Genomic DNA, 56,608 nt, shown 5'->3' on the forward strand with positions numbered 1-56,608 from the left:
CCCGATCACTGGCCCAGACTACCCAATCCCCCACCGGCCAGCCCCCTCCCCCCGCTTCCTCCGGTGTGCGGCGGGGCGGCTCAGCGGCGCGCGGCGTCTGCCTCCGTGAGCACCTCGAGGTAGCGCTCCACCCCGGCGTTGGTGAACGCCGTGACGTACTGCTCCCAGTGGGAGTCGTCCGTCGGATCCAGGTCGCCCAGCGCCATCTGCGTGGTGAGCTGCGCGTAGGTGGTGTCGAGGTTGGTGCGCAGCTCCCCGATCTCCGCGGACTGCGCGGAGGTGAAGAAGGGGCTTGCGTAGATGCTCTCGATCGGGGAGCGGAACGCCTCGTAGAGCTGTCCGGCGCGGAACAGGGCGGGCTCGATCGACGTGCTCTCGTCGACGGCCTCGCCGTGGCGCACGTCGAGGCTCGAGTTGTGCGGGCTGAACTCGGGCCATGCGGCGTTGTCGGGCTTGTCCTCCTCGGCGGGCATCTTGGCGTACAGCGCCGTCCGACCGTCGATCCCGAGCTGCGTCCCGTCGGCCCAGTCCCAGAACACGCCCTGGGCCCCCATGCTGCGATCCAGGGACGGGAGCAGCCCGAGCTGGGCATCCGCCCAGCGCACGAGAGTCGCGGGATCGTCGCAGGTGCTCGAGATGACGAGGCCGACGGCGTCGCCGTGGGACTCGTTCCACGGCACTATCGGCGCCTTCCCTCCCGGGCCCGTGAAGGGCGTCAGCGGCACGAACTCCTTCCAGCGGTCGTTGCCGTCGCCGAAGTCGATGTTGGCGATGGCCCAGTGGTGGGGTGCCTGGACTACGCCCACCAGAGACTTCTCCTCGTTCATCGTGAGGCGCTTGAGCTGGTCGTTGTTCTGCGAGAAGGTGTTGCGGTCGATGAGGCCGTCGGCGGTGAGGCGCGCGACCACCTCCATCACCTGGCGGAAGGGCTCGTCCAGCGGGGTGTAGACGATCGTCTCGCCATCGCGGCGGATGCGCTGGATGCCGAAGTCCATGAAGGCCGCGGCGATCAGTCCGAAGGGCAGCATCCCCGAGTCGCCGCTGAAGGGGCGGAGCTCTGGATCCTTCGCCTTCATGTCGCGGAGCATCTGCTCGAACTCCTCGAGGGTCTTGGGGTGCTCGGACCAGCCGGCCGCCTCCATCGACGGGGTGTGGACCCAGGTGCGGGTGTCCGAGGAGGCGCAGTGGTAGCACTGGTTGACCGCCGGGATCGCATACATCGCCCCGTTCGGGGCGGTCCACGCGGCGCGCAGGTCCGGGTTCTGCTCGAACAGCTGCTGCAGCTCGAGCGCGTACTCGTCGATGAGCTGATCCAGAGGCTGGAAGAGGCCCTGCTCGCCGTAGGCGTAGAGCTGGGCCTTGGTGAACCCGCCCATCCACTCCGGTCCCAGCATGAACGCGTCGGGGAGGTCGCCGCTGGAGATGATGGCGTTGACCTTCGGGGAGCCCTCCTCGCCCTGGGGGACGGTGGAGTACTCGATGCGCACCCCCGTCTTCTCCTCGAGGTATTCGGAGTGGCCGTTGGTGGCGAGGTCGAGACCGTTCTCGCTGCGCGTGAGCACGGTGAAGGTGGTGGAGCCGTCTCCGAAGGGCTCGAGCTCCCGGGCGCGAGGGCCGACGTACCCCTCCGGGTACGGCACCCCGTCGATCTCCGGGCCCAGCTCGGCCTTCAGCGCTGAGGACCCCTGCTCGTACTCGACCATGGCCACGTCGGAGTCGGTCCCGCCCGCACCGCCGGAGCAGCCAGCCAGCGAGATCGTCGCGGGCAGGGCGCCGAGTCCCAGCAGCAGACTCCGTCGCCCGAACCCGCGAGGGCTGGTGGTGTGTGGGGGTGACGCCTCGGACGGCATCGTCGGACGTGCTGCGGACTCGTGAGAGGACATGGGATCTCCTGACCGGTGGCGGACTTGTCCACGACAGGCCTCCGCGGCCGGACCGTTCACTGTTCGTCGTCGGCAGCGTCGGCAGATGGCGAACCCCTCGGACGGGGCGAGAACCCCGTCCGAGCACCTCTTCTCTGACGTGTGCCGCGAGCGTGACCTAGGTCCGATGTATGGGTCAACGGTTTTCGCGAATCGTTACGTTTTCTATGGATCGGGCGGCTGCGGCGAGAACTGCGGAGGAGAGTGATGCTCGGGCGGACGCGGGCTCCATCGGGGACGCCGCGATGCAGGGCATCCGCTGCATTCGCCTGGGTGCCGCCCGGCGTCGCCGCGGTCAACGCCGCGCCAGTGCGCGCATCGTCGCACCGGACACCTCGGCCAGCTCGCGCCAGAGCCGGTACGCCTCGTCGTACCGGGTGACCTGATCCGGCACGGGCTCGACGATGTCGCCCCGCCGCACCAGGGAGAGCGGCTCCGTCCAGTCGGTGAAAGCTCCAGTGCCGATGCCCGCGCTGAAGGCCGCTCCGAGGGAGGCCCCGGGGTGGTCGCGGACCGTCGCCAGGGGAGCATCGAGCACGGAGGCATGGATCTGCTTCCAGAGTAGCGAGGTCGCGCCACCGTTGGTGATCGTGGCGTTCTCGAGCCGTATGCCCTGCTCACGCATCACCTCGGCGACGTGCCGGAACCCGAAGGCGATGCCCTCGAGGGCGCTGCGGTAGAGGTCCGCGGCGCCATGGCCCAGATGCATCCCGGCGAACACGCCCCGCAGATCCGGGTCGTTGACCGGGCTCTTCTCGCCGAGGAAGTACGGCAGGCACAGCATCTCGGCCGGGGCGCGACCCGCGGCCTGCACGTCCATCGCCGCGAGATCGTCGATCTGCAGCAGGGCCTGGACCCACCGGACCAGGCTGCCGCTCGTGGCCATGCAGCCGTTGGGGAGCCAGAGGCCGTCGAGCGGATGCTCGTCGAGGAACAGACGGGCATCGACGACGGGCTCCTCGGCGACGGCGAGGATGTCTCCTGCACCGCCGAGCTTCACCAGCCAGTCGCCGAGCTCTCCGAGTCCTGCGCTGTAGGCGGAGAGGACGTGGTCGGCCCCGCCCACGATCAGCGGTGTCCCCGCGGCGATCCCGGTGCGCTCCGACGCCGCGGCGTCCAGCGCGCCCGCGACCTCGCCCGGCCGTCGGACCGGCATGAGCCGCTCCCGCATGCCCGGCACGGTGTCGACGACCGGCGTGAACACCTCCCCATCGAGGGAGAAGAGCCCCGACTCCAGCGCCCAGTTCGCTTCGACGTGCAACGGGGCGCCGAGCGCCGCCAGCACCCAGTCGTAGGAGCCGACGATCGCGTGCGTGCGCTCCCAGATCTCCGGTTCCTGCCGTGCGATCCAGAGCGCCTTCGGCGCGACGGACTGCTGGCTCAGCACCGATCCGGTCACCGCGAGCAGGGCATCCGTGTCGATCCGTGCGCCGAGCTCGCCGACCTCCTGGCTCGCCCGGGCGTCGTTCTGCAGGATCGCGGCCCGCAGGGGTCGCCCCTGGGCGTCGACGGCGAGGACCGCGGGCACCATGCCCGTCGTCGCGATGCCCGCGATCGCCCGCGGTCCTGCCGCGTCCGCGAGCTCCGCCAGCGCGGAGTCGACGTTCCGGCTCCACTGCGCAGGATCCGCCTCCGCCAGCCCCGCGTCGGGGGAGCGCAGTTGGTTGGTGCGGGAGGCCTGTGCCACCAGGCCGAGCTCGCGATCGACGAGGACCGCCTTCACCCCGGTCGTGCCGATGTCGATCCCGACCAGCAGACCGGGATCCTCCGTCCGCATCACTCAGCCCTTGGCGGCATCGACGAAGCGGCGAGCACGGTCGGCGTCGACGGGGTTCCAGGTGTGGCCGTCGACCTTCAGCGAGGAGCCGACGATGCAGCCGTCGGCGATCGTGAGCATCTCGGAGATCGTCTCGGCCCGAGCGCCCGTGTTCAGCAGCACCGGGACCTCGTCGGGCACGGCCTCGCGGACCTCCCGGAGCGTCTCGGGATCGGGGCTTGCACCGGCCATCGGCCCGGACACGAGGATCCCGTCGGGCAGGGAGGAGGTGACGGTCGAGCGGGCGATCTGCGCCGGTGGCGATGTGGGCCCGCGAGACCTCTGGCTCACTCGCCGGGGCGCTTCTCGTCCACGCCCTCTGGACGCTCACCATGGTGGGACTGTTCCCCGCCGTCGTCGTCCGTGTCGGCGTCGTGGGCTGAGGCGTCCAGCTGCTCGAGCCGAGCGAGTCGATCCGCGGCCTGTCGGCGGCGCTCGTCCTCGGGGCGCTCCCACCATGCGGGGCCCCGCTCTCCGAGGCCTTCCTTCGCGAGCTGGACGCGGTCTCGAGCTGAGCGGACGCTCGCCGGGTCGTCGTCGCGGCCGGCGCGCCCGACCTGGGAGCGGGCTCTGCCCAGATGGCTCTTCAGCGCCCGGACCACGTCGGCCTCCAGCGCCGGGTCCGTGCGTCGCCATCTCCGTCCCCGGATGACCAGAAAACGGTCGTCGCCGTCCGTATCGTCCACGCCAGGCCTCGCCTCGTCGCTGCGGTTCATCCCACCCACTCCAGGAACTCCTCCGCCGTCAGCACGGGCTTCTCCCACTTCGCGGCGTTCTTCGCCTTGGTCGACTGAGAGCCGGCCTCGGCGACGACGAGCACGTCGGTCCGGGTCTTGGTGAGGGTCGGGACGGGGACGAGGCCGCGCGCCTCGGCCATGTCGTGCAGCTCCGCCTTCTCGAGGAATCCGTGCCGGGGTGAGTGGACGGTGCCGGAGAAGCAGACCTTCGCGCCCGGCACGAGGACGTCGGCCGCGCTCGGGGCCGCCTCGAGCGTGAAGTCGTCGGGCAGGACCCGCACCCCGAAGTGCTCCTCCACGGCGTGCAGCCGCCCGATCACCTCCGCGTCCGGCGCGGGCACGCGCGCGAAGGTGCGTTCGAGCAGGCGTGCGAGAACGGCGGCGGAGTCGTCCTCGGCGCCGAGGTTCCCGCCGACGAGGAAGCCCGTCGGCGCGCTCGTCCCCTCCGCGCCCGTGGTGCGAGCGAGCAGATAGCCGTGCCCGGTGACGGCCTGGCGGAACGTGTCCCCGGTCCCGACCAGCTCTTCCCCGGCAGACCGCAGCCGCGTGACCGCATCGCGCACGGCCCGGGCGCGCTCGAGCGCCGTCGGCGCCGATGCGCGGCGGCGCTCGTCGGCCGTGAGCAGCTGGGACGGAACGTTCAGACCGAGCGGCATCGGCTCCACGATCCCGTTGCGCTTGAGCTCGAAGTCGACCTGCGCGAGCTGGGTGTCCACGCCGACGCCGACGGGCACCCGCCCCGCGAGCAGCGCCCCGAGCGCCGGCCACGCCTCGGCGAGCAGCGGCGCGAGCTGCACGTCGCGCGTGGTCAGGCCGAACTCGTCCCGCGCGGAGAACAGGTCGCTGGTGGGGTTGATGACCGTTGAGACCTCGTCCCCGTCGTCGGTGACCACCGCGATCTCGACAGGACGCGGCCGCCATCGGTCCCCGGTCGTGCCCACCGTGAGAACCGACAGGTACGCCTCGTCGAGCGACGACGCGCTCCCCGCCCCGCTGGACAGATACCGCCGCACCCGCTGATCGGTCTTCAGGTCCCGCGGCAGCACCTCACGCTTCAGCACCAGGCCCTCGAGGCTCGTGCACCGCGACAGCGCGACGTACAGCTGCCCGTTCGCGAAGGTTCCGCCGGTGAGGTCCACGACCACCCGGTCCAGGGTCTGGCCCTGCGACTTGTGGATCGTGATCGCCCAGGCCAGCTTCATCGGCAGCTGCGTGAACGTGCCGACCACCCGATGCACGAGCGACCCGTCCTCGACGCCCGGACGCGTGATCTCCCAGGTGTGCTCGCGCACCTGCTCGATGCGTCCGTCGCGCAGCAGCACGGTGACGACGGGCCCGTCGGCATCTGCGGCGATCTCCGTGATGCGCCCCAGCGTGCCGTTCACCCAGCGATCCAGAGGATCGTTCGTCAGCAGCATGATCTGCGCGCCGACGGCGATCCGCAGCGCCTCGTCGGTCGGCTTCTCGAAGCCGTCGGTGTCCCCGGTGACGTGCGCTCGGAAGGTGCGGTCCGGGTCGGGGAGCCGTTCGAGCATCTGCCGGTTCCGGGCGCCGACGATCCGGTTGGTCGTGGCGAGGGTCAGCCAGAACTCGTCGAGGTCCGGCTCGAAGTCCGGGTCCGTCCGACGGTTCAGCTCGGCCCGGGCCTCCTCGAGGAGGTTGCCCTCCCGCACCGCGTTCAGCAGGTCCACGAGATGGTCATCGCCCTGCTGGCGGAAGACGGTCGACAGCTCGACGACCGGGAACGTCTCCTCGTCGAAGGAGCGGGCGGAGAAGGAGAACGGCGTGCCGTAGCGCTCCTCGATCCAGGCCGCCTCGTGATCGGTCACCACCGGCGGCAGCTGGTACAGGTCGCCGACGAGCACCAGCTGCACCCCGCCGAAGGGCGTGCCGGGCCGCGGCCCGAACCGCTCGAGCGCGGCGGCGAGCGCATCGAAGAGGTCCGCCCGCACCATCGACGCCTCGTCGATGATCAGCCTGTCCAGCTCCTTCAGCGCGCTCGCGAACCGCGCCGGGTAGTAGGAGCCGCCGCGCACCAGTTCCTCGCTCACGCCGAGCGGGAAGGAGAACAGGCGGTGGATCGTGTACCCGTCCACGTTCAGCGCCGCGATGCCGGTGGGAGCGACCGTGATCGTAGAGCGGTCGGTCTGCTCGAGATAGTGCCTGATCAGCGTCGACTTGCCGGTGCCGGCCTTGCCCGTGAGGAACAGGTGATCACCGGCGCGGAGGTGGTCCAGCGCCGCCTGGAACTCGGGGGTGACGGTGAGCGGGGCGGTCGCGGGTTCTTCGTCGATCACCGCGAGGCGCGGGTCGCCGGGGGAGGAGGATGGCTGTGCGGCGCGGCTGGCGAGGTGATCGAGCAGTCCCACGAGAGTCCTCTCCGGGCGGGGATGATGCTCCGATCATCCCAGGAGCCGGTGGCAGGGGAGGCGCGGTCCACCGTCCGCGGGCGCCCCGCGGCGCGCCCGTCGAGGGGCGCGCCGACGGCGGGGGTGAGAATGGGCCGATGCGCACCGATCCCCACCCCGAACGCCGCCCCCGACGCCGGATGCCCGCCGCGGACCGCATGGCGCAGATCGTCGACACCGCGACCGTGCTGATCTCGCAGCGGGGCTACTGGGGCACCGCGGTGCAGGATGTGGCGGAGGCGTGCGAGCTCACGGTGCCGGGGCTGCTTCACCACGTGGGGTCCAAGGGAGGGCTGCTGATCCAGGTGCTCAGCCACCGCGATGAGGCGGATGCGCGAGCGCTGGCCGAGTTGCTCGGCCTCGAGGTCTCTCCGGGGGAGTGGGATCCCGCGCAGCTCGGCGTGGCGATGCGAGAGGCGGGCATCCCGCTCGCGACGGTCTGCGACGCGGTGGTGGAGCGCAACGCCTCCCAACCGGAGATCGTGCGGCTGTACAGCGTGCTGGAGTCGGAATCGCTCAACACCGAGCACCCCGGGCATGACTACTTCCGACAGCGGCAGCGGCTCGCCCTGGCGGGGTTCGCGGATCAGGCACCGCCGGGCGTGGATGCGATCGCCCTCGCGCATCATGTGCTGGCGGTGATGGATGGGCTCCAGGTGCAGTGGCTGCGCGACCCGTCCATGGATCTCGTCGCCACCTGGCGGCAGGTGGCGCGCGACATCGCGGGACTCGGAGCCTGAGCCGATCGACCTCTTGTCCGATGGGTCACCCGGTGCTACGTTACCGACAGCCTACTAGGTTGTAGGTAAGCATTCGAGCAAGGAGTCGACACCGATGTCACCCACCCCCTTCGCACAGGCCGTGCACGCGGTCCGGTCCGGAACCCCCGCCACGGACGCCGCCCGCGTCCTGTACGCGCAGCTCACCGAGGACGAGAAGCTCTGGCTCCTCGACGGCGACGACCCCTTCTGGGAGGGGCAGGCCGTCATGATGACCGAGGGCTACAACGTCCGCCCGATCGTGCACGGAGCCCTCGAGCGCCTCGGGATCCCCGGGCTCCGCTTCAGCGACGGCCCCCGCGGCGTCGTCATGGGCCATTCCACCGCCTTCCCCGTCTCCATGGCTCGCGGAGCGAGCTGGGACATCGAGCTCGAGGAGCGGATCGGCGAGGCGATCGGCGCCGAGGTCGCCGCCCAGGGCGGGAACTTCTTCGCCGGCGTCTGCATCAATGCGCTGCGCCACCCCGCGTGGGGACGCGCCCAGGAGACCTACGGGGAGGACCCGGTGCTGCTCGGCGAGCTCGGCGCGGCGCTGACCCGCGGCGTCCGCCAGCACGTGCTGGCCTGCGCCAAGCACTTCGCCCTGAACTCGATGGAGAACGCCCGCCTCACCGTCGATGTGACCGTGGACGACGCCGCGCTGCACGAGGTGTACCTCCCGCACTTCCGCCGAGTGGTGGAAGAGGGCGTCGACGGGATCATGGCCTCCTACAACTCCGTCAACGGAGAGTGGGCCGGGCAGAACGCGGCGCTGCTGACCGACGTCCTCCGGGACCGCTGGGGCTTCGAGGGCGTGACCGTCTCCGACTTCGTCTTCGGCATCCGGGACGCCGCCACCAGCATCGAGGCGGGCCTCGACGTCGAGGAGCCCTTCCGCCAGATCCGCGCCGAGCGCCTCCCCGCCGCCCTCGCGGAGGGCACCGCCACCTGGTCCGCCGTGGAGCGCTCCGGACTGCGCATCCTCGCCACCCAGATCCGCTTCGCCGCCACCCACGACGCCGAGGTCCCCTCCGTCGACGTGGTCGCCGGACCGGAGCACCGCGCTCTCGCCCGGGAGGCGGCATCGCGCGGCGCCGTGCTCCTGCGCAACGAGCCGGTCGCCGGCGGTGAGCCCGTCCTGCCCCTGGACGGTCCCGCCCTGAGCACGCTCGCCGTCATCGGGCGCCTCGCCGACCTTCCCAACACCGGCGACCACGGCTCCTCCGATGTGCGCGCCCCGCAGGTCGTCACCGTGCTCGCCGGACTGCGCACCGCCCTGCCCCACGTGGAGATCATCCACGTGCCCGAGGACGATCCGGTCGCGGCCGCCCGCGCCGCCGCCGCCTGCGACGCCGCGATCATCGTCGCCGGATACACCGCCGCCGACGAGGGCGAGTTCGCCGATCCCAACGCCTTCACCGAGGACCTCGTCGGCCTGTTCCCCCCGCACCCGGGCGGAGCGACCCAGCAGCAGGCCTCGATGGCCGGGATCGAGGCGATCGACGCCGGCGGCGATCGTGAGCAGCTCACGCTGCGCGAGATCGACGAGGAGATCATCCGCACCGTCGGCGCCGCCAACCCCCGCACCGTGGTCGTGATGATCGCCGCCGGGGCAGTGCTCACCGAGACCTGGCGCGATCAGGTCCCGGGCATCGTGATGGGCTGGTACGCCGGCGTGGAGGGCGGCCACGGGATCGCCGACGTCCTGCTTGGTCAGGCGGACCCGTCGGGCCGCCTGCCCTTCGCCATCCCCACCAGCGAGGATCATCTTCCGTACTTCGACCGGAACGCCACCGAGATCACCTACGACCGATGGCACGGCCAGCGGCTGCTGGACCGGCTCGGCGTCGACGCGGCCTTCCCGCTCGGCTTCGGTCTGTCCTACACCACCTTCGAGCTGGGCGAGGTCACCGTGCGCCCCGAAGGGGACGAGGCCGCCCGGGCCACCGTGCTGGTCACCAACACCGGCACCCGCGAGGGGCGCCACGTGGTCCAGGTCTACGGCGAACGACCGGTCATCCAGGACCGGGTCCTGCTCGGATTCGCCCCGGTCCTGCTCGCCGCCGGCGAGAGCCGGCAGGTCGAGGTCCCGCTCACCCTGCGACCCCTCGCCGTCTGGGATGAGCAGGCTGACGACCTCGTGCTGCCCGTCGGCGAGGTCGACGTCCGCGCCGCCGCCCACGCCGCTGATCCCCACGCCGTCACCACCACCCTCCCGCTCGCCTGACCCACCCCCGCCCCTGAAAGGGACAATGATGTCCGCTGCCCTGTCGTCGTCCTCCCCGGACGCCGTTCCGACCCCCACCCCGCCCGTGACCCCCGCCCGCTCCCGATTCGACGTGCGCCTCGCCATCGCGATCGTGATCGGGAACCTGCTGTGGATCGCTCCGTTCATCGCCGGGATCAGTGTTCTGGTCCCTGCTCGTCTCGAGGTGATCGCCCCCGACCAGAAGGTCGCCGTCATCGCCACCCTGGCCACCACCGGATCCGTCGTCGCGCTGGTGGCGAACATCGTCTTCGGCGCGCTCTCGGACCGGACCCGGTCGCGTCTCGGTCGGCGAGCGCCCTGGATGATCCTCGGCTCCCTGGCCTGTGCGGTGTGCTTCTGGGCGATCTCCGCCGTCGGCTCCGTCGTGGCACTGGTCCTCCTGTGGTGCACCTTCCAGTTCTTCCTCAACGCCATCGTCGCCCCGCTCATCGCGATCATCCCCGATCGGGTCCCGGAAGCGCGGCGCGGAACCTTCTCCGCGATCTACGGCGTCGGCAGCACGCTCGGCGGCGGGCTCGCCGGGATCGTCGCCTCCCGGTTCGTCAGCGATCCCCGAGCCGGCCTGGTCGTCTTCGGCATCGCGATCGCGCTGGCCGGGCCGCTGGTCGCCCTCATCGCCCCAGATCGCTCCAACCGGGACGACCCGAGATCACCGTTCACCAGGGCCACGATCCTGCATCAGTTCTCCTTCCCCCGGCACGGGGCCCGCGACTTCTACCTCGCGCTGACCGGCAAGCTGTTCTTCGTCCTGGCGCTGTACACCGTCACCGGATATCAGCTGTACATCCTCACCGACCACTACGGCCTCGGCATGGCGGCCGCCGGCGGCATTATCGCCACCGTCGCGGCGATCCAGACGATCGGCTCCCTGGTCTCGGGCTCGCTCGCCGGCCCGCTCTCGGACCGCCTCGGCCGACGCAAGGCGCCGGTGGTGGGCGCAGCTCTCTTGCTCGCCCTCGCGCTCGCCGTGCTGTTCCTATGGCACGACAGCAACGCCATGATCGTCTTCGCGGTCCTCGGACTCGGGTTGGCCTTCGGAGTCTTCAACTCCGTCGACCAGGCCCTGAACTACTCGGTGCTGCCGGACCCCGATGTCGCCGCGAAGGACCTCGGAATCCTCAACATGGCCAACACCGGCGGCCAGATCCTCGGCCCGCTGGTCATGGCGCTGGCGATCTCCTCCCTGGGCGGATACGGAGCCGGCTTCGCGATCTCTGCGGTGATCGCCCTGCTCTCCGCGGGGACGATCGCGATGATCCGCGGGGCCCGCTGAGCCCAACGCGCCGCGGTGTGCCGGCGGGCTCGCCGGCACACAGCACGTCGGGGGGCGTCCGTGCCCGTCCGCGTCGGCCCGTCGGCTCGTCTGTCGTTGCCCCTGCCGATGCTGTCCCTGACGACCTGCTGAACGGTGCGGGTCCCCAGAGGAAAGGACGTGCCGCCGGCCAGCGGCACGGGTGATCATGTGTGGCAGTCTCTGAAGGGCGCCGGGACAGACCCGGCGAACGGGCAGTCCCCGCAGGCGCCGAGCAGCCCCTCCCGCGTGACGCCGCTCGCGCTCGGCGCGCTCATCGTGTGCGTCGGGGCGTTCGTCCTCGGCCTCGTGCCGCTGGCCGGTGCGGTTCTCGGCATCGCCGGCATCGTGCTGGCCGTCCTCGCCGCTCGCCGGGGGCAGGCCACGAGGCGCACCTACGCCGCCGCCGTCGCCGCGGCGGTCGCGACTCTCGCATCGGTCGCGACCACGATCGCGCTCATCGGCCTCGTGGCGTTCTCCGGCGGCGAGGGAGACCCGGCGCCGGTGGCGGCCTCCGAGCGGTCGAGCACGTCGGCCGAACAGGACGAGGCGCCGACGTCGGAAGCACCGACCTCGGAGGCGCCGCCGCCCGTCCCCACCGCGTCGGCCCGCCCGCCTGTCACGGCGGAGCCCACCCCGGAGCCCACCCCGGAGCAGGACGCCGCCCCGGACCTCAGCGCCTACGAGGAGCTGGACAAGCGGACCCTCGCCCAGATCGTCAAGGCCCCTGACGACCACCTCGGTCGCCAGGTGATCCTCTACGGCGCCATCACCCAGCTGGACTCCGCGACCGGGAAGTGCACCGTGCGGATCTCCGTCTCGAACGAGCCCGAGGGAGACTGGTACGAGTACGAGCACAACACGGTCGGCTTCGCCGGCGACGGCGAGTCCGACTGCCCGGTCCTCGACCCGTTCGTCGCGGAGGACGAGGTGAAGCTGTGGGTCACGATCGGCGGCAGCCTCAGCTACGACACCCAGATCGGCGGCAGCACGACGGTCCCCGCGTACCTGATCGACGCCGCGGAGCTGCAGTGAAACCGTCTTGACAGGCGAATGCCCGTCACAGCAGGTTGGAGGCGGTGCGGAGTCATCCGCATCGCCGCCCCACCCCGAGATCACCGCGAGGTCGAAGATGTCCATGCAGCACCGCACCCCTGCCCGTCTGGGCCGTGCGCTCTCCGTGATCGGCCAGGGCTGCTGGCAGATCGGTGCCGACTGGGGGACGGTGAGCGACGAGTCCGCGAACGCGGTGCTCGACACCGCCGTGGAGGCCGGGGTCACCTTCTTCGACACGGCCGACGTCTACGGCGACGGCCGCAGCGAGCGGCTCGTCGGCGCCCTCCGGGAGCGTCTCGGATCCGACGAGGACCCGTCCCGCCCCCTGTTCGCCGCCACCAAGGCCTCGCGCCGCGCGGACCCCTTCGCTGCGGAGAGCATGACCGAGGAGAACCTCCGCGCCTGGGTGGAGCGCTCCCGGCAGAACCTCGCCATGGACACCCTGGACCTGCTCCAGCTGCACTGCCCGCCGCCGGCCGTGTACCGCGACGACCGGGTGTTCGACGTGCTCGACACCCTCGCGCAAGAGGGCAGGATCGCCGCGTGGGGCGTCAGCGTGGAGACCTGCGAGGAGGCTCTGCTCAGCCTCGAGCGGGAGCACCTCGCCTCGATCCAGATCATCGTGAACCCCTTCCGGCTCAAGCCGCTCGAGCAGGTGCTGCCCCTCGCCGACGAGCGGGGCGTCGCGATCATCGCCCGGGTGCCGCTCGCCTCCGGCCTGCTGACCGGCAAGTTCTCGCCCGACAGCCGATTCGCGGCCGACGACCACCGCAGCTACAACCGCCACGGCGAGGCCTTCGACCAGGGCGAGACCTTCTCCGGCGTGGCCTACGGGACGGGGCTGGAGGCCGTGGCCCGGCTCGAGGCGGCGCTCGCCGGTCAGATGCCGCTCGCCGAGGCCAGCCTCCGCTGGATCGTCGACCAGCGGGGCATCACCGCCGTGATCCCCGGCGCCAGCAGCAGCGACCAGGCCCGCGCGAACGCCGCCGCCGGCAGCGCGGCCACCCCCGAGCAGCAGGAGATCCTCGACCGCTTCGACGCCGCCGTGCACGCCACCTACGACGAGCTGCTGCGGGACTCCATCCACCCCCGCTGGTGAGAGCTCGGGCGCGCCCCGCTGGCCCGGTGCCCTCCCGCCGAGCCCGCCCCCGCGACCTGCTTTCCCCGCCCCTCGCGCCCTCCGTCTGCCCCCTCGTCCCGCCCCGCCCTCGTGAGGTCCACAGAAGTGGGGTTATTCGGCGCGGATTCCCCCATTTCTGTAGAAGTTCTGCGGGCAGGTGGGTGGAGGTGCGCGCCGTGGCCAGGTGGGTGGGGGTGCGCGCTGCGGCCAGGTGAGCGAGGGGTGCGTGCCGCGGCCAGGTGGGTGGGGGGTGCGCGCCGAGGCCAGGGGAGTGAGCTTGCGCGCTGCGGGCAGGGGGGTGCGAGCCGCGGCCAGGGGGGCGGTGCGCCGGGGTGTCCAGGGCGCGACTCCGATGGGCGGCACCCGCCCGCGCCCGGTACGGTGGGCGCACTCCTGATCCCCCTGGCACCGTCGTCCCCCGGAGGAGCTCCATGACCACGCCTGTCGAGCGGGCGCTCGCCGGCGTGCTCGCCGCGCGCCCCGTCGACCTCCTCGCGATCGGCGAGACCATGGCGCTCGTGGTCCCCACCCACCCGGAGCCGCTGCGCACCGCGAGTGAGTTCCGGCTGTCGATGGGCGGCGCCGAGTCGAACGTGGCCTGCCATCTCGCGGCTGCCGGGCACCGCGCCGCCTGGTTCAGCGCGCTCGGGGCCGACGCGCTCGGCGACCGGGTGCGGGACGAGATCGCCGCGCACGGCGTCGACGTCTCGCGCGTGCGCCGGGACCCGTCGGCGCCGACGGGCCTGTATCTCAAGGACCCCGGCCAGGGCGTCCTCTACTACCGGGCGGGATCCGCCGCCTCGCGCCTCGGCCCCGCGGACCTCACCGCCCTCGACCTCGAGGACGTGCGCATCGTGCACCTGACCGGCATCACCCCGGCGCTCTCGGCGAGCTGCCGCGCCCTGGTGCCCGCCGCGACCGCCGCCGCCCGCGCCGCCGGCGCCCTGGTCAGCCTCGACGTCAACCACCGCCCCGCCCTCTGGGCGAGCGTGGACGAGGCCGCGGCGACGATCCGCGAGGTCGCGCTCGAGGTCGACGTGGTGCTCGTGGGCCGGGACGAGGCGGAGACCCTGTGGGGCACCGCGACGCCCGACGAGATCCGTGCGCTGTTCCCCGACGTCCCGCACCTCGTCGTGAAGGACGCGGACGTCGAGGCGGTCGAGTTCACCGCCGACGGCCGCACCGCCGTGCCCACCCCGCGCGTCGAGGTGGTCGAGGCCGTCGGCGCCGGCGACGCCTTCGCCGCCGGCTGGTTCGACGGCCTGCTCCGCGGCGAGGACGCGACCTCCCGTCTCACCCGCGGCCACGCCCGCGCTGCCCGCGCCCTCTCCAGCACCCACGACATCCCCACCCCCGACGAAGGAGCCCCCGCATGACCGACATGACCGACCCCGACCTCCAGCCCGACCTCGTCGACTCCACCGAGTACTTCGACCAGGCGTTCGACGGCGCCCCGCTCATGGCGATCCTGCGCGGCATGGGCACGGAACGCAGCCTCGCGCTCGCCACCACCGCCTGGGACCTCGGCATCGACCTCGTCGAGGTGCCGCTGCAGACCCCCACCGACCGCGAGGCGCTCGCCGCCGTCGTCGCCGCGGGCCGCGAGCGCGGCAAGGACGTCGGCGCCGGGACCGTGCTCGACATGGCGACCGTCGAGGCGGCCGCCGAGTCCGGCGCGCGCTTCACCGTCAGCCCCGGCCTCGACCTCGAGGTGGTCCGGGCGAGCGAGGAGGCCGGCCTCGCGTCCCTCCCCGGCGTCGCGACTGCGACCGAGGTGCAGCGCGCCCACACTGCGGGCCTGCGCTGGCTGAAGGCCTTCCCCGCCTCGCTGCTCGGCACCGGCTGGTTCCCGGCGATGCGCGGCCCGTTCCCCGAGGTCCGCTTCGTCGCGACCGGCGGGATGAACGCGCGCAACGCCGCCGACTTCCTCGACGCCGGGGTGCGGGTGGTCGCCGTCGGCAGCGCCCTCGAGAGCGACGCGGAGCTCGCCCGGCTCGCGGAAGTCATCGCCCGATGAACACGGCGGGCGGCCGCCGGGTCACGGCGCAGGACAAGTCCTTCCCCGCCGATCTGATCGGTCGCCCGGTGCGCGACCTCGACGCGCCGCTCGCCGCCTTCTCGACCCCGCTGCTGGTCCTCGACGACGTGGCGATCGAGCACAACCTGCAGGTCATGGCCGAGTGGTGTGCGGCGCGCGGACTCGAGCTGCAGCCCCACGGCAAGACCACCATGGCGCCCGCGCTGTGGGCTCGGCAGCTCGCCGTGGGCGCCACCGGCATCACCGTCGCGACCGGCTGGCAGGCCGACGTGGCGCTCCGCGCCGGGGTGGGCACGGTGCAGATCGCGAACCACTGCCTCGACCCGGCGCTGCTGCGCCGCCTCGCCGCGCACCTCGCCGAGCATCCGGAGCAGGAGGTCGTGTGCTGGGCCGACTCGCCGGCCGCGGTCGAGCTCATGGAGGCGGCGCTGCCCGCGGGCTCGCGGCTCGGGGTGCTCATGGAGCTCGGGGCCGACGGGGGCCGCACCGGCGCCCGCGACGAGGACCTCGCCGTGTCGATCGCCGAGCGGATCGCCGCCTCCGACCGCCTGGTGCTGCGCGGCGTCGCCGGCTACGAGGGGGCGCTCGGCCACGATCGCGGTGAGGCAGCGCTGCGGGCCGTGAGCATCTGGTGCGAGCACCTCGCCGCCCTGGTGGGGAGGGTGGCGCCGCTCGTCGACGGGCCCGCCTGGATCACCGCGGGCGGCAGCGCCTACCCGGACCTGGTGGCCGACGCGATCGCCGGCATCCCCGGCACCCGGCCGATCCTCCGCTCCGGCGCGTACATCGTCCACGACAGCGGCTTCTACCGCGGCATCTCCCCGCTGGACCGCGACCGGGGCCTCGGCGAGGGGGAGGCGCTACGACCCGCGATGTGGGCCCACGCCCGGGTGATCTCTCAGCCCGAGCCCGGCCTCGCCCTGCTCGACGCCGGCCGCCGCGACGTGCCCTTCGACGAGGGGCTGCCGGTGCCCGTCGGCGTCGCCGCCGAGCTGGGCGGCGAGGAGCGGCCCCTGCCCGCGGAGGCGCGCGCCGAGATCACCGCCCTCAACGATCAGCACGCTTTCCTGCGCTGGCAGGGCGAGGCACCGGTCGCCGTGGGCGAGGTGGTGCGGCTCGGCCTCTCCCACCCCTGCACGGCCTTCGACAAGTGGCGCCTGATCCCCGTGGTGGGCGCCGACGGTCGCGTGCGCGAAGCCGTCGAGACGCTGTTCTGAGCGGTGGGGCGGCCCCGCTCAGCCCGCCGCGACCACCTCGAGCGTAAGCCGCACGTCCTCGAGCCCCGGCGCGCTCACCGTCACGGTCACGCTCCCCGGCTCGACCGGCCGCAGCACCGCGAGCGCGCGTCCGTCGAAGGTGCGCCAGGTGGCGTCTGAGAAGCGCTCCTCGGTGGAGGGGCGGGCGCTGGCCATCCCGGCGAGCACCGCCGCGGACCCGTCGACGCTCACGGTCACGGCCCGCTCGGCGTCCGCCGAGGTCACGAGGGTCCCGTCAGTGTCGCGCAGCTCGATCGCCACGTACGCCAGATCGTCGTCGTCGGCCCACAGCACCGTGCGATCCGCTTCTGCGTCCAGGCGCGGCTCTCCGGCGGTGCGCAGCACCGTGCGCCCCACCTCGGCGCCGTCCCGCCAGGCGATCGCGACGAGCTCGCCCGGCTGGTACACGGTCTCGAGCTCGGCGAGCATCGGCAGGCGCGCGCCGACCTCGGCCCGCGCGACCTCGGCGCCATCGAGCTCGAGCGTGACGACGTCGGCGTCGGCGTACACCTCGACCTGCACCCAGTCGCCCTCGAATCCGGGCCAGGTCCAGGAGGAGATGGAGTCGGACCACGCCCACGGCGACTGCATCGTGATCGTGTGCCGACGATGCTCGGGGCGGAGCACGGCGAGGTAGGGCTCCTGCCGCAGCCCGAACACGATCTCGCGGTAGTAGGAGACGGGCCGGCGGTGCCCGGTGAGGTCGAGGTCCCCGGTCCACGCGGTGAGATACGGGTACTCGCGCTCGAGGGCGGCCACGGCGCGGGGGTCCTCCGCGTACGCGGTCGCGCCGATCCCGACCTCGCCGAGGTAGTCCCAGCCGGTCCACGTGAAGTCGCCGATCACGTGCGGGTGCTCGAGCACGAGCGGCCACAGCTCGCCGATCTTCGGCGCGAACGTCTCCGAGCCCACGATCACGCGGGACGGGAACCGCTCCGCGTCCAGCGCGTACCGGGTCTCGGCGTAGTTGAAGCCCACCACGTCCAGCACGGCGCTGGACTCCTCGGTGCGCACGGTCGCGGCCTCGCTCGACCCGACCAGGTTGAACACGTCGCCCGCCTCGTTCAGCGGCACCGACGGATCTATCACCTCGCCGGCCTGGTCGATCACGGAGAGCATGGCGTTGACGCCGTTGGTGACCGGCCGGGTGGGATCCAGCTCCCGCACCTGCTCGGCGAGCTGCCGGGCGAGCCGGGAGCCGTGCGGGGTGCCGGTCTCGATGATCTCGTTGCCGATGGAGTACAGGATGACGCTCGGGTGGTTGCGGTCCTTCGCGATCATCGCCGCGAGGTCCTGCCGCCACCACTGCGGGAAGTCCAGCGCGTAGTCCCGCACGGACTTGAAGCGGGTCCACATGTCGAAGGCCTCGTCCATGACCAGCATGCCGAGGCGGTCGCAGGCCTCGAGCATCGCGGTGGAGAACGGGTTGTGGGAGGCGCGCAGGGCGTTGAACCCGGCCTCCTTGAGCAGCTCGATGCGGCGCTCCTCGGCGCGGCCGATCGCCGCCGCGCCGAGCGGCCCGTTGTCGTGATGCACGCAGGCGCCGCGCAGCAGCACCTGGTCCCCGTTGATTCGCAGCCCGCGCACGGGGTCGACGCTGATCGTCCGCACCCCGAAGGTCTCGGTCACGGGATCCTCCCCGTCGAGCGTCACCTCGGCGGTGTGCAGCAGCGGGGACTCGGGCGACCACAGGTCGGGATCCGTGAGCCAGAAGCGCTGGCGCACGAGCGCCTGCTCCCCGGGGATCAGGGTGACCGGCGAGTCCTCGACGCCCACCTGCTCCCCGTCGGGCCCGCGCAGCACGGTCCGCACGCGGCGGGTGGCGGTGAGCGGGGAGGCGTTCCGCACCGTGGCCTGGACCTCCACCGTCGCCACGTCCTCGTCGAGCTCGAGCGTGCGCACGGTGACCCCGTCGGGCACCACGTGCACCGGCGGCAGCACGTGCAGCCGCACCGGCCGGTGCAGGCCCGCCCCCGAGTACCAGCGGGAGTCCTCGCCGGTGCGCACCTCGATGCGCAGCTCGTTCGTCGCGCCGTAGCGCAGGTACGGGCCGAGCTCGACGAGATAGCGGGCATAGCCGTTCTGCCGGTTGCCCACGAGCTCGTCGTTCACGAACACCTGCGAGCGGCGCTGTGCCCCCTCGATCTCGAGGTGGATGATGCGGCCGGCCCAGTCGCCGGGCACATCGAGCCGGCGCAGGTAGGCGACGGCGGCGTCGGGGTAGTAGGCCATGGCGCCGGCCGACGTCGCCTGCGGCGAGCGGGGCAGGTCGCGCATCGCGTCGTGCGGCAGGTGCGCGGGGGTCTCGGCGGCGGTCGCGGCGTCGGCCGCGGCGAAGGGGCCGAGCGGCCGACGGTGGCTCCAGCCGCGGTTCAGCGGGATGACGGTCATGTCGTAGCTCCTCGGAGGTCAGCGGACGGACTTGATGCCGACGATGCTCAGGGCGCCGATGATCGCCATGGCGATCGAGATCGGGAAGATCAGCTGGTAGGTGCCGGTGGCGACCACGACGCTCGAGGTGATGATCGGGCCGAGGGTCTGCCCGAGGGTGGTGGCGAGGTTCAGGATGCCCAGATCCTTCCCGGCCTCCTCCTGGTTCGGCAGCACGTCCACGTTCAGCGCCTGGTCGACGGAGCTGTAGACGCCGTAGCCGAGGCCGGCGATGCCCGCGTACAGCAGCATGCCCGTGGTGGAGGGGAAGATCCACGGCATGGCGACGCCGACGGCGAAGAGCAGGCTCGCGACGATGACCGGCGCCTTGCGTCGGCCGATCCGGTCGGAGATCGGACCGGCGCCGAGCGAGGCGACGAGCCCGACCACCAGGGTGATCACGGACATGGTGGAGATCGTCGCGGCGGACTCGACCACGGACTGGCCCACGTAGTTCTGCACGATGTACAGCTGGTAGGCGGCGATCATCTGGTAGCTGACCAGCATGAACAGGCGACCGGCGAAGGCGCGGTAGAAGTCGGGCGCGTTCCGCGGCGGGCGGAAGGAGAGCAGCAGGTCCTTGAAGGTGCCGGCGTCGCGCGGGGCGACGTCCGCGGCGGAGCGCTCGCGCGGCCAGATGATCAGGGTGATCACGCCGGCGGCGCCGAGGAGGATCGCGGCGAGGGTGTAGCCGGACAGCGAGGCGGTGATGAACGCGGCGCCGACCAGCGCGCCGAGCGGGTAGCCGACGGTCGCGCCCGCGCCGAAGAACGCGGACATCGTGCCGCGCACGGACAGCGGCACGCGGTCGGAGATCACCGCGACCGCGGGGGCGAGCATCATGTTCAGGCCCACCATGGTCACGCAGTACATGACCAGGATCAGGACCGGGTCGGTGAGGGTGCCGACGAGGAACAGCGAGGCGCCGCCCAGCAGCGCGCCGCCGAGGATCCACGGGGTGCGGCGGCCGAAGCGGGAGCGGACGCGGTCCGAGAGGTTGCCGAAGACCAGGTTCGAGACGAGCGAGACGACGGCGGTGACCGAGTTGATGGTGCCGAACCATGCGTCGGGCGAGGCGACGCCGATGTCGGTGAGGCGCTGCGGCAGCAGCACGTTCGCGACCATCGCGAGGCCCACTGCCCAGAGCAGGCCGAAGGCGAGGAAGCCGGCGCCGAAGCGGATCATCCGCGCCCGGGTGGGGATCGCGCCGGTGTCGGGCGCGACCCGGTCGGGCTGCGGCGCCACGGCGGCGTCGGGAACGGTGGAGGGGTGGAGGCTCATGGTGTCCCTTGAGGGTGTTTCATCGTTGAACAGGTGGGGTGCGCTGGGGAGCGACGCGGTGGGGGAGTCGCTCAGTCGATCGAGCCGAAGGGCGTGACGGGCTGCTCGGTGCCGACGGCGTCGTAGCCGTGGAAGACCACGGTCCCCTCGGTCGCGAACAGGCCCAGGACGCGCCCGGTGAAGGAGGCGGCGGTCTCGGCGCTCAGGTAGCGCGCGTCGACCTCCGCCAGGCGGACCTCCTCGCCGCCGGACTCGGCCCACAGGGCGATGACGTCGCTGGTCATGCCCAGGGTGCCGAAGGTCGCGTTCCGCGGCCGGGAGGAGTCGAGGTGGAGGGTGGCGGGCCCGGCGGGCAGGGTGCCGGTCCACTCCTGGCGGATCCCGGGCACGACGGCCGACGCGGTGACCTGCACGCGCTCGCCCTCGTGGCGGGCCCGGATCGAGTAGTGGTGGTCCTCGTCGTAGCGCACGGCGAGGCCGCCGATCCCGGCGGAGACGTCGAGCACGGTGCTCGCCGCAGTCTCGACGGTGAGCTGGCGGCGGCCGACGAAGGCCGGGCGGACGTCCTCGAGCGAGGCGCCGTCGGCCGTGATCGTGAGCGTCCCGGCGGCCGTGTCGACGCTCGCGATCTCCTGCGGGAGGCGGCGCACGCCGATCCAGCGGTTGTCGAGCGGCGCGTCGAAGCGGACGTGCTCGGACGGGTTCGGGCGCGGGGCGAGCGCGACGGGCTCGGCGACGGGCCAGCCGTCGACCCACTCGACGCGGGTCACGAACGTCTCGCGCCCGAGCGGCGAGAAGGCGCGGGTGCCGCCGAGGGGGCGCACGCCGAGCATGACCAGCAGCGTCTCGCCGTCGGGCCCCTCGACGAGGTCGCCGTGGCCGGTGTTCTGCACGGGCCGGGTGGTGCTGCGGGCGGTGAGGATCGGGTTCGCGGGCCCGGCGGTGAAGGGGCCGACGGGGGAGCCGGAGCGGGCGATCGATACGCCGTGGCCGCGCTCGGTGCCGCCCTCGGCGATCACGAGGTACCAGTGCTCGCCGCGGCGGTGCAGGTGCGGGGCCTCGGGGAACATCGATCCGGAGCCGGACCACAGCGCGCGGGGCTCCTCGAGCAGGGCACCGGTGGCGAGGTCGACGCGGACCTGCTGGATGCCGAGGTGCTTGCCGGTCTCGGGGCCGGAGAGGATCAGGCCGGAGAAGGTGACGTAGGCGGTGCCGTCCTCGTCCCAGGCGAGGTCCGGGTCGATGCCGTTCAGGCCCTCGAGGACGATGCCGTCGCTCCAGGGGCCGGCGGGGTCGGTCGCGGTGAAGACGAGGCAGCCGCGACCGCCAGGCACGCCGACGATCACGTGGAAGAGCCCGTCGTGGTGACGCAGGGTCGGCGCCCACACGCCCATGTTGGTGGGCACCTCGGAGATCTCGAGCTGCTCGGGGCGGGTCGCGACGTTGCCGATCTGCTCCCAGGTCACGAAGTCCTCGCTGCGGTACACCGGCAGCCCCGGCAGGTACTCGAAGGTGGAGGTGACGATGTAGTACGCGCCGTCGACGCGGACCACGCTGGGGTCCGGGTTGAAGCCCGGCAGGACCGGGTTTGGGAAGGGTGCGCCGACACCGCCGTAGGTGCCGGACAGATCCGGGGTGGTGCTCTCAACGGTCATGGATGCCTCATTGCAGAAGAAACTGTTTCGTAGAGTTTCCTACGATGTAATGACCGTAGTCTCGGGGGTGTGGGGGGTCAAGCATGATGTGGGTCACGGCAGTGGCGGAAACTATTTCGTCACTGGTACGGTGCTCCGATGACCGGACGTGCCCCGCAGCGCCCCACCCTCGACTCCGTCGCGAGCTCCCTCGGCGTCTCCAAGGCGACCGTCTCCAAGGTCCTCAACGACCGGCCGGGCGTCTCCGCGGCGCTGCGGCACCGCGTGCAGGAGGCGCTCGCCGAGGTCGGCTACGCGCGGACCACGGTCGGCGGGCCCGTCGGCCGACGCTCCGTGGTGGTGGTCCTCGAGACCCTCGCGAACCTGTACTTCCTGCGCATCCTCGACGGCCTCGTCGCCGAGGCGGCGGAGCGCGACGTCGAGCTGGTGCTCGAGGTGATCAACCCGCTGGGCCGCAGCTACGGTCGCGAGATCACCGAGGAGCGGATCCGGGAACTGCATCGCCGCGGCCACACGGGAATGCTCGTGGTCACCACCCGCTTCGCACAACGCTCCACCGCGGTGTGCGCCGAGCTCGGCTTCCCCGTCGTCGCCATCGATCCCACCAACGAGCTCGACGCGAGCGTCCCCGGCGTCGGCTCCAACGCCTGGTCCGGCGGGAAGCAGGCGACCGAGCACCTGATCGCGCTGGGGCACCGGCGGATCGGCTTCGTCGGCGGCATCGCCAGCCACGCCGGCTTCCGCGAGCGGCGCAGCGGCTATCGGGCCGCGCTCGAGGCGGCCGGGATCCCCGAGGACTCCGCGCTCGTCGCCGAGACCGGCATCGAAGGCTCGGGGGAGGCGGCGCTGGCGATGCTCGCGCTGCCCGATCCGCCCACCGCCTTCTTCTGCGTGACCGACCCGGGCGCGCTGCTCGTGGTGCGGGAGCTGACCCATCACGGGATCTCGGTGCCGGGCGACGTGAGCGTCATCGGCTACGACGACACCTACGCCGCGATGCCCAGCCCGATCGAGCTGACCACCGTGAACACCCCGCTGCCCGAGATCGCGCGGCTCGGCCTCGCGACCCTGCTCGGGGTCGCCGACGGCGTCCAGCCCGTCTCCCATCACGTCCAGCTCGCGACGACGCTGGTCATCCGCGAGTCGACGGCGGCGCTCGGCTAGCCGGCGACCGTCACGATGCCGCGGCCCAGGGTCCAGGGGTGTAGGGAAATGCCGCGGAATTGATGCTGAGAGGGGGGAAATGCTGCCGCCCGCCGCCCGCGCTGTCCACGAGAGTCCGCCGCGTCGCGGTGGTGGCCCATGGTCAGTTACTGGCGCGTAACGTTTCACTACGGCTATATGACCGTACTGCCACGCCACACGCCCGTAGTCGTCAGAGCCCCCCGGACCACCCGCCCACCCCCGCATGCGCTACAGTCCCCTCCATGCAGAACCGTTGGTTTACCTATGCGATGTCGGCTCCGGAGGGGCCGGCCGCCGCGTAGCGCCAACCCTCTCCAGAGCCGACAAGGGCAGAGCAGATGCTCTGCCCTTCGCCATTCCCGGCGGGCTCTGAGCATCGGGTCCGCCTCCCCCCCCCCAGAGGACAGGACCCATGACCGCACTCGCCACCCCCACCGCCGTCGACCGACACGTCGAGCGGATCACCCCGCTGCCCGCCCCCGAGCAGCTGCTCGCGGAGCTCCCCGCCGACCCCGCGGGCGTGGTCGCCCACCGCGACCAGGTCCGGGACGTGCTCCGCGGCGACGACGACCGGCTGCTCGTGATCGTCGGCCCCTGCTCGATCCACGACCCGGAGGCGGGCCTCGAGTACGCCCGCCGCCTCGCCGACCTGCGGCACCACCTCGAGGACGACCTGCTCCTCGTGATGCGCACCTACTTCGAGAAGCCGCGCACCACCGTCGGCTGGAAGGGCCTGATCAACGACCCGCACCTCGACGGCTCACACGACCTCGAGACCGGGCTGCGCACGGCCCGCGCCTTCCTGCGGGAGGTGGACGCCCTCGGCCTGCCCTGCGCGACCGAGTTCCTCGAGCCGATCAGCCCGCAGTACATCGCGGATCTCGTCTCCTGGGGCGCGATCGGGGCGCGCACCACGGAGTCCCAGATCCACCGTCAGCTCGCCTCGGGGCTGTCGATGCCGATCGGCTTCAAGAACGGCACCGACGGCGGCATCCAGGTCGCGCTCGACGCGATCCGGGCCGCGTCCGCCCCGCAGACCTTCCTCGGCATCGGCGCCGATGGGCGGGCGAGCCTCGTCGCGACCTCCGGCAACCCGGACACCTCGCTGATCCTGCGCGGCGGGGCCGGTGGGGCGAACTGGGGTCCGGGTCCGGTGCGGGAGGCGGGGGAGGCGCTCACGGCTCACGGCCTTCCCGCCCGGCTGATCATCGACGCCTCGCACGGCAACAGCGGCAAGGACCACGTGCGCCAGGCGGAGGTGGCGACGATGCTCGCCGACCAGGTCGCGCACGACGGCACCGCGGTCGCCGGGATCATGCTCGAGAGCAACCTCCTCGAGGGCGCGCAGTCCCTCGACGTCGCCGCGGGTCCGGCCGGCCTGGTCCGCGGCCGCTCGGTGACCGACGCCTGCATGGGCTGGGAGCGGACCGAGCAGGTGCTCCGCGATCTCGCGCGCGGGGCGCGGCGACGTCGGGGATGACGACCGGTCAGCCGGCGAGCCGGAGGGTGCGGCGGATCGTCTCGCGCACCCGGCCGCGGACCTCGCATCCCGCGGGAATACGGACAGCCGCGGAGCCGTTGAGGACTACCCCGCGCCACCCCACCCGGAGGAGCTCCCATCGCCGCACACACCGCCCTGCCCACCCTCGCTGCCCAGGCCGAGCGCCTGATCGCCCTGGACCTCCACACCCTCGCCGGTCTCCCCGCCGAGGCTCTGACCGACGCCGCCGCCCGCGCCGGCGCCGACCGCACCGACGCCCTGCTCTCCCTCGACCCGGTGCTCGTGCCGCCGTCGGCCCTCGCACCGCTGATGCGCCGCGGGGAGAAGCCCGGTTTCGTGGTCGAGGACATGATCGATGTCGATGCCTTCGTCCCGACCGGCGTCGAGCTGCCCGATGCCCCGGTCCACCTCGTCGAGGCCCTGGACCGCGGCGACGAGCACGAGAACGCCTCACCGGCCGAGGCGCTCGAGGCGATCACCGCCGCCGGGCGCAGCCCGCTGCTGCTCACGGAGGGTCTGCTCTGGGTGCTGCAGGTCCCGGAGGTCCTCGAGCGGAACCACTGCTTCATGACGATCGGCTCCCGGATCCGTAAGGCGAGCGGTCAGCTCGACTCCCGCACCCCCGCGCTGTGGATCAGCAATGGCAGCGGGCGGGAAGGGGCGGAGCGGAAGGACGCGCCGAAGCTCGGCTGGTGCTGGTGGAACAATCGCCACACCTGGCTGGGGATCGCCTCCGCCGGGCGCCGCCTGCCGATCGATTGACGCCCGCCCCGGCTCTGCCTACCGTGCAGGCAACCCCTCTGGAGGAGGACCCCCATGAGCGATGACGTGATCGTCCGCGACAACCCCGAGCATCACCGCTTCGACCTCCTCGTCGACGGTGTGCAGGCCGGGTTCTCCCTCTACACGGAGTTCGCCGAGGACCCAGAGAACCCTGCGGCCCAGCGGATCTTCCACCACACGGTGGTCGACGAGTCGTTCGGCGGGCGGGGTCTGGCGGGCGTCCTCACCCGCGAGGCGCTCACCGCGAGCGTCGCGGCGGGGCACCGGATCGTGCCGGTGTGCCCGTTCGTCGTCCGCTGGCTGCGCGATCACCACGAGGTGGACGAGTCCGTGGACCGTGTGCGCCCGGCGCACCTCGAGGCGGTGCGCCGGGCGGACGCGGCGGAGTGATCCTCAGCGGGCGGAGTCGTCCGGGGTCCCGCGGAGCCCGTCCACGGCACCCTTGACGGTGTCCTTGGCGTCGTGGACGGCGTCGGCGACGTCGGCCTTGCCCTGCTGGACCTTGCCCTCGGTCTCGACCTCCTTGTCGCCGGTCAGCTTGCCGACGCCCTCCTTGAGGCGGCCGCTCAGCTTGTCCTTGCTGTTCTCGAACGTGTCCTCGGTGCTCATGGTGCCTCCTGGGTTCGATCGGGCCGGGGCGAGTGCCCGGCTCAGTCCACGATAGACCTCGCCAGGGGCTGCTGGAGCTCGGTCAGCCAGTCCCGCTGGTCCGTTCCCTCGGAGCGAACGTAGACCTCGCGGGAGGGCCAGACGGGCTCGCGGCCGCGCGCCGCGACGGCCTCGTGGAGGGCGCCCCAGCTCGCGCCGATGCCCTCCATCGTGCCGACGTGCACGAGGCAGAGGGACTCCTCCGCGGCGGGCAGGTCCACCGTCTCGAGCCCGTCGGGGACCTCGCCGTCGACGGTGAAGCCGACGGTGACCTGCAGTCCCGTCGCATCCATCGCGTAGGCGGCGATCGGCAGCTGCGGGGTGAGGCCCGCGACCTCGAGCGCATGCTCGACGCGGGCGAAGAGCGGGCCGACGACCTCGCCCACGGCGGCCTGCTCGCGGACCGCGACGCGGAGCGCGGCGAGGCGCACGACGGGAAGGGGACGGACCGTGATCTCGGGAGCGCTCATGCGCCCGATCCTCCTCCGCGGAGCGGCCCCGCGCCAGACCCCGTGCCCGGGTAAGGTGAGGCTCTGTCGAACGGAGGCCACGGACCTGAGAGGTGCATCGATGTCGTCTGGCCAGCGTGCACCTCGCCGGGGCCCCGTGACCCTCGCGGAGGTCGCGCGCACCGCGGGCGTCTCCCCGGCCACCGCCTCCTTCGTCCTGTCCGGTCGCGGCTCGGCCCGCTCGTCCGGCTCCCCGGAGACGAAGGCGAAGGTGCGGGCCGCCGCCGAGGAGCTCGGCTACGTCCCCAACCGCAATGCGCAGGCGATGCGCACCGGCCGCGGCGGCGGGATCGTCCTCGCCCTCGGTGACCTCGCCGATCCCTGGGGCGTGCAGCTGACCAACCAGGTCGCCGCCGACGCCCTCGAGCACGACTTCTCGACCCTGGTCCTCGCCGACGAGCGCTGGTTCGAGTACCTCTCCTCCGCCTCGGCCGACGCGGCGCTCGTGACCTCGATCGACCGGTCCCCCGGGGCACCCGACCGGGTGCGCCGTCTCGCCGCCTCGGTGCAGAGCGGCATCGTCGCCTTCTCCGGGATCATGGAGCCCGAGGGCTTCGACGTCATCTCCTCGACCCCGTACCGGGCGATGCGCGAGGCGTTCCTGCGGCTCCGGGCCCGCCACGACCGGGTCCACCTCCTGGTGCAGCGGATCGGTGCGGCGCCCGAGGCGGTGCTCAGCCATCCGCGCGCCGCGGCCTTCCTCGACACCGCCCGGGAGGCGGGGGACGACCCCTCGACCCTCGCCCGGATCATCGAACCCGGCGGTCTCGCCGCGTACACCAGCGGGCAGGAGTGGTTGACCGGCCCCGACCGTCCCGAGGCGGTGGTCTGCTTCACCGGATACCAGGCGCTGTCGCTGCAGATGGCGGGGATGCAGGCCGGACTGCGGCTGCCCGAGGACCTCGAGATCATCGCCATCGGCGACGTCCCCCTCGAGTCGCAGTACTTCGGCTCGATCAGCTACTACGGCGTGGACCGGGTGTTCCACCGCTACTCCGAGGTGCTCGTCGGCAGCGCCCTCCGCCGCGGCGATCATCCCGGCACGCTGCACACCTTCGAGTGGGAGTTCTTCCCCGGCTCGACCACCCTCGACGAGGAGCCCCGATGAGCGAGAGCACCTGGACGCAGCCCGGACTGGTGCTGCGCGACCTCACCCTCCCCGTCCCGCTGGACCACGCCGATCCGGCCGGCCCGCGGCTCGAGCTCTTCGCCCGGATCGTCGCCGCGCCCGGCGGGGAGGACCGACCCCTGCTGGTGTACCTGCAGGGCGGACCGGGCTCGGAGGCGCCGCGCCCCGTCGGCCCCGGCACCCCGCCCTGGCTCCCGCGCGCCCTGCGCGAGCACCGCGTGGTGATGCTCGACCAGCGCGGCACCGGGCGCTCGACGCCCGTCGGCCCCGACGCCCCGCTGCCCGAGGGCGCGATCCCCGGTGCCCGCACCCTGCGCGAGGCGACTCCCGACCAGCAGGCGCGGTACCTGACCCTCTTCCGGGCCGACGCGATCGCTCGCGACGCCGAGCTGCTGCGCGAGCACCTCGGGGTCGAGCGCTGGTCGCTGCTGGGCCAGTCCTTCGGCGGCTTCACGACGCTCCGCTATCTCTCCGCGCACGCCGGCTCCGTGGAGAAGGCCCTGTTCACCGGCGGGCTGCCGACGGTGGGGCCGGGGATGGACGCGGTCTACGCCACCACCTGGGCGGGGATGATCCCGCGCAGCGAGCGGTTCTGGGCGCGCTTCCCCGGGGACCGCGACCGCTTCCGCGCCCTCGCCGACCGCGCCGCGGCCGGCACGCTCCGCCTCCCGGACGGACAGCGGGTGGGCGTGGAGCGGCTGCGCCGTCTCGGCCATCTGCTCGGCGCCTCCCAGGGGCAGGAGCGGCTGCACCTCCTCCTCGAGCTGGACCCGGACTCGCCGGCCTTCGCGCACGACCTCGCCGCGGCCCTGCCCTTCGGCGGCCGCAACCCGCTGTACGCAGTGATCCACGAGTCCTGCTGGGCGGACGGCGTCGCGACCCGCTGGGCGGCCGATCGCACGATGCCCCGCGAGGTCGCCGACGATCCGACGCTGCTCGGCGGGGAGCACATCCACCGCAACCTCTTCGACGAGGATCCCGAGCTCGCGCCCTGGGCGGAGGCGGCGGATCTCCTCGCCGCGCACGAGTGGCCCTGCCTGTACGACGCGGACGCGCTGCGGGCCGCGGACGTGCCGGGCGCCGCCGCCGTCTACTACGACGACGCGTACGTGCCCCGCGAGCAGTCCCTCGCCACGGCCGTGCTGCTGCCGCGCCTGCGGACCTGGGTCACGAGCGAGTACGAGCACAACGGCCTGCGCGCGAGCGGCGAGGGCGTCCTCGACCACCTGCTGGATCTCGCGGCGGGCCAGCGGGAGGCCTGAGCCTCAGGCGAGGACCTCGTCGGCCGCCGGGATACTGGGAGAGGCGCCGCGCCGCGTCACCGCGAGGGAGCCCGCGATCGCGGCGATGTGTGCCGCCGCGGCCAGCTCGTCCCCGGCCGCGAGCCGCGCCGCGAGGTAGCCCGCGAGGGCGTCTCCGGCCGCGGTCGTGTCGACCACTTCGACCTCTCGAGCGGGGATCTCGGTCGTCCCCGCAGCGGTGACCAGCAGGCTGCCCGCCGCGCCGCACGTGATCAGCGCCGCCCGCGTCCCCCGCGCGAGGAACCAGTGAGCGGCGGCCTCCGGATCGGCCGCGCCGGTGATCTGCTCGGCCTCGGTCTCATTGGGGGTGACGACGTCGAGCAGCGGCCACAGCTCCGCGGGCAGCGGCTGCGCCGGGGCAGGATCGAGGATCGTCAAGACGCCCCGCCGATGCGCGGCCGCGAGCGCGTGCAGCGCCACCTCGGTGGGGATCTCCAGCTGGGTGAGCAGCACCCGGGCGGCGCCCTCCGCGAGCGCGGCGTCGACATGCTCCGCGGTGAGGCAGCTGTTGGCGAGCGGCACCACCACGATGTCGTTCTCCCCGTCGGCGTCGACGCGGATGTGTGCGATCCCGGTCCGCCCCGGCACCGTGCACAGATGCGCGAGGTCGACCCCGGCCTCCGCGAGACCGTCCCGCACCACGGTGGCGAAGTCGTCCTCGCCGACGCAGCCGACGAAGCGCGTCGGCGCCCCGGCGCGGCTCGCGGCGATCGCCTGGTTCGCGCCCTTCCCGCCGAGCACGAGGGAGAAGGATTCCCCGAGGAGGGTCTCACCGGGGGCGGGCCGCCGGGTCGAGACGGCGGTGAGGTCCACCGACGCCGAGCCGACCACGACCACGCCGACGGGGGATGCAGTGCTCATCCGGCCACGGTACCGGCACAATGGCGGGACCCCGGAGGACGCACCACCTGGAAGGCCCCACCCCATGCTCATCGGCATCGACCCCCTGCTCACCGGCGACCTGCTGCGGATCCTGGACCACATGGGCCACGGCGACGTGCTGCTGATCGCCGATGCGCACTACCCGGCCCGCTCCATGGGCGCCCCGGTGCTCGAGGTCGCCACCAGCACCCCCGAGCTGGTGCGAGCCGTGCGCACGGTGCTGCCGATCGACATGTACGAGGGCCCGTCGGCCTTGCTGATGACCCCGGAGCCGGGGCTCGGCGAGGAGGTGCAGGCGGAGCTGCGCGCCTCAGCCGCGGTGCGCGAGGACCGGATCGGCTCCCTCGACCGCTTCGCCTTCTACGAGGCCGGACGCTCCGCCGTCGCCGTGCTCCGCACCCTCGAGACCCGGAAGTACGGCTGCCTGCTGCTGCGCAAGGGCGTCGTGGGCGACGACGAGAGCTGAGGCGAGCAGCACCACCGCCATCAGGGCGGTTACGGCGAGCATGGTGACCTGCAGGGAGGTCAGCGAGATGAGCGCGCTCGCCGTGATCACCCCGAGAGCGCTCGCCGTGCGCAGCAGGGCGAACACCTCCGCGCGGTGCGCGGGCTCGACGAGCCGGTCCAGGGCGAGCGAGTAGTGGGTCGCGAGAGGGGCGAGGACCGCGCCGACCAGCAAGGCGCCGAGCAGGGTCGCGGCGACCGAGCCGCCGAAGCCGACGACCGCGACGCCGGCCCCGGTGACCGCGAGCCACTGAAGGACGGTGCGCGGCCGCGCCTCCCGGTTGTGCACGCTCACCCAGATCCCGCCGAGCACCGAGGTGGTGCACAGCGCGACCGGGAAGACCACGCCCCAGGCGGCGGGCATCCCGAAGCCGACGGCGAGGGAGACGGCGCCGATCTCGATCGCGGCGATCGCGGCGCCGCTCGCGGCGGCACAGGCGAGCCAGAGGGCGATCCGCGGCGTCCAGCGCAGCCCGCCGCGTCGCTCCGCCGGCACCGCACCGCGGCGGCCGCGGGGCAGCAGAAGCAGCGGCCCCGCGCCGAGCAGCGCCATGGCCCAGGCCGCGAGCTGCGGCGAGGAGGAGCCGAGGGCGGCGGCGAGCACCGGGGCGGACACGAAGACGACCTCGTTGAGGGTCGCCGCGACGCCGAGCGCGCGCGGCAGCCGGTCCGCGGCGACGAGGTCGTTGAGGGCGGCGCGAAGGTACCCGTAGGCGGCGCCGTTGACCAGCCCCGCGAGCGCGGCCGCGGCGATGACCAGCGCGAAGGGCGCGTGCAGTCCCGCGAGCAGGGCGATCGCCACGAGGGCGAGGGTGCGCACCGCGATGAGCGTGCGGAGCACGGCGATCGGCGGCAGGCCGCGGCCGAGACGGGTGATCGGCACGGCGCCGAGCACCTGGGCGGCCGTCATCGCGAGCACCATCGCCGCACCGCTCGCGGGATCGCCGGTCAGGGGCAGCGCGATGAGCGAGAAGGCGATCGGGGCGGCGGCCTGGGGGAGGGCGAAGCTGCCGTAGGACGCGTACCAGCGGGGGAGAGGAGCGAACACGTGAGCAACATAGTGCTCACTCCCGCCGATGCGCAATATAGTTCCCATCACCACGGGTGGGATACTGGCGCGCACGATCTGCAGGAGGTGAGCGATGAGCGGTGGCATGCGACCCGCGGTCGCCGCGAGCCTCGGCGCCCGGATCCGCGCCGCGCGGCAGGAGCTCGACCTCTCCGTCGCCGCGCTCGCCGAGAACAGCGACGTCTCCCGGCGCATGCTCACCCAGATCGAGCTCGGCCAGGCGAACCCCTCGATCGCGACCCTCGACCGGATCGCGGCGGGTCTCGGCACCACCTTCGCTGCGCTCATGGGCGTCGGCGCCGACGCCCCGCCCGACGGGGTCGAGGTGTGGTCCACCGAGAACGGCAGCTGGGCGGTGCTGCTCGACGCGATCGACACCGCGGACCTCTCCGTGGAGACCTGGAAGTGGAAGCTCGTGGGCGAGGACGTCCACCCCGGCGGCTCGGGCGTTCCGTCGGCGGGATCGATGGTGCACGTCATCGAGGGCTCGCTCGAGGTCGTCGATGCATCCGGCACACAGGTCCTCCCCTCCGGCGCCTCCGCCCGCCTGCTCACCGACTCGGGCCGCACCTACCGCGCCGGCGACGCCCAGGTCACCGTGTTCCTCTCCGTCTCCCTGCAGCCCCGCTGAGTCCTCGCCGGGAACCATCTGTCCTGTGACGCACGCTACGTCGGACGGTCCCGGCGCACTAGGCTCGTCGGATGACCTCGCTCGCTGGCCATCGGATCGCCCGCATCGATCCCCTCACGATCCGCTCCCGCTACCCGCGCACGATCGGCCGCAATGCGCGGCTCGGCGCGCACGGCGACGGCCCGACGACGCGCGCCTGGCGCATGGAGACCGACGCCGGAGCCGTCGGCTGGGGCCTCGACGAAGGGCCCGAGGCGGACCCGAGCCCCCTCGTCGGCCGCCCGCTCGAGGAGCTGATCGCCCCGGAGAGCGGGATCCTCGACCATGCCGCCCGCCCGCTCGACGTCGCCCTCCACGACCTCGCCGCCCAGGTCCTGGGCGTGCCGCTGCACCGGATGCTCGGCGGCACCGATCCCGCCCCGGTGATCTCCTGCTACTCGGGCGCCATCTACTTCGACGACCTCGACCCGGAGGAGGCGCCCCGCGGGATCGAGGGAGTGCTCGCCGCGTGCGCCGCCGACCACGCCACCGGGTACCGGGCCTTCAAGCTCAAGCTCGGCCGCGGCAACCGCTGGATGGAGACCGAGGCCGGCTTCGCCCGCGACCTCGAGGTGGTCCGCGCCGTCCGCGCCGCGTATCCGCAGGCCCGCCTGCTGGTGGACATGAACGACGGCTACGACCCGGAGCGCACCGTCCGTTTCCTCGAGGAGACCGCGGAGCTGGACCTGTTCTGGATCGAGGAGCCCTTCGCCGAGCACGCCGCCGGCCTCGAGCTGGTCCGCCGGACCGGCACCAGCGTGCTGCTGGCCGACGGCGAGTTCGACCCGGACGTCCCCGCCGTGCTCGAGCTCGCCGCAGCGGGCCTGCTCGACGTGCTGCTCATGGACGTGCTCTCCTTCGGCCTCACCGCCTGGCGGGAGCTCATGCCCACCGTGCGGGAGCTCGGCGTGCAGGCCTCTCCGCACGCCTGGGGCCACCCTCTGAAGACCCTCTACGCGGCCCAGCTCGCGGCGGGCCTCGGATCGGTCCCCGTGGTCGAGGCCGTGCCGGGGACGACCGACGGGGTCGACGCCTCCGCCTACCGACTCGAGGGCGGCGCGATCCACCTCCCGGACGCGCCGGGGCTGGGGATCGCGCTGCGATGACCCACCGTCTGACCTGGGCGGACCTTCCGTCGGCCGTCCGCTCGCGGATCGAGGGACTGCTCGGCGGGCCCGTCGTCACGACTCGCTCCTGCGCCGGGGGCTTCTCCCCGAGCACCGCCGAGGTGGTCACCACCGCCGACGGCGCGAGCCTCTTCGTCAAGGCGGTGCGCGACGCGGACAACCCCGGCTCGGTCGCGCTGAACCGTCGGGAGGCCGCGGCCCTCGCCCGCATCCCGCCCTCGGCCCCGGTGCCGCCGTTGGTCGCGGCCTTCGACCACGAGGACTGGTTCGTGTTGGTCACCGGTGCCGCCCCCGGGCGGATGCCGGACGAGCCCTGGCGACCGGAGCAGCTGCGCGCCGTGCTCACCGCCCTGGACCAACTGCAGGCCACCACCACACCCTGCCCGGTGCCCGGGCTCCCGACCGCGCTCGAGTGCCTCGGCCCGGACCTGCGCGGCTTCGACCGCATCGCCGCGGACCCGCCCGCGGACCTGGACCCCTGGTACGCCGCTCGACTCCCCGCGCTCCGGGAGGCCTCCGAGCGGGGCATCGACGCGCTCGCCGGGGACACCCTCTGCCACGCCGACGTGCGCAGCGACAACATGATCGTCGACGCGGACGGCGCCGTCGCCTTCGTGGACTGGGCGTACGCCTCCGTCGGCAGCCGCACGGCGGACGCGCTCCAGTTGCTCGCCTCGGTCGATGACCCGAGCGGCGCGCTCGGCGTGGACGGCGCGGTCGACGCCCTGATGGCCGCGCACGACCTCGACCCCTCGGTCGCCACCGACGTGCTCACCGGGATCCTCGGCTTCTTCGTCGACGCCGCCCGCCTCGAGTCGACCCTGCCCGGGCTCACCGCCTACCGGACGGCGCGCCGCGACAGCCTGGCTTCGCTCGTGCGACGCCGCTGGGAGCGGGAGGGGCGCTGACCGCTCGTTCACGATACGGTGCGAGTGACCGTCGTCACCTCTCCCCGGAGTCCCTCCGTGTCCCTCGCCGACCTCCGCTCCACCCGCACCCGCTCGATCAGCCCCGAGAACGTCGACGGCCGCCCCGGCGGCGGCGCCCGAGCCACCGAGGGCACCGGTGCCCGTGAGGCGCGTGACCTGGGCCGCGGCTGGAAGGTCTCGCCGAGCGTCGACGTCCCGGCGGGGGAGCCCTTCACCCTTGCCGACATCGACGAACCGGGTGTGATCACCCACCTCTGGATCACCACGCACACCGACAACTGGCGCCGCCTCGTGCTGCGCGCCTACTGGGACGGTGCCGACGAGCCCGCGGTCGAGGTGCCCTACGGGGACTTCTTCGCGTCCGGCTGGGGCCGGTTCGCGCAGGTCGACTCGCAGATGATCGCCGCGAACCCGCACGGCGGCTTCAACTCCTACTGGCCGATGCCCTTCCGCGAGGGGGCGCGGCTCACCCTCGAGAACACTTCCGAGCACGACGCCCGGGTCTACTACCAGGTGACCTACGAGATCGGCGGCGACCACTCCGAGGACGCCTACCTCCACGCGCAGTGGCGCCGATCGAACCCGCTTGCTGAGGCGACGCCGCACGTCCTGCTCGAGGGCATCGAGGGGCAGGGCCACAACGTCGGCACCTATCTCGCGTGGGGCGCGCACTCCAACGGCTGGTGGGGCGAGGGTGAGATGAAGTTCTACCTCGACGACGACACCGAGTTCCCGACGATCTGCGGCACCGGCACCGAGGACTACTTCGGCGGGGCCTGGAACTTCGACGTCCCCGGGCAGTGGTACACGGAATTCTCCACTCCGTACCTGGGCATGCCGCAGGTGATCCGTCCCGATGGGCTGTACGTCGCGCAGCAGCGCTTCGGCCTGTACCGCTGGCACGTCGCCGATCCGATCCGCTTCACTACGGGCCTGCCCCGGGTGGAGGTGCAGGCTCTCGGCTGGCGCTCGGGCGGCCGCTACCTGCCGCTGCGCGATGACATCGCCTCGACGGCGCTGTTCTACCTCGACCGCCCGGTGACCGCCCGCCCGCCCGCGCCGACGGCCGACGGCATGGAGGTCTGAACGATGAGGAGGCTCACACGACGCACGCTGCTCGCCGCGGCGCTGCTCGGCACCTCGGGATGCTCTCTGCTCCCTTCACGGGGCGGGGGCGACGACCTTGCCGGGCTGCTTTCCCGGATCGGCCTGGACGCCCTCGGCGGGGAGGGTGAGCTCGCGAGGATCGGCTGGGGCCGACCCGCCGCCGCCCGGGAGGCGCTCGGCATCGAGCCCGGGGCGACCTGGAACGATCTCGGCGGGGTTCCCTGGACGGACATCTTCTTCCAGATCGACGCGCGCTTGATGGTGAGCGGCGGGTCGGCGCTGCTCCCGACCGTGCCGTCCGAGTGGCTCGGATCCCCAGACCGGCTGTACGCCCCGATAGCGATGGTGACGGTCGACCAGGGCCGAGCCGGGGCGGCGACCCTCTGGACCGGGGTCGCCGATCTGCTCGGGGACTACCAGCGGGCCTTCGGGAGCGCGGCCGCGCGCGAGGGGGACACCCTCGTGCTCGAGGGCGAACGCATCGAGCGGACCGTCGTGGCGGCGATCGGCGAGGACCTCGTGGCCACCACCGCCCCGTCGGCTGACGACCTCGACGGGCGCCCGACGGCGAAGTCGCTCTACGAGGACCTCGACGACCTGCTCGCACTCCTCGATCTCGAGAACGCCCACCTCATGACCTCGGTGATCCGCCCGGCCGACGACGGCGCCGTGGAGGCGTACGCCCGCGAGGCCGTCATCGCGACCCGGTTCGAGAGCTCCGGGGAGCACACCAGCCGCGGAGTGCTCCGCGCCGAGGGCGATGCCGAGGAGCTCGCGCAACGCCTGCTCGACCCGGAGGAACTGCGGGAGGGGCAGCTCGTGGCCGAGACGGCCGAGGTGGACGGGCAGCTGATCTCCGTCGGCGTCTCGTCGTCGGACCTCGACGCCTACCTGGGTACGGAGGCCCTGGAGCTGCTCCACCGCAGTTTCCTGCCCGGCATGACCCCGGAACGCCGGTGACGCGCCCCACCCGCCGCCTCGGCTCCCTGACCGTCTCCGCCCTCGGCTACGGCGCCATGCCTGTCTCCCACGGCCGCGGCCAGGGCGGGGCTGAGCCGTCGTGGAGGTGCGTCGATGGCGAGAGCATCCAGATCACCGGCGGAGGCTGGGGCAGGGGAGGGCTCACGATCCTCCCGCTGGAGATCCGCGCCGAGGCATGATGGAGGGCAGACGAAAGGAGGCGCGATGGCCGGCACGATCTGGACCCTCGGCCACTGGACCAGCCCCGTGGACGCCGTGCTCGCGACCCTCCACAACGTCGAGATCGACGAGCTGGTCGACGTGCGCAAGCTGCCCGGCTCCCGCCGCAGCGCCCAGTTCGATGCCGAGGAGATGACCCGCTGGCTCGGCGGGGCGGGAATCGGCTACCGGCGCTCTGCCGAGCTCACCGGGCGCCGCCCGAAGCAGCGTGATGTTGACCCGCAGCTCAACGCCGGCTGGAAGAACACGAGTTTCCGCAACTACGCCGACCACACCCTGAGTGCCGAGTACGAGCAGGGGATCGAGGAGCTCGAGGCTCTGGCCGAGGAGCACCACGTGGCGGTGATGTGCGGGGAGCCGATGCCCTGGCGCTGCCACCGGCTGCTGATCTCGAACACCCTGGTCGCGCGCGGCTGGGAGGTCGTGCATCTGCGCGTCGGCAATGCCCCCGCCGTGCATGAGCTGGGGGCCTGGGGGGCCCGACCCATCGTCCGCGAGGACGGCACCGTGATCTATCCACCGGAAGCACAGGAGGAATCATGAGCACCGAGTTCGCCGTCGGCGACCACGTCAGCTGGGACTCCGAGGCCGGCCGTGTCACCGGCACGATCACGAAGGTCCACACCGCAGATTTCGACTACAAGGGCCATCGCCGACGCGCGAGCGAGGACGAGCCCCAGTACGAGATCGCGAGCGACAAGACCGACCACATCGCCGCGCACAAGGAGTCGGCCTTGCGCCACCTCGCGGGCTGAGCTCAGCCAGCGAGCCGCCGACCCGGTACTGCCGGGCCAGCACGGCCAGTGCGTGCCGGTGTTCCGCTTCTTGACCAGCACCGGTGAGGTGCTCTCGGCCGCGCAGCTGATCGCCCCCGAACAGGCACCCGACTCCACGGCGACCAACGGTGAAAACGCGCTATGGGTCGGGGAGGACCTGCTGATGACACGTCGCCCCGAGCCGGAGGGGGTGCTCCGCGAGGAGCCGAGCACCGGTGGGGACGGCCTCGATGCGGGCTTCGAGGACCTCGCCTGTCTGCTCGGTGCGATGGACCTCGACGGTTCTCACCTCGGTCGCGGGATCGCGATGGCGGATCCGGGGGCGGGCAGCGGTGTCCTCGAGTACTGGTTCGGGACCCGCTTCGAGAGCGGCGCCGAGCACACCACCCGGGCGGCGGTGCGCGTCCCGGGCGGCGCCGAGCAACATGCGGAAACCGTCCGCGATCACGCCCGGCAGCTCGAGGGCAGCGACCTGGTGATGGTGGCGCTGGAGCTCTCGACCACCGACCCCGACGCGTCCCCAGCCGGCAGACGCTGCCCGTCGTCCACCGCGAGCCGCCCGCGGGAACGGAAAAGCGGTGACGCGCACCACTCGCGCGGCATAGGCTCTCCCCCCATGAGCGCACCCACCCGCCGCCTCGGCTCCCTGACCGTCTCCGCCCTCGGCTACGGCGCCATGCCGGTCTCCCACGGCCGCACCCCCGCCGTCCCCCACGAGCAGGCCATCGCCACCGTCCACGCCGCCCTCGATGCCGGCATCACCTTCCTCGACACCGCGGACATCTATGCGCCCACCTGGGACACCATGGGCCACAACGAGAAGATCGTCGCCGAGGCCCTCGCCTCCTGGGGCGGGGACCGCTCCTCCGTCACCATCGCGACCAAGGGCGGCATCACCCGCTCCGAGGGGGAGGTGTGGGGCCGCGACGGCTCCGCCGCCTATCTCCGCTCCGCGCTCGAGAAGTCCCTCGCGAACCTGCAGGTGGACGCGATCGACCTGTACTACTGGCACCGTCCGGACCGCTCGATCCGCTACGCCGAGGGCGTCGAGGCGCTCGGCGCCCTGCAGCAGGAGGGTCTGATCCGGGAGGTCGGCATCTCCAACGCCAACGTCGAGGAGATCGACGTGGCCCGCGAGGTGCTCGGCGAGGGCGGCCTCGCCGCGGTGCAGAACCAGTTCTCGCCCACCTTCTTCCACACCAGCCTGCGCGAGCTGCAGCACTGCGGCGAGCACGGCATCGCCTTCGTGCCCTGGTCACCGCTGGGCGGCACCGGCGGCGGCGCCCGCGGTCTGCGGGACCGCTTCCCGCAGGTGCGCCAGGTGGCCGACGCCCATGGCGTCAGCGCCCAGCAGGTCGTCCTCGCCTGGGAGCTGTCCCTCGGCGAGCACGTCATCCCGATTCCCGGGGCGGGCCGACCCGAGTCGATCCAGGACTCGGCGAAGGCGATGATGCTGGAGCTCCGCGAGGAGGAGCTCACTCTCCTTGGCGAGATCATCGCCTGAGGCGTAGCGTGGCGGGGTCCACGAGCGGAGAGGAGACGTCATGCGCAGCGCGCTGACAGGAAGCGGGGCGGCCCACGCGGCCTGCTCGGCGTAATCGGCCTGCCCTGACCGATCACCCCCCCCTAAGGACCCCTCCATGCTTCCTCTCACCGAGGACCAGATCCGCAATTCCTTCGTCAACGCCTCCAAAGGCGACGCCAAGCGTGCCCAGCTGCCCGAGCTCGACGCCGTCCCCTGGGACCGGCTCGACTATCTGGGCTGGCAGGACCCGAAGCGGCCCCGCCAGCACTATGTGACGCTCGAGCTCGACGGCGCCCCGGCCACGCTGCTGCTGCGCGGTGCGGAGAACCCGCCCGCGAAGAAGCTGCTGTGCGCCTGGTGCGAGGACATCGTCGACGGCGTCCGCGCCGCGAGCTTCGTCGCCCCGCTCGGCGGGGAGTCGGGCCGCCGCGGCAACACCGTCGGCACTGTCATCTGCGCCGATTTCCGCTGCTCCCGCAACGTGCGCCGCGCCCCGAGCTCCTTCGAGCTGCGCACCGAGGACCCGGCGCTGCTCGCCTATCACCGCGAGCAGAAGATCGCGGGGCTGCGCGAGCGCTCCGCGGCCTTCGTCCGCGCCGTCGCGCAGGGCTAGTCCGGAGCGACCACCGCATCGGCCCGGCACCGGGTGGCGGCGACCCGGCGAGCATTCGCCTCGTCGGGTCCGAGCGCCCAGTCCCGGGCCGCCGCGGGCGGTTTCCCGAACTGCTCGTGGCGGGCGATCAGCCGCTCGTGCCGCAGCTCCTCGTCGACCTCGACGAACCAGCAGGCATCCAGCAGCCCCCTCACCTGCGCGAACGGGCCCTCGTCGAGCAGCAGGTAGTTGCCCTCGGTGATCACCAGCGGCACCGCGGCCGGCACCTCGAGCGCCCCCGCGAGCGGCTGCTCGAGATCCCGTTCGAACATCGGCGCCCAGACCGGCGGATCCTGCGGTCGCGCGCTGCGCAGCCGCTGCAGCAGCGCCACGTAGCCGGCGGCGTCGAAGGTGTCCGGCGCGCCCTTCCGGTCGCGTCGCCCGAGCCGCTCGAGCGCGACGTCCGCGAGGTGGAAGCCGTCCATCGGCACCAGCACCGCCTGCTCGCCGAGCGCCGCGACGAGCCGCGCGGCGAGCGTCGACTTGCCCGCCCCGGGCGCCCCCGCGAGGCCGAGCAGCCGCCGCGATCCGCTGCGCAGCGCCTCGTCGAGCAGTGTTCGCGCCGCCTGCACCGGGTCGATCATGCGAGCTCGACCTCGAGCACCTCGCCGCGCAGCGGCAGGTGGATCAGCACCCGCGAGGCCGGGAGCCCGGCCGCCGCGAGCGCCCGCGCGTAGGTCGCCATCTGCCCCAGATACCGCTCGCGGACGTGCTGTTCCGGATGCTCGCCCGGATACGACTTGTGATCGACGAGCACGATCTGGCCGTCCGGCAGACGCAGCAGGGTGTCGATCCACCCCTCCATGACCTGCGCGTCCTCGTTCCACCAGCTGATCGGCTGCTCGGTGAGCTCCTCGGCGCCGGGGAACTCGGCGGCGAGGAACGCGGCCCACGCCTCCCCGGCCTCGAGCAGCACCGACGGTTCGACGGCGCGGGCGACCGACCAGCGCTCGACGAGCCGCGCCGCGGCTGCCTCCCGCTGCGCCGCGGCCATCTCCGCGAGCGGCAGCGCGAGATAGGCGTGCACCGCCTCGCCGACCCGTTCCCACTGCGGGCCGCCGCTCGTCACCAGCCGACGGCCGATGCTCCGCGGCGCGCCGACGCGGCCGAGTGCGTCGTCGGAGGCGACGGCGGAGGCCTGGAAGCGGGCGGCGCGCTGCGCCGCGCTCTCCTGCTCCGGCCGCAGCGGGATGTCGGTCACCGCGAGCGGATCCGCGACGACGGGCAGGGCGGTGATCTCCTGCCCCATCAGCTCGTCGACGTTCACCCGGGTGACCCGGGCCGGCACGGGATCCGGTGCCCCGTCGACCAGGATCGCGTCGTCGGTCCAGCGGAGCAGCGGCGCCTCGCCGTCGATCAGGGCGTCCAGCGCACTGCGCGGGCCGCCGATCGCGAGCACCGAGGTGCTCGCCGCCCGGGTCAGGGCGACGTACTGGAGCCGCCCGGCCTCATCGGCCTCCGAGGAGGCCCTCCGGCGCGCGAAGTCGGAGTCGGCCAGGCGCTCGGCCGCCTCCTCGGGGACCGCCAGCTTCGGCCAGAACAGCAGCTCGCGACCGGCGAGGGGCGCGGTCACGTCGACCTCGTCGGGGGAGCGCACGAGCACGCCCCAGGTCTGGTCCCACTCTTTTGCGTCCCGGGTCAGGTGGGTGACCACGTGCTCCCATTCGAGACCCTTGGCGGAGTGGATGGTGCCCACCCACACCGCGTCCGGCAGGCCCGACAGGTCCGGCCCCTCCTCCCAGGCGTCGAGCTCCGCGCGCAGCCCGGTGAGGGTGATGGGGGAGCCCTCGGCGCGACGGCGCGTGGTCGTCTCCCGCGCGAGTGCCCTCAGCGCGTCGAGGGAACGGCGACGGGAGCCCTGCCCGCTCCAGCGCTTGATCCGCTGCGCCAGGTCGAGCGCGTCGACGAGCGCGCTGATCATCTCCTCGGGCGTGTAGGCGACGCAGGCCCGGCGCACCGCGTGCAGACCGGCGAGGGTCGGGTCCTCCCACCAGCGCGCGTACACCCCCCGACGAGCCTCCCGGTCCGGGGCGGCCGTGAGCTCCTCGAACCAGGTGCGGTGCGCCGCGTGGTCCTCCAGCAGCGTCACCAGCTCGGTGAGCGCGAGGGTGTCGGAGGCGTCGAGGGTCACCGCGAGCGCGGCGCGGACCAGCTGCGCCTCCCGGGTGGCGAGCAGGGAGTGGGCCGCGCCGGCGGTCGGCACGCCGCGGGCCTGCAGCGCCGCGACCACGGCCTGCTTCTGCGTATTGGTCCGCACCAGCACCGCCGTGGTGCCGGGGGTGAAGACGCCCTCGTCGATGCGCTCCCGGATCTGCTCGCCGATCATCGCGGCATGCTTCTCGGCGGAGACCACGCGGTTGTCGTTCTTCGTCGCCTCCCACACCTCGAGCACGCCGCCGACGGCCTTCTCCCGGCGCTGCTCGGGGATCTCGAGGGTGATCTGCTCCGCGCCGGTCCCCTCCGGATCGAAGACCCGCGTGAACACCGCATTGGTGAGCTCCACGAGGCGCTCCGACGAGCGCCAGGAGTGGGAGAGGTTCCGGATCTCTCCCGTGCCGAACCCGGTGTCCCCGCGGCCGAGGGCCGCGATGATCTTCTGCATCAGCCGCGGATCGGCGTCGCGGAAGCCGTAGATCGCCTGCTTCGGGTCGCCCACCCAGATCTTGTCCTCGATCAGCTGGGACAGCTCGAGGAACAGGGCGAGCTGCACGGGGGAGGTGTCCTGGAACTCGTCGACCGCGAGCAGGCGGAAGCGGGAGGCGACGGACTCGCGGACCCGCGGCGACTCCTGCAGCAGGCGGAGCGCCCGCACCTCCTGGTCGATGAAGTCGATCAGGCCCAGGTCCCGCTTGTGCTGCTCGTACGCGTCCAGGGACTCCGCCGCGGTGTCGAGGACCAGGGTGATGAGGTCTCGCACGTCCTGCTGCCAGGCGCCGCAGGCGGTGAAGGACTCGGAGATCTCCTCGCTGAGCGGGGCGAGCGTGCGCTTGGCGACGGCGCCGAACGAGCCGGCGGCGATCTTCATCCACTCCGACCACGGTGCCCGGTCATGATCGGCGAGGAGGCGGCGCGAGCGGCGCAGGGACTCGAGGTCGTTGCCCGTCTTGTTCAGGCTCCCCTTCGCGATCGGCCCGCCGGCGATCGGCTCCCCGTCGGGGGTGCGGGAGGCGTCGAGGTCGGCGGCGAGCTCCTGGATCCGGGCGTCCAGCAGGTGCAGCCAGCGGGGTCGCTCGTCGGGGCCCGGCGCGGGCAGTCCGGCGCTGTCGCGGAACTCCTGCCAGGACGTCCCGATCGCCCCGCGCAGCGCCTCGGCGCCGAGGAGGTTGGTGCGGGCGGCGTTCGCGAGGATCCGCACCTGCCCGCGCCAGGACGGTCGGGGTCGATGGCTCGTGTCGTTTTCGTCGCCGTCGTGCTGGGTCCGGGCCAGCAGGTCGCTGTGCTCCTCGCCGCGCGCGGCGGCGGTCCGGGCGATCGCGGCGGAGAAGGCTGCCTTCTGCGTGGTGTCGTCGAGAACGTCGACCGCGGGGGAGATGCCGGCGTCCATCGCGTAGTCCGTCACGAGCCGGCCGGCCACGGAGTTCACGGTGCCGATCACGGCCGAGTCGATCCCGCGCGCCTCCTCCACCAGCGCCCGATCCAGCAGGGTGGAGCGGACCCGGGAGGTGAGCTCCTCGGCGGCCTTCACGGTGAAGGTGGTCGCGATGACCTCCGACGGGTCGAGCCCGTCGGCGATCAGATCGGCCAGTCGCTGGGTGAGCGCATAGGTCTTGCCCGACCCGGCCGAGGCGTTGAGCAGGGTGAAGGTCATGAGACGTCGCCTCTCATCCCGCACAGCAGCGAGAACTCGCAGTAGTCGCATCGGGCGTCGACGACCAGGGAGCCCTGGGCCCGGGCCGCCTCGCGCGCGCTCGCGTAGGTCTTCGCCGCGTCCGACCTCGGGGTGGCCAGGTCCTGGCCCGCGTCGAGCAGGATCTGCCCGCTGCGCGCGTCGACGCGTCCGGCGCCGATCTCGTCCAGCGCCTCGGTCATCCCGGCGGTGCCGCGGGACCAGAGGTCCTCGATGTCCAGGGTGGGGCGGCCGTGGGGGTCGAGCGCGGGGTTCGCGGAGACGAACTCGCCCTGCGAGAGCAGGAAGTAGCCCACGTCCGTCCCCTCCTCGTGCAGCGAGTGCGCGTAGGCGGCGAGCTGGAGGGCCTCGCCGGTCTCGAAGAGCTCGGGGTACTTGCGGGCGGCGTAGGTCCACTTCAGGTCGATCACGGTGGGACGGCCCTCCCCGTCCTCGGCGTCCACGTCCCGGTAGCCGATGAAGGGCACCGTCACGTCCCCGCGCTGCAGGTGCAGCACCAGCGGCTCCTCGAAGCGGGACTCCACCGAGGTGATCACCAGACCCGCCGCACCGAGCCGGTCGAAGAACTCCAAGAGCGAGCGGACGGCCCGCTCCCGCAGCCCGGCGAGCTCGACCTCGCGGCCGGGCAGCAGCAGCTCCGAGGCCAGACGCGGCACCTGGGTCTCGATCTCCTCACGGATCCGCGCGGCCGACGGGGTCCTCTCGCCGCTGCCGACCAGCTGCTCGACCACGGCGTGGACGAGCGTGCCGATCATCCGGTTCCCGGTGGGGACGGAGGCGACCGAGGCCGCGCGGATCTGCAGACCGTTCTTGTACGTCCACTTCTGCCGGCACCCCAGCAGATCCTCGGCCTGGGAGTACGAGAGTCGCGCGGGCAGCAGATGCGGTGCGGGCGCCACGACCCGGGTGAGGTCCGACGGGAGCGGAGCGATCCGCGAAGGTGCCGGGACCGTGACCTCGCGCCGGGCCCCGGCCAGGGCGAATCCTTCCGCCCCGAGCGTCTCTGCGGGGGAGAACGTCAGGTCCTCGAGCACGTCCGCGACACCCTGCCCGGGGGCGGCGCGTCCTGCGGCGAGGTGCGCGAGCAGGGCGTGCGGTGCCGTCGGCTCCTCGGCGCGGCGCCGGGTGCGCACGACGACGATCCGCTCGGCGCCGTGCAGTCCGCGCAGCCCGGCGTCGGTGTCGAGGGCCGCGAGGCGCGCGGGCGGCAGGATCCGGGCCCCGAGACGCGTCAGCGCCTCGGCCTCCGCCGTGTCCCAGGCGATCCCCGTGGCGGCATCGTCCCGATCCGCTCCCCACCACAGCACGTCGCCGCCGACGGGCAGCAGCTGCGCCGGCCGCGAGCAGGTGCGCCACCGCGAGGTCGCCTCGGGGCGGGCGAAGGGGGACCCGGCGCGCCCTCCGGCGGACGCGACGATCTGGGCCAGCTCCCGCTCGCGGAGCACGCGGGTCGGCTCGAATTCCTCGAGCACCTCGAGGAGCACCTGCAGGTGCGTCGAGGCCCTGGTCAGCGAGGGATCCCCCTGACCCAGCGCCCGCAGCCGCGTCCCGAGCGGAGCGGTCACCTCGCGCACGCGCGCCGGGGTGAGATCCTCCGGCGCGAGCGGAGAGATGACGAGCGCGGAGAGGGCGCGGACCATCTCGAGCCCGCTCGCGGAGAGCTCGTCGTCGGCCTCGAGCGCCGCCATCGCCTGCTGCCAGGCGGTCCCGCCGGTGCCGGGCTCCTGCGCGAGCGCGTCGAGCAGCACGTGGCGTGCGCGCGAGGGGACGAGACCCACCTGATCCCGGCCGTCCTCGGGCACGTCCAGCACCCGCAGGTCGAGGAAGGCGGCGAGCTGCTGCACGTCGACGGGGGCGACGGCGAGGGACAGGTAGAGCGGCAGGATCTGCAGCGCAGTGCGATGCGCGGCGGAGTCCGCCACGCCGACGGCGGGCAGTCCGCGGCGGTGCAGCTCCTGGTCGAGGATCACGGTGTCCGCCCCAGCGAGCAGCTGCAGCGGGGCGCCATCGCGTCCGGCGAGCAGTCGGGCGGCCGTCTCCGCGGCGGTCCACTCGTCCTCCGCTTCGACGAGGACCAGTTCGGGGCGGACCGCCTGCTCCGCGGCCCCGGGTCTCTCGAGCGTCACGCCGGACGCCTCGAGCAGCTGGAGCAGCCGGGGCCACAGGCCGGGCAGGGACGACGGGTCCTCGTGGCAGAGCAGGGAGTCGATGCCCAGCGGCCACGTGACCTCGTCGGCGAGGGCGTCGACGAGCTCGCGCAGGTCGTCTGCCGCCCCCGGCGCGAGGTCGGGCCCTGCGTTCTCGACCGCGCACAGCGCCGCGATCCGATCCGGGGCGCCCTCTGTCGGCTCGAGCCGTGCGCCGGCGGTGACGGCGGCGTCCCGCCACGACAGCACCGTCGAGGCCGTCGCCCACGGGTCCGCGGCGAAGGACGCGCGGAGCCAGGGATGGTCCGCCGCGGCGATCCGACGCTGGTACTGCGCCACCCGCACCGCCGGTTCGACCTCGGGTCTGGTCAGCCCGAGCCGTGCCTGCAGCAGCCGCACCAGCCCGCGCGGGCCGAGCCGCGGGCCGCCGTCGGCCCAGCTCGCGCCGTCCAGGGACCACCCGAACTCGATCTTCATGCGCTCACCCTAGGGGAGGGGGCGGACAGCCATGGCCCCGACCACCAGCTCGACGATGCGGAGCGCCGGCCCGAGGAGGAACAGGATCGTCCCCGCGAGCACTCCCAGGAAGGAGGAGGCCTCGCCCCATCCGGCATATTGCGCGCCGATGGCGGCTGCCGTCGGCAGCACCACACCCAGTCCGCCGATGCCCACCGACACGAGCGCGATCACCCCCGCCAGCTCCCGCGCCCGGGGGACGGCGAGCACGGTCGTGACCACGTCGAGCAGCAGGCCGGCTACCGCCGCGATCCCCGTGAGCACGAGCCCGAGCAGCGTGACGTTCGTGAGCCGCCGGTTGTCCTCCACCCCGGTGGGGGTGGGCGTCAGCACCTCACCGATTCCGTGCAGGACGGTGATGCCGGCGATCACCGCGGTGATCACGGCGAGGATGGGCACCACGAGCCACACCAGGGACCCGCAGATCATCGTCACGCCCAGTGGCCTCATGGCCTCCCCCCTCATCGGTTGAAGGGATCATCCCCCCGGATCCCCCAGCTGAAACCGCGATCGTAGAGCATCCTGCCGGACTCGTCCGGGGCGAGCACCAGGTCCTGACCCTCGCCGGTGACGTGCAGCGTGCCGTCTCCCTGCTCCTCGACCGTGAGCACGAGCGACTCACCTTCCGCCGCGAGGTACTCCTGGATCGGCTGCCCTTCCTCCCGCAGGTCCAGCAGGGTCAGTTCGATCTGCGAGCCGTCCAGCCGCCGCCAGGTGCCGGTGTGCAGGGTGCCGTCGGCCTGGCGCAGCTGGGCCCGCGCCTCGCCGCCACTGGAGATCGACCCCAGCGCGAGGGCGCTCCACCGGGTGTCCTCGGAGAGCTGGGCGGCGGGCTCGGCGGTGTCCGACGCGACGCTCCACACGCCCGCGGGCACCGATTCGTCCACCGAGCGCGGGGCGTAGAGCCCCGAGATGCCCCACAGGCACAGCCCCGCGAGAGCCAGGGCCGCGATCGGGCCGGCGATCGCCCCGACCCGTTCGGCGGGCCGCCAGGGGATCAGCCGCGGGGACGGGCCCTGGGGGATCTCGCCGCTGGTCAGGAAGGCCCGCGTGAGCCGCGGCAGCCACGGGATCAGCACGATCAGCGAGAGCACCAGGTAGATTAGCGTCGGCGTCTTCACCATCACGTCGTAGCCGAGGTTGAGCACCAGCACGAGCGACATGGAGGCCGCGCCGAGCAGCGCCCCGAGCGGGACCGAGCGCCGCCACAGCAGGGCGAGCCCGGCGCCGAACTCTGCGAGCCCGGCGAGGAACTGGAACAGCGGCGAGAAGGCGACCATCCGCCACAGCAGCCCCATGGGGCTCATCTCGCCGTGGGCGATGAGGGCGTCGCCGGTGTCGGAGAACCCGAACTGGCCGAACACCAGCTTCGCCCCGCCGTAATAGAAGAACACCACGGCGAGCAGCAGGCGGAACGCCGCATGGGCCCACCAGGCGATGGTGATCCCGACGTTCCGGGCCAGCTTCTTCTCCGCGGTGTAGTCGCTCATGCCCTTACCTCAGCGCAGGAGCGACCCCGCGCGACTCACCCGCTGGTCGCGACCTGCTCCGACGAGAGTCGGATCTCCCGCACCCAGCTCGCCGTGGAGATGCTCGCGCACGGGCCGGTCGTGGCTGGTCGGGCGCAGGTCCCTCCCGCCGACCTCCTCGGGCACCGGCACGCCGGCCAGCCTCGGCAGGGTCGGCATCAGGTCCTCGCGGTACCTCGCGGGCACGGTGAAGGGCACGCCCTGAGGTGGGGGCGGGGCACCCGCCTCAGCCCTGTCCGGCGCCGCCCGGACGCGCCCACGGGGGCACGGACCCGCCCGGGTAGCCGGGAACCTGCTGCTGCGCCTCGCCCTGGGCGCGCTGCGCCTCCCGCTGGGCCTGCTCGGCGCGGGAGCGGGCCTGCTCGCGGCGCTGCTCCTCCTGGGCGCGCAGCTGCTCGGCGGAGATCCGCTGGCGCTGGTGGTGCTCGTCGACGTCGGCGTCCTGGTCGGCCTGGTGCGCGGCCTGGGCCTGCAGCATGGCGGAGCGGATCTCGTCGCCCATCGAGCCGACAGCCCCGGGGTTGCTGGGCAGGTACAGCACGTTGGAGCGGCCGTTGCGGGCCACGTCCTGCATGGTGTCGAAGTACTGGGTCATCAGCAGCAGCTGCTCGGCCGAGTTCTCGATGCCGACCTTGCGCAGCATCTCGTACTGCTCGGCGATGCCCAGGGCGATCGCCTTCCGCTGGGCGGCGACGCCCTCACCCTGCAGACGCTTGGACTCGGCCTCGGCCTCGGCCTGGGTGACGCGCTTGATCTTGTCCGCCTCAGCGAGCGACTGCGCGGCGACGCGGTCGCGCTGGGCGGCGTTGATGGAGTTCATCGAGTCGCGCACCCGCTGGTCCGGGGAGATGTCCTGCACCAGGGTGTTGATGATCCGGAAGCCGTACTCGAGCATCCGCTCGGAGAGGGTGTGCTCGACGCTGCGGGCGATGTCGTCCTTGGACTCGAAGGCCGCGTCCAGCTCGAGGCCGGAGAGGGCGGAGCGCACCGTGTCGAAGACGTACGAGCGGATCTGCGCCTCGGGGTTCGACAGCTTGTAGTACGCGTCGACGACCTGGTTCTCCTGGATCTGGTACTGCACCGCGACCGGGACGGTCACGAACACGTTGTCCTTGGTCTTGGACTCGATGTTCACCTCGAGCTGCTGGACGCGCAGCGAGATGGGGCGGGTGATCGAGTCGACGAACGGGGTCTTGAAGTTCAGACCGGCCGAGGCGACCCGCTTGAACTTGCCGAAGCTCTCCACGATCACCGCCTCGGAGGAGTGGACGGTGAACATGATCGACGTGCGCAGGCCGCCGAACAGCAGCGCGAGGATGACGATCAGGACCACCACCACGACGGCGATGACGATCAGAGTGACGACGATGCCTTCCACGAAGGCCCCCTTCTCTTCGGTGTGGACTGTGACCCACGCTACCGGAGGTCGTCTGAGAGGCGGCGGGCGATGCGCGCCGGCGGCACCGGCGGGGCGTACCGCCGCACCACCTGGCCGTCAGGGCCGATGAGGAACTTGGTGAAGTTCCAGGAGATCCGGCCGCCCAGCACCCCGGCCCGCTGCGCGACGAGCCACTGCCACAGCGGCTCGGCCGACGGCCCGTTGACCTGCACCGCGGAGAACAGCGGGAAGGTCACGCCGTAGCCCGTGGAGCAGCGCTCGGCGGTCTCCGCGTCGCTGCCGGGATTCTGGCGGAACTGGTCCGAGGGGAAGCCGAGCACCGTCAGCCCCTGCTCGTGCAGCTCCTGCAGCCCCGCCAGCTGCGGGGTGAACGCGCATTCGGTCGCGATGTTGACGACCAGGACGTGCTCGCCGCGGTGGCGGCTCATCGCGTACGGCTCGCCGTCCGCGGTGAGCGCGGTGAAGTCGTGGAAGGAGCTCACGCCAGGAACTCGTCGACCTCGGCGCGGGTGGGCGCCGACTCGGTGCCGCGGCGGGTGACGGCGATCGCGGCCGCCGCATTGGCGCGCGTCGCGGCCGACTCCCAGTCCGCCCCGAGCGCCCGCTCCGCGAGCAGCACTCCGGTGTGGGTGTCGCCGGCCCCGTTGGTGTCCACCGCCGTCTGCGGGAAGGCCGGGATCTCGGTGCCGCGGCCGTGGTGGAAGACGAGGCAGCCGCGGTCGCCGTCGCGCACGATCACCACCGCATGGGATCCGATCCGTCGACGCAGCGCCTGTGGGGTGTCCTCGAGGGCGTCCAGCCCGGTCAGCGCCCGCGCCTCGTCCGCGTTCGAGGTCCACACCGTGGTCCGGGCCAGCACCCGGTCCTGCAGGTCACGGGGGAACTCGGCGAAGGGCGCACCCGGGTCGAGCACCACCTCGACCCCGTCCGGCAGCGACTCGAGGAACTCCAGCAGAGGCTCCCGCGTCGGCTCGAACAGCGTGTAGCCCGAGACGCAGACGAGATCGCCCGGGACGGGCGCGAGTCGGGCCAGCGACTCGGCGCTGACCTGCCGCTCCGCCCCGTAGACGGTGAGGAAGGTGCGCTCGGCGGAGGGCTCGAGCATGACGATGCAGTAGCCCGTGTCGGCGTCCTCGCGAGGCACGTCGCTGAGGGCGACCCCGTCGGCCGCGAGCCGCTCCCGCACCAGGTCGCCGTGGCGGCCGACGCCGTGCGCGCCGCCGTGCACCGCCTCCGCACCGGTCCGCGCCGCGGCCAGCAGGGTGGTCACCGCCCCGCCCGCGTACCACTGCTCGCGGCGGACGTTCGCGTTCCCGCCGCGCGGCGGCAGGGCGTCCACCTCGACGACGACGTCGACCAGGGCCTGGGCGGTGTGGAGCACGCGGGGCATGCTCCCGAGTGTAGGGGCCCGGTCACAGCGCGGAGGCGACCTCGACGGCCTGCCGAATGGCGCGCTCCGCATCGAGCTCGGCGGCGAGGTCCGCCCCGCCGACGACGTGCACCCGGGGCGAGGTGCGCGAGGCCCCGGCGCCCAGCTCGGCGGCGAGGTCGGCGACGCTCACCTGACCGGCGCAGAGCACCACGGTGTCCACCTCGAGCACGCGCGCCTCGCCGTCCTCCACCAGGTGCAGGCCCTGCTCGTCGATGCGCTCGTAGGTGACGCCGCGATGCTGGATCACGCCGGCGCGGCGCAGCTCCGCCCGGTGCACCCAGCCGGTCGTGCGCCCGAGGCCCGCGCCGATTTTCGTCTCCTTGCGCTGCAGCAGGTGCACCTCGCGGGCGCGTCGGCCGTCGTTCGCCTCGGTGCGCTGCGGCGCGGCCGTGACGCCGCCGCGCACGGCCGAGGGGTCCGTGACGCCCCAGTGCTCGCGCCAGGCACGCGCGTCGAGGGTGGGGGAGGGGATCGGGGAGGTGAGGTACTCGGCGACGTCGACGCCGATCCCGCCCGCGCCGATGATCGCGACGCGCTCGCCGGCGACCGCCCGCTCCTCGAGCAGGTCCTGGTAGGTGACGACCTGCGGCCCCGCGGCGGGCGGCTCGGCCGACGGGGCGAAGCCCGGCAGGTCCACGGGGCGGGGGGCGACGCCGGTCGCGACGATCACGTCGTGGAAGCCCGCGAGGTCCGCGGGGGTGGGGCGCATCCCCAGCCGGATGCCGACGCCGGCCGCGGCGAGCCGCATCCTCCAGGAGCGCAGCGCGAGCGCGTAGTCCTCCTTGCCGGGGATGCGGGCGGCGAGGCGCAGCTGCCCGCCGAGCTCCTCGGTCGCCTCGAAGAGGGTCACCACGTGCCCGCGCTCGGCGGCAGCGAGGGCCGCCTCGAGACCCGCGGGACCGCCGCCGACGACCGCCACCTTCCGCACCCGTCGCGGGGCGACGGGGGTGAGCACCAACTCCGTCTCGTGGGCCGCGCGGGGGTTCACCAGGCAGCTCGCCCGCTTCCCGACGAAGACCTTGTCGAGGCACGCCTGGTTGCAGGAGATGCACGCGACGACCTGCCCGGAGCGGCCCTCGGCAAGCTTGCGCGGCAGATGCGGGTCGGCGAGCAACTGGCGGGCCATCGAGACCAGGTCGGCCTCGCCGCGGGCGAGGACCTGCTCGGCGAGGTCGGGATCGTGCAGTCGGTTCGAGGCGATGACGGGCACGTCCACCTCGCTCCGCAGCTGCGCGGTGAGCGGCACGAAGGCCCCGCGCGGCACCGAGGTGACGATGGTGGGGACGCGTGCCTCGTGCCAGCCGATGCCGGTCGAGAGGACGTCCACGCCGCGCTCGGCGAGGCCCTTCGCGAGCACCACGGTCTCGTCCCAGGTCTGCCCGCCCGGGACCAGGTCGAGGAGGGAGATGCGATAGCTGAGCAGGGCGTCCTCGCCGATCGCGTCGCGGACCGCGGCCGCGATGGCGAGCGGGAGAGCGCGCCGGCCCTCCGCGCCCCGGCCGAAGCGGTCCCGTCTGCGGTTCGTGGTGGGGGCGAGGAACTGGTTCAGCAGATAACCCTCGGAGCCCATCAGCTCGACCCCGTCGTAGCCGGCGTCGACCGCGCGCCGGGCCGCGAGGGCGAACTGCTCGACGGTGCGTCGGGTGCCGCGCCGGGTGAGGCGCCGGCTGCGGAAGGGGGAGAGCGGGGAGCGGCCGCCGCTGGGGGAGGCGGCGAGGGGCTGCGCGGCGTAGCGGCCGGCGTGCAGCAGCTGCAGGATGATCCGCCCGTCGGCGTCGTGCACCTCGCGGGTGATCACCTGGTGGCGGGTCATGGTGCGCTCGTCGGCCTGCGCGCCGCCGGCGGTGAGGCGGCCGGAGCGGTTGGGGGAGTGGCCGCCGGTGACGATGAGGCCGACCCCTCCTCGGGCGCGCTCGCCGAGGAAGGCGGAGAGGCGGGCGAGATCCCCCGGATGGTCCTCGAGGCCCACGTGCATGGACCCCATGACGAGACGGTTCTTCAGGGTGAGGCGACCGAGGTCCAGCGGGGAGAGCAGGGCCCGGTACCGCGACGCTGCGGACGACGGGTGCGGGGAAGTCATGCCCGCGATTGTGCCAGGCCGCATCAGTACGGCGGTTCACCGGGCGGGGGCGTCGACCGCGGGATCACCTGGCGGCCCCGGTGGCGGTCCAGCAGAGCACGTCGCTGCTGCGCGATCCCTTCGCCGGGGGGCCTGCTGCTCTCTGCCGCGTGGAGGGCGCGAGCCTCGGCGGCGCGGCGCTCGTGCTCCTGCCGGGCGTGCTCGAGCAGCCGCACGGTGTGCGGGGTGAGCAGGTCGACGGCCTCCTCGCTGCGGGTGCGGAGCTGGTCATCGAGGGTCCAGGTGGTGCGCAGGGGCATGCCGGTCTCTCCCGGGTCCCGGGTGGGATCGATCCCGCCGGCGGTCTTCAGCCGGTGGTGCGTGCGGCACAGGCGGTGCAGGTTCTCCAGGGCGGTCGGCCCGCCGCGGGCGGGATCGGCATGGTCGAACTCGAGGACGTGGTCGTCCTCCGCGGCGAGGGCGGTGGAACGGGAGCAGCCGGGCACCGCGCAGACGGGGTGGCGCAGCCGCAGCTGGAGCCGCATCTGGGCGGAGGGCCGATAGGTCGTCGCGCTCGCGGGGAGATAGGCGCCGGTCACGGGGTCGGTGAGGATCCGGGTCCAGGTGGCCTCCCCGGCGGCGAGGTCGCGGGCCAGCTCCGCGGGGAGAGGTGTGGTGCCCTCGACCAGGGCGGGGGCGTCGTCCCGGCCGAGCAGCGTCATGACGGGGACGGTCACGAGGAGCCGGTACGGCGAGGCGGTCTCCTGCACCGGATCCGTGTCCAGCACGGTATGGGTGAGGATCGCGTAGCGGAGCGTGTTCAAGGAGTGGGGGCGACCGCGCGCGGCGAGGTCCTGGTCGAGGTCGAAGGGGAGCGGCCCCTCGGCCCCCTCCTCGAGGGCGTGGCGCTGGGCTTCCTGGACGGCGCGCGCGGCGACGTCGAGCCGGTGCGCGAGCCCCTGGATCTCGAGGATCGGCCCGGTGACCAGCAGGGAGGCCGTGCCGGAGGCGGTGTCGACGTCGACGATCTCCACGCCCCGGCTCTCGGAGGGCGGGGCGGGGAGGGCGCCGGCGGTCGCGAGGTCCACGGCGAGCCGGAGGTGCCGGGTGAAGGTGTCCACCGAGACCGAGGGCAGCTCGAGGGTGGCCAGGTGCGCGTCGACCTCGGCGGCCTGCTCGTCGGTGAGGCGGCGCACCGCGCGCAGGAGGCGGTGGTGCATCGACTCCGGGAGCTCCCCGCGGCGCACGTACTCGAAGGTCAGCGGCATGACCTCGACCGCGGTGCGGGCATCGCGCACCTGGCCCCAGGCCTGGTCCAGGGTGAGCCGCAGCCCGACCGCGACCTTGAGCGCGCTGAGATCCGCGTCCTCGGGGCGGCCCTGCACCTCCGGATCCTCCCGGAAGAAGGTGGCGAGCAGGCGCAGATGGTGGGCGTACATCCGGGTGCGGGCGAGCGACGCGCGGTGCAGCGCGAGCACCCGGCTGGCCTCGACGCTGCCCGACGCGACCTCCTCGAGCATCCGCTCCGCGGTCAGCGGCCGACGCGCCCGCACCGTCCACTCGGGCAGCGCCGGGCGGGCGACGGGAGGCAGGAGCGAGCTCGCGTCGTGGTCGTCCACGAAGTCGCCCATCCGCCCCACCTCCCCTCACCCCTGCGGGCCGCTGGTGCTGGCCCGATCGATGCTCCCAGGATATTCGCCGAGAAAGCCCGACGGAAGGCCGATCGCCGAATGGGGATGAGTATGTGGATAACCCTGTTGTGGGGAGGAACGGTTGCCCTGAAGATCGCATTCTGTGGACGGGCGAACTCGTCTGTCGGATCCCTGTGCGAGGATGTCGCCGCAGGTGTTGGGGCTGTATCGGGGGTGCGAGCGAAGGAATTCCCCAAAGTCCGAGAACTCCGGAGAATTCCTCCGACCCTAAAGTCACACCCGCGCCAGGGCCACCCCCACATTGTCCGGGCCGCCGGCGTCCAGTGCGAGATCGACTAATCGCGCCGCGACGGATTCCAGATCCTCTCCTTCCGCGGCCAGCGCCTCCGCGAGGTCCGCCGGATCCACCACGGCGTGCAGGCCGTCGGAGGAGAGCAGGACCAGGTCGCCCGGTTCGAGCCGGCGCACCAGCAGGTCCGGAGCCGTCGGGGCGCCCGCGGCGAGCGCCCGGTTCAGCAGGCGTCGGTCCGGATGCGCCGCCGCCTCCTCGGGAGAGAGCCGGCCCGCCTCGAGGAGCGAGCGCACCTGGGTGTGGTCCTGGGTGATGTGCTCGAGGCGTCCGGCGCGCACGAGCGAGATCCGGGTGTCGCCCAGGTGGGCCACGTGCAGGCGGTCGCCCTCCAGCAGCGCGGCGGAGAGGGTCGAGCCCGCGGCGTCGGAGGTCGGGACCAGCGTTTCCACCGCCATCCAGGCCGTCTCGAGGGCGGCCAGGGGCGGGGCCGAGGCGGCCGCCTCGACCGCGTCGGCCAGGGTCCGCAGCAGTCGTGCGGACAGATCGTCGGCCCCGCCGAAGCCGTCGGCCACGGCGAGCAGCACCCGGCCGCCCGGCAGCTCGCGGATCAGCACGGAGTCCTCCTGGGTGGGCCGCTCGAGGCCCTGGTGCAGGGCGAGGGCGGTGCGCGGGGTGGTCGTGGACGTGGTGGTGGAAGTGGTCATGATGTCCTCCGAGTGATGCTGCCCGAGCTCGCGGACCAGGTCGGCGACGGCGGCGGCGCGGGAGAGGGCATCGGCCTCCTCCTGTCGCCACCAGGAGCGCAGCTCTGCGGCAGCGGCTGCGTCGTCGTCGAGATCGCACACCACGCGGATGCGGGCCAGGCCTATGCCCAGCCCCCGGAGCGCGGCGATGCGCCGCGCCCGGTCGATCTGATCCGGTCCGTAGGAGCGGTAGCCGGTGAACGGGTCCACGAGGCGCGGGGGCAGCAGCCCCGACTCGTCGTACAGGCGCAGCGCCTTGGGGCTGAGACCGCTCGCGGCGGCCAGCTCCCCGATGCTCAGCAGTGTCCCGTCCATCGGTTCTCCTTCCGGGCGCCGGGTCCGTCCCGGCAGTGACCACCCTCCGGATTGTCCCCGGGGGAGGGTCAAGGGTGCCGGGAAAAACGCTCGCGCCGTCCCTCGTCGGCGTGGTCGACTGCCCCCATGCCTGTCACGATCCGTCTTCTCGACACCGCCTCCGACGCCGAGCTCGAGCAGTACAACGCCCTCGAGGACGCCCTCGACCGCGACGCCTTCGGCGGCGTCCAGCCCTACACCGTCGCCGAGCGCCGACTGGCCTGCGAGGACACCGAGTACTCCCGCGCCCAGCGCTGGGTCGCCGTCGCCGAGGGGCTCGAGGGCGGCGAGATGATCGTCGGCCGCGGCGCGGTGCACCTCCCGCTCCAGGAGAACACCGAGCTGGTCGAGGTGGGGCTGAGCGTGCATCCGGCCCATCGCGGGCGGGGGATCGGCACCGCGATCGTCGAGGAGGCGCTGCGGCCCGCGATCGCGGAGTCCGGGCGTCCGCTCGTCGGCGCGTGGGGCGAGATCCCGGCCGACGGGGATCCTGACGATCCCGCGCTGCCGGTCAACCGCCTCGCCGCCCGACTGGGCGTGAGCCGGAAGAACATCGGGGTGTGCCGTCGGCTCGACCTGCCGCTGGACCCCGCGCTGCTCGACACCCTCCGCGCCGAGGCTGCAGATGGGTACCGGATCGAGATCTGGGACGGCCCCGCCCCCGAGGAGCACCTGGCCTCCTACGGGGCGCTGCTGCGCCAGCTCGACCTCGACGACCCCGACGAGGACATCGAGTACGAGGCCCCCGAGTACACGCCCGAGCGGATCCGCACGGGGGAGCGGCGGCTCGCCGAGCAGGGCATCACCCAGTTCCAGTCGGTCGCCGTCGCGCCCGACGGAACGATCGCCGGGAACTCGGTGATCCACGTGAAGACCGCCCCGGGGGCGAGCCTCGGCTGGCAGGAGAACACGCTGGTCATGCCCGATCATCGCGGGCATCGCCTGGGTCTCGCGCTCAAGGTCGCGACCCACGCGCTGCTCGCCGAGCGGGCGCCGGAGGTGCGCAGCCTGGTCACCTTCAACTCGCACGTGAACCCGTGGATGATCTCGATCAACGAGAAGCTCGGCTACCGGGTGTCCCACCGGGAGGTGGGCTACCAGGGG

Annotated in this window: 49 protein-coding genes and 1 pseudogene (1 of these 50 cut by a window edge); 26 read left to right on the forward strand and 24 right to left on the reverse strand. The window is 73.0% G+C overall.

Annotated elements, in window-relative coordinates; genetic code table 11:
- Window positions 1–80: 80 nt before the first annotated feature.
- The 5 genes from V1260_RS11560 to V1260_RS11580 all read right to left on the reverse strand — a co-directional run bounded on the left by V1260_RS11560 (window position 81) and on the right by V1260_RS11580 (window position 6,844).
- A complete protein-coding gene (locus tag V1260_RS11560) occupies window positions 81–1,883 on the reverse strand; it encodes an extracellular solute-binding protein (RefSeq protein ID WP_329746968.1) in 1,803 nt (600 codons plus the stop codon).
- Window positions 1,884–2,217: 334 nt separating this feature from the next.
- Window positions 2,218–3,699 carry an FGGY-family carbohydrate kinase gene (locus tag V1260_RS11565; RefSeq protein ID WP_329746969.1) on the reverse strand — a complete coding sequence of 494 codons (1,482 nt, stop codon included), beginning with the start codon at window positions 3,697–3,699 and terminating at the stop codon, window positions 2,218–2,220.
- Between the two features lie 3 nt (window positions 3,700–3,702).
- Window positions 3,703–4,029 carry a BtpA/SgcQ family protein gene (locus V1260_RS11570; RefSeq protein ID WP_329746970.1) on the reverse strand — a complete coding sequence of 109 codons (327 nt, stop codon included), beginning with the start codon at window positions 4,027–4,029 and terminating at the stop codon, window positions 3,703–3,705.
- A complete protein-coding gene (locus tag V1260_RS11575) occupies window positions 4,026–4,454 on the reverse strand; it encodes a biopolymer transporter Tol (RefSeq protein WP_329746971.1) in 429 nt (142 codons plus the stop codon). Before V1260_RS11575 ends, V1260_RS11570 begins: the two co-directional genes overlap by 4 nt.
- Complete coding sequence (locus V1260_RS11580; RefSeq protein WP_329746972.1) at window positions 4,451–6,844, reverse strand: AAA family ATPase; 2,394 nt, start codon at window positions 6,842–6,844, stop codon at window positions 4,451–4,453. Before V1260_RS11580 ends, V1260_RS11575 begins: the two co-directional genes overlap by 4 nt.
- A gap of 137 nt (window positions 6,845–6,981) precedes the next feature.
- On the opposite strand from V1260_RS11580, the gene V1260_RS11585 reads away from it, so the two are divergent.
- The 8 genes from V1260_RS11585 to V1260_RS11620 all read left to right on the forward strand — a co-directional run bounded on the left by V1260_RS11585 (window position 6,982) and on the right by V1260_RS11620 (window position 16,632).
- Complete coding sequence (locus tag V1260_RS11585; protein ID WP_329746973.1) at window positions 6,982–7,623, forward strand: TetR/AcrR family transcriptional regulator; 642 nt, start codon at window positions 6,982–6,984, stop codon at window positions 7,621–7,623.
- 94 nt (window positions 7,624–7,717) lie between these two features.
- Window positions 7,718–9,868, forward strand: a complete 2,151-nt coding sequence (locus V1260_RS11590; RefSeq protein WP_329746974.1) for a beta-glucosidase — start codon at window positions 7,718–7,720, stop codon at window positions 9,866–9,868.
- Between the two features lie 28 nt (window positions 9,869–9,896).
- The gene (locus tag V1260_RS11595) at window positions 9,897–11,183 is read left to right on the forward strand and encodes an MFS transporter (protein ID WP_329746975.1); all 1,287 of its coding nucleotides are present in this window, start codon (window positions 9,897–9,899) and stop codon (window positions 11,181–11,183) included.
- Window positions 11,184–11,450: 267 nt separating this feature from the next.
- A complete protein-coding gene (locus tag V1260_RS11600; protein ID WP_329746976.1) occupies window positions 11,451–12,236 on the forward strand; it encodes a hypothetical protein in 786 nt (261 codons plus the stop codon).
- Window positions 12,237–12,339: 103 nt separating this feature from the next.
- Window positions 12,340–13,356, forward strand: coding sequence for an aldo/keto reductase (locus V1260_RS11605; RefSeq protein WP_329747248.1), 1,017 nt, complete (start codon window positions 12,340–12,342; stop codon window positions 13,354–13,356).
- 452 nt (window positions 13,357–13,808) lie between these two features.
- Window positions 13,809–14,753 (forward strand): sugar kinase, encoded by a 945-nt coding sequence (locus V1260_RS11610; protein WP_329746977.1) that lies wholly within the window; start codon window positions 13,809–13,811, stop codon window positions 14,751–14,753.
- Window positions 14,750–15,394, forward strand: a complete 645-nt coding sequence (locus tag V1260_RS11615; protein ID WP_329746978.1) for a bifunctional 4-hydroxy-2-oxoglutarate aldolase/2-dehydro-3-deoxy-phosphogluconate aldolase — start codon at window positions 14,750–14,752, stop codon at window positions 15,392–15,394. Before V1260_RS11610 ends, V1260_RS11615 begins: the two co-directional genes overlap by 4 nt.
- Window positions 15,391–16,632: an alanine racemase gene (locus V1260_RS11620; protein ID WP_329746979.1), complete on the forward strand. Its 1,242-nt coding sequence runs from the start codon at window positions 15,391–15,393 to the stop codon at window positions 16,630–16,632. Before V1260_RS11615 ends, V1260_RS11620 begins: the two co-directional genes overlap by 4 nt.
- A gap of 18 nt (window positions 16,633–16,650) precedes the next feature.
- Here V1260_RS11620 and V1260_RS11625 read toward each other — a convergent pair whose 3' ends face one another.
- From V1260_RS11625 to V1260_RS11635, 3 genes are all read right to left on the reverse strand, one after another.
- On the reverse strand, window positions 16,651–19,062 hold the full coding sequence (locus V1260_RS11625; protein WP_329746980.1) for a glycoside hydrolase family 2 TIM barrel-domain containing protein: 2,412 nt from the start codon (window positions 19,060–19,062) through the stop codon (window positions 16,651–16,653).
- Window positions 19,063–19,080: 18 nt separating this feature from the next.
- Entirely contained in the window at window positions 19,081–20,382 is a 1,302-nt protein-coding gene (locus tag V1260_RS11630; RefSeq protein WP_329746981.1) for an MFS transporter, read from the reverse strand.
- A 71-nt stretch (window positions 20,383–20,453) separates the two neighbouring features.
- On the reverse strand, window positions 20,454–22,037 hold the full coding sequence (locus V1260_RS11635; RefSeq protein ID WP_329746982.1) for a glycoside hydrolase family 43 protein: 1,584 nt from the start codon (window positions 22,035–22,037) through the stop codon (window positions 20,454–20,456).
- 138 nt (window positions 22,038–22,175) lie between these two features.
- Here V1260_RS11635 and V1260_RS11640 point away from each other — a divergent pair, with 138 nt between their 5' ends.
- From V1260_RS11640 to V1260_RS11655, 4 genes are all read left to right on the forward strand, one after another.
- Window positions 22,176–23,201 carry a LacI family DNA-binding transcriptional regulator gene (locus V1260_RS11640; protein WP_329746983.1) on the forward strand — a complete coding sequence of 342 codons (1,026 nt, stop codon included), beginning with the start codon at window positions 22,176–22,178 and terminating at the stop codon, window positions 23,199–23,201.
- 433 nt (window positions 23,202–23,634) lie between these two features.
- Window positions 23,635–24,702, forward strand: coding sequence for a 3-deoxy-7-phosphoheptulonate synthase (locus V1260_RS11645; protein ID WP_329746984.1), 1,068 nt, complete (start codon window positions 23,635–23,637; stop codon window positions 24,700–24,702).
- A gap of 195 nt (window positions 24,703–24,897) precedes the next feature.
- Window positions 24,898–25,485 (forward strand): DUF5701 family protein, encoded by a 588-nt coding sequence (locus tag V1260_RS11650; RefSeq protein WP_329747249.1) that lies wholly within the window; start codon window positions 24,898–24,900, stop codon window positions 25,483–25,485.
- A gap of 54 nt (window positions 25,486–25,539) precedes the next feature.
- Window positions 25,540–25,896: a GNAT family N-acetyltransferase gene (locus V1260_RS11655; RefSeq protein WP_329746985.1), complete on the forward strand. Its 357-nt coding sequence runs from the start codon at window positions 25,540–25,542 to the stop codon at window positions 25,894–25,896.
- Window positions 25,897–25,899: 3 nt separating this feature from the next.
- Here the strand turns inward: V1260_RS11655 and V1260_RS11660 are convergent, their stop codons facing one another.
- Window positions 25,900–26,115 (reverse strand): CsbD family protein, encoded by a 216-nt coding sequence (locus V1260_RS11660; RefSeq protein ID WP_329746986.1) that lies wholly within the window; start codon window positions 26,113–26,115, stop codon window positions 25,900–25,902.
- A 41-nt stretch (window positions 26,116–26,156) separates the two neighbouring features.
- A complete protein-coding gene (locus tag V1260_RS11665) occupies window positions 26,157–26,624 on the reverse strand; it encodes a GyrI-like domain-containing protein (protein WP_329746987.1) in 468 nt (155 codons plus the stop codon).
- Between the two features lie 100 nt (window positions 26,625–26,724).
- Here V1260_RS11665 and V1260_RS11670 point away from each other — a divergent pair, with 100 nt between their 5' ends.
- Together V1260_RS11670 and V1260_RS11675 are read left to right on the forward strand one after the other, a co-directional pair.
- Window positions 26,725–27,771 carry a LacI family DNA-binding transcriptional regulator gene (locus tag V1260_RS11670; RefSeq protein WP_329746988.1) on the forward strand — a complete coding sequence of 349 codons (1,047 nt, stop codon included), beginning with the start codon at window positions 26,725–26,727 and terminating at the stop codon, window positions 27,769–27,771.
- A complete protein-coding gene (locus tag V1260_RS11675) occupies window positions 27,768–29,054 on the forward strand; it encodes an alpha/beta fold hydrolase (protein ID WP_329746989.1) in 1,287 nt (428 codons plus the stop codon). The genes V1260_RS11670 and V1260_RS11675 overlap by 4 nt, the downstream gene beginning before the upstream one ends.
- A 3-nt stretch (window positions 29,055–29,057) precedes the next feature.
- Here the strand turns inward: V1260_RS11675 and V1260_RS11680 are convergent, their stop codons facing one another.
- On the reverse strand, window positions 29,058–29,954 hold the full coding sequence (locus V1260_RS11680; protein ID WP_329746990.1) for a ribokinase: 897 nt from the start codon (window positions 29,952–29,954) through the stop codon (window positions 29,058–29,060).
- A 121-nt stretch (window positions 29,955–30,075) separates the two neighbouring features.
- Here V1260_RS11680 and V1260_RS11685 point away from each other — a divergent pair.
- Window positions 30,076–30,363: pseudogene (locus V1260_RS11685) on the forward strand (RbsD/FucU domain-containing protein); the annotation flags it as partial.
- Here the strand turns inward: V1260_RS11685 and V1260_RS11690 are convergent.
- Entirely contained in the window at window positions 30,286–31,527 is a 1,242-nt protein-coding gene (locus V1260_RS11690; protein WP_329746991.1) for an MFS transporter, read from the reverse strand. The pseudogene V1260_RS11685 and the gene V1260_RS11690 sit on opposite strands and share 78 nt — an antisense overlap.
- Window positions 31,528–31,621: 94 nt before the next feature.
- Here V1260_RS11690 and V1260_RS11695 point away from each other — a divergent pair, with 94 nt between their 5' ends.
- The 10 genes from V1260_RS11695 to V1260_RS11740 all read left to right on the forward strand — a co-directional run bounded on the left by V1260_RS11695 (window position 31,622) and on the right by V1260_RS11740 (window position 39,495).
- Window positions 31,622–32,179 (forward strand): helix-turn-helix domain-containing protein, encoded by a 558-nt coding sequence (locus tag V1260_RS11695; protein ID WP_329746992.1) that lies wholly within the window; start codon window positions 31,622–31,624, stop codon window positions 32,177–32,179.
- 71 nt (window positions 32,180–32,250) lie between these two features.
- Complete coding sequence (locus V1260_RS11700) at window positions 32,251–33,324, forward strand: mandelate racemase/muconate lactonizing enzyme family protein (protein ID WP_329746993.1); 1,074 nt, start codon at window positions 32,251–32,253, stop codon at window positions 33,322–33,324.
- Window positions 33,321–34,253 (forward strand): aminoglycoside phosphotransferase family protein, encoded by a 933-nt coding sequence (locus V1260_RS11705; protein WP_329746994.1) that lies wholly within the window; start codon window positions 33,321–33,323, stop codon window positions 34,251–34,253. Before V1260_RS11700 ends, V1260_RS11705 begins: the two co-directional genes overlap by 4 nt.
- A 57-nt stretch (window positions 34,254–34,310) precedes the next feature.
- Window positions 34,311–35,360, forward strand: a complete 1,050-nt coding sequence (locus V1260_RS11710) for a glycoside hydrolase family 172 protein (RefSeq protein WP_329746995.1) — start codon at window positions 34,311–34,313, stop codon at window positions 35,358–35,360.
- Between the two features lie 3 nt (window positions 35,361–35,363).
- Complete coding sequence (locus V1260_RS11715; RefSeq protein WP_329746996.1) at window positions 35,364–36,341, forward strand: hypothetical protein; 978 nt, start codon at window positions 35,364–35,366, stop codon at window positions 36,339–36,341.
- Window positions 36,338–36,541 (forward strand): hypothetical protein, encoded by a 204-nt coding sequence (locus V1260_RS11720; RefSeq protein ID WP_329746997.1) that lies wholly within the window; start codon window positions 36,338–36,340, stop codon window positions 36,539–36,541. Before V1260_RS11715 ends, V1260_RS11720 begins: the two co-directional genes overlap by 4 nt.
- A gap of 25 nt (window positions 36,542–36,566) precedes the next feature.
- Complete coding sequence (locus tag V1260_RS11725; protein ID WP_329746998.1) at window positions 36,567–37,124, forward strand: DUF488 domain-containing protein; 558 nt, start codon at window positions 36,567–36,569, stop codon at window positions 37,122–37,124.
- Entirely contained in the window at window positions 37,121–37,336 is a 216-nt protein-coding gene (locus V1260_RS11730) for a DUF2945 domain-containing protein (protein WP_329746999.1), read from the forward strand. The genes V1260_RS11725 and V1260_RS11730 overlap by 4 nt, the downstream gene beginning before the upstream one ends.
- A 637-nt stretch (window positions 37,337–37,973) precedes the next feature.
- Window positions 37,974–38,861: an aldo/keto reductase gene (locus V1260_RS11735; protein WP_329747250.1), complete on the forward strand. Its 888-nt coding sequence runs from the start codon at window positions 37,974–37,976 to the stop codon at window positions 38,859–38,861.
- 136 nt (window positions 38,862–38,997) lie between these two features.
- Entirely contained in the window at window positions 38,998–39,495 is a 498-nt protein-coding gene (locus V1260_RS11740; protein ID WP_329747000.1) for an FBP domain-containing protein, read from the forward strand.
- Here the strand turns inward: V1260_RS11740 and V1260_RS11745 are convergent.
- The 12 genes from V1260_RS11745 to V1260_RS11800 all read right to left on the reverse strand — a co-directional run bounded on the left by V1260_RS11745 (window position 39,492) and on the right by V1260_RS11800 (window position 55,465).
- Window positions 39,492–40,118, reverse strand: coding sequence for a nucleoside/nucleotide kinase family protein (locus V1260_RS11745; protein ID WP_329747001.1), 627 nt, complete (start codon window positions 40,116–40,118; stop codon window positions 39,492–39,494). The genes V1260_RS11740 and V1260_RS11745 overlap by 4 nt on opposite strands.
- On the reverse strand, window positions 40,115–43,342 hold the full coding sequence (locus tag V1260_RS11750) for a UvrD-helicase domain-containing protein (protein WP_329747002.1): 3,228 nt from the start codon (window positions 43,340–43,342) through the stop codon (window positions 40,115–40,117). The genes V1260_RS11745 and V1260_RS11750 overlap by 4 nt, the downstream gene beginning before the upstream one ends.
- A complete protein-coding gene (locus V1260_RS11755) occupies window positions 43,339–46,005 on the reverse strand; it encodes a PD-(D/E)XK nuclease family protein (RefSeq protein ID WP_329747003.1) in 2,667 nt (888 codons plus the stop codon). Before V1260_RS11755 ends, V1260_RS11750 begins: the two co-directional genes overlap by 4 nt.
- 9 nt (window positions 46,006–46,014) lie before the next feature.
- A complete protein-coding gene (locus V1260_RS11760; RefSeq protein WP_329747004.1) occupies window positions 46,015–46,494 on the reverse strand; it encodes a hypothetical protein in 480 nt (159 codons plus the stop codon).
- 11 nt (window positions 46,495–46,505) lie between these two features.
- Complete coding sequence (locus V1260_RS11765; protein ID WP_329747005.1) at window positions 46,506–47,534, reverse strand: DoxX family protein; 1,029 nt, start codon at window positions 47,532–47,534, stop codon at window positions 46,506–46,508.
- 9 nt (window positions 47,535–47,543) lie between these two features.
- Entirely contained in the window at window positions 47,544–47,771 is a 228-nt protein-coding gene (locus V1260_RS11770) for a hypothetical protein (RefSeq protein ID WP_329747006.1), read from the reverse strand.
- A gap of 28 nt (window positions 47,772–47,799) precedes the next feature.
- The gene (locus V1260_RS11775; RefSeq protein ID WP_329747007.1) at window positions 47,800–48,951 is read right to left on the reverse strand and encodes an SPFH domain-containing protein; all 1,152 of its coding nucleotides are present in this window, start codon (window positions 48,949–48,951) and stop codon (window positions 47,800–47,802) included.
- 38 nt (window positions 48,952–48,989) lie between these two features.
- A complete protein-coding gene (locus V1260_RS11780) occupies window positions 48,990–49,454 on the reverse strand; it encodes a glutathione peroxidase (protein WP_329747008.1) in 465 nt (154 codons plus the stop codon).
- Entirely contained in the window at window positions 49,451–50,362 is a 912-nt protein-coding gene (locus tag V1260_RS11785; RefSeq protein ID WP_329747009.1) for a PfkB family carbohydrate kinase, read from the reverse strand. The genes V1260_RS11780 and V1260_RS11785 overlap by 4 nt, the downstream gene beginning before the upstream one ends.
- Window positions 50,363–50,384: 22 nt before the next feature.
- Window positions 50,385–52,484, reverse strand: coding sequence for an NADPH-dependent 2,4-dienoyl-CoA reductase (locus V1260_RS11790; protein WP_329747010.1), 2,100 nt, complete (start codon window positions 52,482–52,484; stop codon window positions 50,385–50,387).
- A gap of 23 nt (window positions 52,485–52,507) precedes the next feature.
- Entirely contained in the window at window positions 52,508–54,094 is a 1,587-nt protein-coding gene (locus tag V1260_RS11795) for an HNH endonuclease signature motif containing protein (protein ID WP_329747011.1), read from the reverse strand.
- A gap of 294 nt (window positions 54,095–54,388) precedes the next feature.
- Window positions 54,389–55,465 (reverse strand): MerR family transcriptional regulator, encoded by a 1,077-nt coding sequence (locus V1260_RS11800; RefSeq protein ID WP_329747012.1) that lies wholly within the window; start codon window positions 55,463–55,465, stop codon window positions 54,389–54,391.
- Window positions 55,466–55,591: 126 nt separating this feature from the next.
- On the opposite strand from V1260_RS11800, the gene V1260_RS11805 reads away from it, so the two are divergent.
- Window positions 55,592–56,608: the 5' portion of a GNAT family N-acetyltransferase gene (locus V1260_RS11805; RefSeq protein ID WP_329747013.1), read on the forward strand. The gene runs 15 nt beyond the window's last position; 1,017 of the gene's 1,032 nt are visible here — the first part of the coding sequence; it begins with the start codon at window positions 55,592–55,594; its stop codon lies beyond the right edge, outside the window.

Origin of the sequence: Brachybacterium sp. J144, assembly GCF_036321705.1 — a bacterium.
In the GTDB taxonomy this organism is placed as follows: domain Bacteria; phylum Actinomycetota; class Actinomycetes; order Actinomycetales; family Dermabacteraceae; genus Brachybacterium.

Bases quoted from the DNA above. Each gene is read 5' to 3' on its own strand.
- V1260_RS11560 (WP_329746968.1), bottom strand. From the start codon at position 1,883: ATGTCCTCTCACGAGTCCGCAGCACGTCCGACGATGCCGTCCGAGGCG.
- V1260_RS11565 (WP_329746969.1), bottom strand. From the start codon at position 3,699: ATGCGGACGGAGGATCCCGGTCTGCTGGTCGGGATCGACATCGGCACG.
- V1260_RS11575 (WP_329746971.1), bottom strand. From the start codon at position 4,454: ATGAACCGCAGCGACGAGGCGAGGCCTGGCGTGGACGATACGGACGGC.
- V1260_RS11585 (WP_329746973.1), top strand. From the start codon at position 6,982: ATGCGCACCGATCCCCACCCCGAACGCCGCCCCCGACGCCGGATGCCC.
- V1260_RS11590 (WP_329746974.1), top strand. From the start codon at position 7,718: ATGTCACCCACCCCCTTCGCACAGGCCGTGCACGCGGTCCGGTCCGGA.
- V1260_RS11595 (WP_329746975.1), top strand. From the start codon at position 9,897: ATGTCCGCTGCCCTGTCGTCGTCCTCCCCGGACGCCGTTCCGACCCCC.
- V1260_RS11605 (WP_329747248.1), top strand. From the start codon at position 12,340: ATGCAGCACCGCACCCCTGCCCGTCTGGGCCGTGCGCTCTCCGTGATC.
- V1260_RS11610 (WP_329746977.1), top strand. From the start codon at position 13,809: ATGACCACGCCTGTCGAGCGGGCGCTCGCCGGCGTGCTCGCCGCGCGC.
- V1260_RS11615 (WP_329746978.1), top strand. From the start codon at position 14,750: ATGACCGACATGACCGACCCCGACCTCCAGCCCGACCTCGTCGACTCC.
- V1260_RS11620 (WP_329746979.1), top strand. From the start codon at position 15,391: ATGAACACGGCGGGCGGCCGCCGGGTCACGGCGCAGGACAAGTCCTTC.
- V1260_RS11625 (WP_329746980.1), bottom strand. From the start codon at position 19,062: ATGACCGTCATCCCGCTGAACCGCGGCTGGAGCCACCGTCGGCCGCTC.
- V1260_RS11630 (WP_329746981.1), bottom strand. From the start codon at position 20,382: ATGAGCCTCCACCCCTCCACCGTTCCCGACGCCGCCGTGGCGCCGCAG.
- V1260_RS11635 (WP_329746982.1), bottom strand. From the start codon at position 22,037: ATGACCGTTGAGAGCACCACCCCGGATCTGTCCGGCACCTACGGCGGT.
- V1260_RS11640 (WP_329746983.1), top strand. From the start codon at position 22,176: ATGACCGGACGTGCCCCGCAGCGCCCCACCCTCGACTCCGTCGCGAGC.
- V1260_RS11645 (WP_329746984.1), top strand. From the start codon at position 23,635: ATGACCGCACTCGCCACCCCCACCGCCGTCGACCGACACGTCGAGCGG.
- V1260_RS11655 (WP_329746985.1), top strand. From the start codon at position 25,540: ATGAGCGATGACGTGATCGTCCGCGACAACCCCGAGCATCACCGCTTC.
- V1260_RS11660 (WP_329746986.1), bottom strand. From the start codon at position 26,115: ATGAGCACCGAGGACACGTTCGAGAACAGCAAGGACAAGCTGAGCGGC.
- V1260_RS11665 (WP_329746987.1), bottom strand. From the start codon at position 26,624: ATGAGCGCTCCCGAGATCACGGTCCGTCCCCTTCCCGTCGTGCGCCTC.
- V1260_RS11670 (WP_329746988.1), top strand. From the start codon at position 26,725: ATGTCGTCTGGCCAGCGTGCACCTCGCCGGGGCCCCGTGACCCTCGCG.
- V1260_RS11675 (WP_329746989.1), top strand. From the start codon at position 27,768: ATGAGCGAGAGCACCTGGACGCAGCCCGGACTGGTGCTGCGCGACCTC.
- V1260_RS11680 (WP_329746990.1), bottom strand. From the start codon at position 29,954: ATGAGCACTGCATCCCCCGTCGGCGTGGTCGTGGTCGGCTCGGCGTCG.
- V1260_RS11695 (WP_329746992.1), top strand. From the start codon at position 31,622: ATGAGCGGTGGCATGCGACCCGCGGTCGCCGCGAGCCTCGGCGCCCGG.
- V1260_RS11700 (WP_329746993.1), top strand. From the start codon at position 32,251: ATGACCTCGCTCGCTGGCCATCGGATCGCCCGCATCGATCCCCTCACG.
- V1260_RS11705 (WP_329746994.1), top strand. From the start codon at position 33,321: ATGACCCACCGTCTGACCTGGGCGGACCTTCCGTCGGCCGTCCGCTCG.
- V1260_RS11715 (WP_329746996.1), top strand. From the start codon at position 35,364: ATGAGGAGGCTCACACGACGCACGCTGCTCGCCGCGGCGCTGCTCGGC.
- V1260_RS11725 (WP_329746998.1), top strand. From the start codon at position 36,567: ATGGCCGGCACGATCTGGACCCTCGGCCACTGGACCAGCCCCGTGGAC.
- V1260_RS11730 (WP_329746999.1), top strand. From the start codon at position 37,121: ATGAGCACCGAGTTCGCCGTCGGCGACCACGTCAGCTGGGACTCCGAG.
- V1260_RS11735 (WP_329747250.1), top strand. From the start codon at position 37,974: ATGAGCGCACCCACCCGCCGCCTCGGCTCCCTGACCGTCTCCGCCCTC.
- V1260_RS11740 (WP_329747000.1), top strand. From the start codon at position 38,998: ATGCTTCCTCTCACCGAGGACCAGATCCGCAATTCCTTCGTCAACGCC.
- V1260_RS11745 (WP_329747001.1), bottom strand. From the start codon at position 40,118: ATGATCGACCCGGTGCAGGCGGCGCGAACACTGCTCGACGAGGCGCTG.
- V1260_RS11750 (WP_329747002.1), bottom strand. From the start codon at position 43,342: ATGACCTTCACCCTGCTCAACGCCTCGGCCGGGTCGGGCAAGACCTAT.
- V1260_RS11755 (WP_329747003.1), bottom strand. From the start codon at position 46,005: ATGAAGATCGAGTTCGGGTGGTCCCTGGACGGCGCGAGCTGGGCCGAC.
- V1260_RS11760 (WP_329747004.1), bottom strand. From the start codon at position 46,494: ATGAGGCCACTGGGCGTGACGATGATCTGCGGGTCCCTGGTGTGGCTC.
- V1260_RS11765 (WP_329747005.1), bottom strand. From the start codon at position 47,534: ATGAGCGACTACACCGCGGAGAAGAAGCTGGCCCGGAACGTCGGGATC.
- V1260_RS11785 (WP_329747009.1), bottom strand. From the start codon at position 50,362: ATGCCCCGCGTGCTCCACACCGCCCAGGCCCTGGTCGACGTCGTCGTC.
- V1260_RS11790 (WP_329747010.1), bottom strand. From the start codon at position 52,484: ATGACTTCCCCGCACCCGTCGTCCGCAGCGTCGCGGTACCGGGCCCTG.
- V1260_RS11795 (WP_329747011.1), bottom strand. From the start codon at position 54,094: ATGGGCGACTTCGTGGACGACCACGACGCGAGCTCGCTCCTGCCTCCC.
- V1260_RS11800 (WP_329747012.1), bottom strand. From the start codon at position 55,465: ATGGACGGGACACTGCTGAGCATCGGGGAGCTGGCCGCCGCGAGCGGT.